This window comes from Mariprofundus aestuarium (genome assembly GCF_002795805.1).
GTDB classification, from domain to species: Bacteria; Pseudomonadota; Zetaproteobacteria; order Mariprofundales; family Mariprofundaceae; genus Mariprofundus; species Mariprofundus aestuarium.
Map to the genome: position 1 here is coordinate 169,501 of NZ_CP018799.1, position 57,671 is coordinate 227,171.

The following is a 57,671-nucleotide window of genomic DNA, read 5'->3' on the forward strand; positions in this document are numbered from 1 at the left end:
GCCAGCATCGACGAAAATTTCGTCGAAATTACCGCTGAATTCGGGCAGGCCGAAATACATATCCTTCTCCATCACCCGCAGGCAGCTCTCAATGGAACCGGTGAGCATTGAGATCAGTAGGGCGTTGAATGTCTCTAGCGAGCGCGCATCCCAGCCCAAGAAACGACTCCGCACCGCACACAAGCGCTCGTAGTTGCGGATCACGAAATAGCCGTCGAAAGAGATATGGCAGGCATCGGGATTTTGCATGTCGATCAATGTTTCGACATCGCGAATCACATGGCGGGCCGCGATAAATATCGCCTGCTGCTCTTGCAGCGAACAGTCATCAGGCAGCCGAACTGGTATCCCGTGAATGTGTGTGCCGGCCTTGGCCGGATCGCGATCGATAAAGCAGGTGACATTGGCACCGGCCTCGATCAGAAAACGGGCTGCCCACTCCCCGAGAAAACCAGCCCCGTAGATCGCAACACCGGAGACAAAATGCGACTCCATCACTGCTGAGCGCGCCCGGAGCGCTTTAACCAGCGCCTCGACCTGCGCATCACTGTAGTTCGTTTCGCTCATCCCAATCCCCTTATTTCAATACCATGATCGACGTCTCCGGCCAACCCTGCCTCAGGGCCGCTTCCGTAATAGCCTCGCGGTGCAGGAAGGAGCTGACCACTAGCCGACCTTCAGGCTCTGCCGCTTCCGGCGCAAGGATCGGAATCCCCTGCCAGAGGCTGCGCTGCTTGCTGGGGCTCGCATCGCACAAACGGATACGCTGGCGATCCATCAAAGGTAACAGACTGTACATCACCGACGAGCAACCCCAAAACGTAATCGCTCCACCATCGCTGGCAAAGGCTTCGACATCGGCTGTCAGTGCAGTCATCTGCCGCCTTGCATCCAATGCATAATCGGCAACCGTATCGGCTTGCGGCTGCAATCCTGCCGATACAGCTGAAGTCCGGCCTTTACGGGCGACAACAATCAACGACGGATAATCGAACTCAGGCGTGGAGAGCTCGCTCTGAACCACCTGCGATACGCCGAAGCCGAAACGGGCAAGTGCAGCCTGAAATGCCTGAGGGGTAAAGTGATAGACATGCTCGCGAATCGCCAGCCAGAAAGCTGTACCCATCGGATATGCGGCATACCGCGTCGCATCGGGCACCTCGATCATCAGCGCTCCATCGTCATTCAGCACCCGCGCTGCCTCACCCAGCAGGCGATCGATATCGCGGATGTGTTCGACCACATGAAAGTAGCTTAAGCAACTGCGGCTACCATCGGTAAACGGCAGCGATACAGCACTACCCTCGTAGAATGCCGCGCCTCCATGCTCCGAATCATGCAGCGCCATACTTGTCACATCGACATCCACGCCCGTGCAGTCTCCCTGCCAGCCGTGCTGCTTCATCCAGATCATAAAGCCGCCGCGACCGCAGCCGACATCGGCAATCGCCGCGTCCTTCAGCCCCTCCCGCTCCAGCACCGACCGGTAGTGACGATACTTTGCAATATTGCTCTCCGAATGAATGTCGAAATGCTGGTTCTCGCTATAAAGGCACTCCTCGCGATAGAATCGTGCCAACTGCGTATCGTTGATATTGGCAATATGCAGCAGGCCGCAGTGCGGGCAGGCGGCAAACTCGGCGGTGTAGTTGAACACAGAATTGTCGAGACCGCTGAACGGCCACTTCAACAGCAGTTCCGCTTCTTTACCGCATGCGGGACAACTTATGCGTGACTGCGTCATCACTTTCCGCCCCGCTCAGCTTCGATGCGCTCCAGCAGCATCTCGGCGTAAGGATCAATATCGTCTACCTGTGCATATTTGATATGGCCGCATCCGCTGCAGATTGAATTCTCCATGCGTTTGCGCTGCAGATGCTGTTTTCTCAGCTCGTAAAAGGCTTCTGAATTCCATATCTCCTTCAACGACTCTGTGCCCAGGTCGCCGATTACCAGCCCCTGACTCCAGTCAGGGCAGCAGGCGCTCACCGTGCCGTCGGAATTGATCACCGCTGAATAGAAGATGTAGCTGCAGACATCCTTCACTTTCAACTGCTGACTGTACTGGCCGACTTCTTCGTTGAATTCGACACCGGCATGCTCCTCGACGTCGAAGTTTGGCCAGATCGGCGACAGGTCTTCGATAAAGATCCTGTCGCAATGATCACCGAAGGTATCGAAGAAGGTTTGCTTCTGATCCTCTTCGATACAGGAAGATGGAATCTTCACCGTCACCTCGCAATCGCCGCGGTGAGCATAAAGCCAACGCACCATTGCCACCAAGTGATCGAAATCGAAATCGACCAGCGCCGTCTTCTTGTACTGCTCGGCACTCATCCCCTCCAGTGAGATATTGATGCGATCCAGCCCTGCCGCCACCAGTTCACTCAGCAAGGTTTCGGAAAAGAGCGAGGCATTGGTCGCCAGATCTATGTAGTTCACCCGTCCGCTCGCCTTGGCCAGTGCGATCATCTCCGGCAGTTGCTTGTTCAGCAGTGGTTCGCCGATCTTGTTCATGCGCATCACGCGCAGTGGTTGCTCGAACTGGCCCAGATCATCGAGTAGTTTTCTGAATAGCTGCATATCCAGCACACCACGGCGATAGCCAGCACCGTTGATAATATCCTTATGGCCGGTCGGACAGAAACGGCACTGGAAGTTGCAGGCGCTTGAGGGGTCGACATAGAGCAGATACGGCGTAGCAAGCGGTATCACCGATTGAAGATCGGTTCGATTCTGCAAGTTCAGTTTGGACTCTACTTTTGCCTTCATCCCATCATTCCTTATGAAAACGTTCTTCCGGAAGCGCATATATCACTGCCCCGGTTCCGCACCAGGCATGCAACCTGAATAGCACCCTGTAACGCTCAAGGTTTTCAAAAAACCACATCGGCAACTTCCACAACCCGAGACGATTATGATAGGCCGTGGCCGCAATCAAAGGGCGATGCGTGGAAATCACCTGCAACGCTCCCTGCAGAGCAGCCAGTTCGCCACCCTCAAGATGAAGCTTGAGGTAGGTAACAGGGTCGGAACAGAGCGTATCGAGTGTTTTCACATCCATCATGTCGCCGCCACGCGGGTCAAGTTGAGAGGCATAACCAAGACCGGAAAAGAATTCCGCCCGCCCGGCAGTTGCACCTACAGCACAGTGCAGCACCGACATATCGGGGTACTGCGCAGCAACGGTAAGGCACGCGCCATGATTGTCTGCGTCAGCCTCGATCATGGTTACCTTTCGGTAGCGTCCTTTAACATGGCTAACAAACTGTTGCGTCACTTCGCCAAGATGCGCCCCTACATCAACCAGTCGTTCACTGCTGTGCATCAGCGCCAGAAGTTCGGGGATAAAATAGCGATCCTCCGTCGTTACCTCGGCGCCATTAAAATGCCACTCCTGCCGCAATGCATGCCAGGCGATAAACTGCAGATGATGCGCTCGCGAACGATCATCATGCCATAGCCCAAGCACCTTTCCGATGCTTGCGGCATCCCCATCGAGGGAGCCTGTAAACCAGCCGTTCCCCAACGGATGGCGATCCCTGTATGCCTCGATAATATCATAGACAGGGGTAATATCCGTCCACCCTTTCCGCTTTAATCCGGCAGCAATGGGCATATAGGCCGATGTCGCAATGCATATGGCCAGGATCGCTTCTTGTCGAACCTGTTTCGGCACATCGTCTATAGCCAGTAGTCTGACTCCCTGCCAGCAGGGGTCGCTGCGATGAGCGGCAGCATTTGCATCGACTACCATCGATACGGGCACCCCGATCCTGTCGAAATAGGCTTTGGCCATTTTTCCCAGATTGCCTGCGCCATACAGTACCAGTGGCCGATCGACTGCTCTGGGGGTGACGACCGGAGGTGTTCGGACTAGCTCATGCAACAGCGCTATAGCCTCTTCTCGATCAGGTAGCTGCACTGTTATCTCATCCTCTCAAGGCGATCACGCCACTTAAGCAGCAGCGCATCTTTAGGGAACGCGCCTGCAAAGTGGTACACGCTTCCCTTGCTCTGCTCATACATGGCATCACGCAGGTAATCCTGCGGCATATTCACACTGCCATCATCAGAGAAGCGGAGTGGCGCCCCCACAAAGGCGCGGAACCATTCTGACGGCCTCTCCCCGAAGACCTGAGCATAGTCGAATCTGCACTTTGCCAGCGCCATAACATCCGCGTATAGCAGTTCAAACTGCGCAATCATCCGCGCATAGGTAAACTGATTGCGTACAAAAGCGGCTGCCCTGCGCCCCATCTCGATACGCTGCTGTTCATGATCGCGCAGCCACTTGACCCTCGCTGCCAGCGATTCACTGTCGGTAACGACAAAGCCGGTAACGCCATCCTCTACAATCTCTCTCTCACAGCGGTTGCCCATCACGATTGGAACAACCTGCATTGCCATCGCCTCCAGCAATGCGATCTCAGCAGTACCATAATGGGTCGGATTGAGTAGGTAGACCAGAATATCCAGTTCGGCCAACTCCGCCATCACATTGGTCGTATAACCGGCGAAGTCGAGCATGCCGGGCCGTCCGACATCGGCGCACTGCCGCTCCAGCGATGCGCGGTTTGATTCGTCTCCAATCATGCGTACCGACAAGGTCGAATCGGCAATAGCGCTCAGCAGAGCAACATAATCCGGATGCAGTTTGCTGAAATTGAGACTGCCCACATAACCCGCACGCAAGCTTGATCGCTGATCTCGGTTGCGTAACGGCAACCGTTCCATACCACCTGCACTGGAGATTATTGCCAGGCGTTCACGTTGCACTGTATCCATGGTCTGTACATTGGCTGCCTGCAATGAACATGCAGAGGTAAATACAAAGCGATGGCAGGTAGCGAAGAGCGCATCCGGAAGCGCCGGAAAATGGAGGCCGGAGCTGTGACACCAGATCACCATCCGAAGTGGCGGTATTTCCAACTCGCAGATTGCGCGGATCAGGGACGGGTGATTCCAGAACTCCAGCTGTACGATATCTGCATCCGCGATCATGCACTGCAGTGCGGCATCATCCGGAGCGATGGTAACCTCGCAGCCCGCCTGCTCCAGCGAATCGATAAACTGGCGTTTCTCTGGCTGCTCCAGGCAGACGAGCCGATGCCTCCAATTGGGGCTGTCCCCGGCAGCAGTGAGCAAGCCGGACAGGGCGCGGCCGACGCCGCCTCCCAAGTGCGGCGTTATATGCAATACCTGCTTCATGAGGCGGCGTACTTAACCGCATTTACCGCACCTCCGGGCGGCTGCCCATCGATATTTTCAGCTGCAAATTGCAGTAACTTTGGCAGCAACTCAGCGCGATGGGCATCGATATTGTCAGGCAGGCAGTGTGTGAGCTGTCCGCATTGGCTGCATACGCCGTTTTCGCAACGTCGACCTTCCAAATGCTGTCTGCGCAGTGCGTTCAGCGCACCGGAGTTCCAGATCTCTTGCAGTGTCTGTTTGTTGGCATCGCCAATAAGCAACTTGCGCCCCCAGTCGAGGAAACAGGAGCTGACCAGGCCATCAGCATTGACCGACATCGAGTAGAAGATGTAGGGGCAGGTGTCGGTCGGCGTCACCGGTTGCTGATAGATGCCCTCTTTAATGGTCACGCCGGTGAAGGACTCAACGTCGAACTCAGGCCAGCAGGGGGCAAAGTTCTCGATAAATATACGATCGCAGTAGTCGCCGAAGAGGTCGTAGAACTCCAGCTTCTGCGCTTCAGAAATTAGCTCACCGGGAATCTTGATCGAGATTTCGCAATCTCCCTTGTTGGCGTAGAGCCACTGTACATTGCTCACAAAGGCATCGAAATCGAAATCAAAACCGGTAAAGCGCTTGTACTGCTCGTTGTTCATGCCATCTACTGAGATGTTGATCTTGTCGAGCCCAGCTTCCAGAACCGGCCCCAATCGCTCCGGCGTCATCAGCGAACCGTTGGTGGTGGTATCGATATATCCGATCTGACCGCTGGCCTTGGCATAAGCAATCATCTGCGCCAGATTCTTGTTCAGGAATGGCTCACCGTCTTTATACATGCGCAGCACCTTGATCGGCTGAGCGAATCCGGTCAGTTCGTCGATTACCTTGCGAAACAGGTCGAATTTCATCACACCCTGATAACGGCCCGTTGCATCGATCAAATCACGATGGCCGGTCGGGCAAAACGGACAATGGAAATTACAGGCGCTGGCCGGATCGACGAACAGCACGAACGGTGTTGCAAGCGGAATAACATCCTGCAGGGGGGTTCGGTCATCCAAATTGATGCGTGGCTTGATCGCCGCTTTCATATATGACTCCTTGGTAGCTCGGTTTCATTCATACGACGAGGATACCCCTGTCCTCTAGCAAGCAGGACTCCAACTTCACCGTTGAACCCCAAAACTCCATCGGCTCGTAATCAGGATAGGGATAATGACCCAGATTCAGCGCCATCTCGACACCTCGCTCGCGCAACCGGGCCTCAACCATGTCTCGGACCCTCACCGGCCTGCCGGAGCATACGTTAACAATCCCGAAATCAGCTCTCTTTTCAATAAGTTGCGACAGAATAAAAGCGACTTTCTCAACCGGAAGATAGTCACGTAACTGCTCACCTCCGGACATATCGAATGTGCTCTCGCCCCGCACAATTGCACGGTCAAGCTGAGCCAGTAGACTGTTAGGGCTCTGGCCCTCGCCAAAGAGGTAGAAGAGCCGTGCCCAAATCAGCTGAAACGGCATTTTTTGCTGAAGCTGCTGCAAAAAATGCCGTAACATATCCTTAGCCAGCGGATAGGCCAGTTGTGGATCGCTCGGCATTGACTCATCCAGACAGCCTTCACGCATGCCATATTCTAGGCAAGTTCCGCTTACCAGCACATGCTTTAATCCCTGCTCGACCAGTGCCTTGATAAAGCGGTAGTCGGCCTGAAGGTTGATTTCGTAATGGAACTGTTCCCGGTAGTTCGGCAAGCCACTCCAGGCTAGGTGTGCCAATGCCTCGGGCTCTCCCAGTTCGGCAATTGCCGGAAGCTGGAGGTTATGAATATCGTATCGCACAAATCGTACATCATCACGCCACGGCATCGACTCAATTCGAACAGGATCGCGGCCCAGTACGATCACTTCATGGCCACGCTCCAATAACTGGGACACCAGATGGCGACCGATGAATCCCGATCCACCCGTTACCAGTATCTTCACGCAAAAATCTCCAACTCCGGCACCGCCACCACGAAGCGGCCTCCCCAGGCAGTGATCTGCCGCTGATGGTTTGTGATCTCGTCACGGATATTCCAAGGTAGAATCAGCAGATAGTCGGGGCGCGCCTCGGCGATGTGATCTGGATGCAAAATGGGAATATGGCTGCCGGGCATAAACTTTCCCTGCTTGGAGGGTGCGGCATCGCAGACGAACGGTAATTGCTTGGTCGTTACGCCGGCAAAGTTCAGCAGCGTATTTCCCTTGGCTGCTGCGCCATAAGCCGCGACCAACTTGCCGGCCACTTTCTGCTTCTGAAGAAAGCTGAGCAGGTCGGCTCTGATCTTCTCAACCCTTGGCTGCATGGCGCGATAGGTGTCCATATCCTGTAATCCAGCCTTGCGCTCATCATCAAGCAAGTTGCTCACGACACCCGTCACGCTATGGGATGAGTCGGAATGCGATGCATAAACCCTGAGGCTGCCGCCATGCGTCGGAAGTTGTTCCACGTCGTAGGCTTTTAGCCCAGCAGATTCCAAAATGCTGATCACCGCGTAGAGTGAGAGATAGGAGTAGTGTTCATGATAAACGGTATCGAACTGGTTAAGTTCTACCAGGTTTTTAAGGTGTGGAAACTCCAGCGTAATCGTACCTTCGGGTTTGAGCAATCGCGTCATGCCGCGCGTGAAATCGTTGATGTCGGGCACGTGTGCGAAGACATTGTTGCCGATAATCAGGTCTGCGCGTTTTCCGGCCTCGCATAACTCATCGGCCAGCACTTCGCCAAAAAATTGGCGCACTACTGGCACCCCTAGTTTTTCGGCGGCATCGGCGGTGCTGTCGGTCGGCTCGATGCCCAGGCACGGAATGCCTGCAGCCACGAAGTTTTTCAGCAAATAACCATCGTTGGAGGCAATCTCAACCACCATTGAATCTGCGTCCAGCATCAGGCGCTCGCTAATCATCTGATAATAGTCCGAAGCATGTTTTAACCAACTCTCGGAGACCGATGAAAAATAGGCGTAATCGCTGGTGAATAGTTCGTCGCAATGGGAAAAATCTTCAGCCTGCACCAGCCAGCAATGATCGCAGACATAGACGCGCAGAGGATAGACAGGTTCAGCAACCTGCAGTTGCGCAGAACTCAAATAGGCATTGGAGGGGGGCATGTTGCCTAGGTCGAGAAACAGGTGCTCAAGCAGTACGCCACAGTGCCTGCAGTTCAAGTGTCCAGCCCCTGAAAGTGTTCTGAAAGTAACGAGTGCGACTGATCCCGACTTGAGAGCTCAGACACAGGTAGTGGCCAATTTATAGAGAGTAACAGGTCATCATAGCGAAGCCCCCCCTCTGCATCAGGTGCATATGCTGCCGTATGCAGATAAAGCAGCTCAGAGTCTGCTTCCAAGATCTGGAATCCGTGAGCACACCCTTCCGGGATGATCATCATCTCATTGTTCTCCACGCTTAATTCCTGGGCATGATAATGAAGAAAGGTAGGCGAACCTCTGCGCAGGTCTACAGCCACATCCCATACCCTGCCTTTCAGACAACGCACCATCTTCATCTCAGCATGTGGAGGGTGCTGATAGTGTAAGCCTCTAATCGCGCCAGGCTTGCAGGTCAGCGAACGGTTAATCTGAACAATTTTTCTTCCATCTAAAAGCGATGATAGCTCCTCTTCGCAAAACAGCCGGATAAAACTACCTCGTGGCTCTACTACAGGTTTACTCACTACAATATTTACGCCCTGAATTGCTGTCGGAATCACGTTCAAATCAACCAGCCCAGATGCAGCGGCTATGTTGTGCATCCATTATGTATTTTTCCAGTTGCTGATGTGTACCAGTAAACTGGTCATTCAAATATGCGCGATACCACTCAGTGCATGCGCTGATCCCACTGATCAGATTCCAGACAGGTTTCCACGCCAGTTGTTCTTTTGCCTTTGAGCTATCCAGGTGCAGAAGAGCAGCTTCATGAGGCTGCTTTTCACCATTCAGATGCCATTGCAGATCGGGCAACTCATGTTTCATAAGCTGTAATATCTCGATCACCTGACTGTTCCCTTCCCTCTCTGGGCCAAAGTTCCAGGCTGAAGCTGCTTTTCTGTCGCCTTGCAGTAATCTTTGACCAAGCAGCAGATAACCGGAAAGCGCATCAAGGACATGTTGCCAGGGTCGTGTTGCATGCGGAGAGCGAATTTCCAGCGAATCGCCAGTAGAGATGGCCCGCACCAGATCGGGAATCAAACGACCTTCAGACCAGTCACCACCACCGATAACATTTCCCGCTCTCGCCGTTGCAAGAAGTGGCGCTCCGGGAAAATCAAAGAATGATTTCCGAAAGCTTGCAGCCACCAGCTCTGAAGCAGCCTTTGATGCCGAATATGGGTCATGCCCTCCCAGCGCATCTTCTTCATGGTAACCACGCGGCAAGTCTCTGTTTTCATAACATTTATCTGAAGTGACAATCACAATAGCTTTCACGCTGGGAACATGGCGACAGGCCTCCAGTAGATTGGCCGTTCCCTGTACATTCGTAGCCCAGGTTGTAAGCGGATCATTATAGGATTCCCGCACCAGCGGTTGAGCAGCCAGATGAAAAACAATCTCTGGTTGAGTGTCCGAAATGATTTTTTGTAGCGCAATTGCATCGCGGATATCTTCTATGTGCTCATCAATATCAAGCTGAAGCAGCTCCCAGTGATTGGGCGAACTGTCAGGATTAAGTGCAATACCTGTCACCTTCGCACCCATTTGATCCAGCCACAGCGTCAGCCAACTGCCCTTGAATCCTGTATGCCCCGTCAAAAGAACTTTCCTGCCTCGATAGGCGTCATTAAAAAGCGCCATGGTTACCACACTTTCCAGGGCGGGTTGCCGGATTCCCATAGCTGCTCCAGACGCACCTTGTCCCTCAATGTATCCATCGGCTGCCAGAAACCGTCATGTTTGAAAGCCGACAGCTCACCCTTGGCCGAAAGCTGCTCGAGCGGTTCCCTTTCCCAGACGGTGGCATCACCTTCGATAAGCTCTATAACCTTCGGCGATAGCACAAAGAATCCGCCATTCACCCAGCCACCATCACCCTTCGGCTTCTCATTGAATGCTTCGATTTTATTCCCATTGAATTCCAGCGAGCCGAAACGGCCGGGTGGTTGAACAGCCGTTACCGTCGCCAGACGATTGTTCTGCTTATGAAACGCGATCAATTTCTCAATATCGACACTGCACAGGCCATCACCATAGGTGAAACAGAATGGTTTATCAGGCGCAAGGTGAGGTGCTACCCTCTTGATTCGACCTCCGGTTGAAGTCTCATCTCCAGTATCAATAAGTGTCACTTTCCAGGGTTCTACAGTATTCTGATGCACTTGCATGGAATTGTTTTCCATATCAAATGTTACATCCGACATATGCAGGTAATAGTTGGCAAAGTACTCTTTGATCAAATAGCCTTTATAGCCTAGGCATATAATAAACTCATTGATTCCGTAAGCACTGTAGGTTTTCATGATATGCCATAGAATCGGTTTGCCTCCAATCTCTAACATTGGCTTCGGTTTCAGGTGAGTCTCCTCACTGATCCGAGTCCCCAGTCCTCCAGCTAATATCACCGCCTGCATAAATACTTCCCTCACCGTTTAAGCTAACCTTTGCAAGGTTAGCATGGCCCCATCGTTTAAAACATTATCCTCTAAGCTAGCCATTATCAGTGATGAGTGATGAGCAATTAAAATGCCAAACCTGGAAATAGGGTTTGACATGCCTCTTCAAGACACTGACGGGGCACGAGCACCTGCATGCATTTTCTTCCTGCTTCACTGACTCCTGTTCAGAATCGACCCTGAACATTGTTGCGCATCTCAATTGTGACGATTCTGAATTGGGGCCTACAGGGACTTGATCGTCTCGATAGAGGCGGTGAATAGGGAATGATTGCATAAAACAGGCTGATGGATTCGAATCCGCCATATGAAAACTGAACACATGATGGCCAGATAATGAATTTCGACGCGGGCATGACCGAGACGCTGATTAAGCTGTTTGCAGCGTGGATGCTGATTGCCGGTGTGGCTTACTGGGCCAATCGCGAGGGGCTGGGGCTTTCACGGCGGATGCTGATTGCATCTGGTCGTGGACTGCTGCAGCTGTTGGCTCTGGCGTTCGTGCTGCACTGGATCTTCGATATTCACTCCCACCTGGCACAGGCAGCCCTTATTGCAGGCTTCTGTGTTTTGGCCGGACACAACAGTGCCTCCCACTATGATAGCGCCAGAGGTACATGGCTGGCATGTGCTGTCGGCCTGGTGTGTGCCTGCCTTGTGACACTGCCGTGGCTTGCCCTGACCGACTCGATCTCCGATGACACCCGAACGCTGGTGCCGCTTGGCAGCATGATTGCAGCTAATGGCATGAATGCGATTTCGATTATGTTCGAACGCCTGAAATCGGGCAGCGAGGTTGGCGAGGGGTTAAAAACCGCAATGATTCCGACGATCGATACACTGCGTGTGGTTGGCTTGGTACATATGCCAGGCATCTTTGTCGGTATGGTGCTGGCGGGGGCTGCGGCGTTCGATGCGGCGGTCGCCCAGTTGATCGTCCTCTATATGGTCACCACATCCAGCTTTACCGCCTGTCTGGTCAGCTTCCTGATGATGAACCGTTTAAAGAAGAGGCAGGCAGGGCAATAAACGCAGCATCAGACCAAGGCGGAAAGAATAACATCGCACCATCTTGATATAGATTGTTTTTCCTGCGACTCTCTGCCTTATGACAAGGGAGAGGAGAGCCATACCCACCGGGCATTATAGAGTGATTTGCAGATGCGGCTGAAGCGAATAGAGCTGGCTGGCTTCAAATCATTTGTTGATCCGACAAAGATCGACCTCGATCGTGGCATAACCGCCATCGTCGGCCCTAACGGGTGTGGTAAATCAAACATCGTTGATGCGCTGCGCTGGGTGCTGGGTGAACACTCGGCCAAACATCTACGTGGCGGTGTCATGGATGACCTTATCTTTCAGGGGTCCGATACACGTTCGCCAGTAGCAGTCTGCGATGTGGAACTCACCTTTTCTATTGAAAAAGGTTCGCTGGCCAGTCCTTACCATGAGTTGAATGAGATCAGTATCCGTCGCCGCCTGACACGTGATGGCGGCTCTGATGGTTTTATCAACGGCAAGATGGTGCGCATGAAGGACATTGTCGACCTCTTCCTCGACACCGGCATCTCCACCCGCGCCTATGCCATCGTTGAACAGGGTTCTATCGCCCGCATGGTGACCGCCAAACCTGAAGAGCGGCGTGTGATTTTCGAAGAGGCGGCAGGCGTGATGAAATATCGTTCCCGCCGTAAAGAAGCCAGTCGTCGCATGAAGGACACTCAGCAGAACCTGGATCGCGTACTCGACCTTCTGGAGGAGGTGCGCAGCCAGTGCCGCAGCCTGAAACAGCAGGCATCACGTGCCGAGCGTTTCAAAAAGCTTCAGGATGAATATACCCACCTGCAGTCGGTCAGCCTTGGGTTGCGCTACCAGAACCTGAAAGAGGGTTTCAAAGCCATTGAGCAACGACTGAAACAGGCACGCTCATCCGAAGCGGTGGCATCCCGGCAGTTGTCTGCATCTGAAAAGCTGGTGTCTGAAAGGCGCGAACAGGTTGTCAGCCATGAGGGCGAGGCGCAGGCGTTGCAGGACCAGCTGCGAGAAGCTGAGCGCCTTCGCGCCGATCTGCAGCAGCAGGCTGAACGCATAGCAGGTGAGCGCCGCCTGTTTACAGAGCGCAAGGCAGCCCTCAATAGCCGGATCGAAGAGGCGAACCAGTACAGAGACCGTGTTGACGAAGAGCTGGAGATGGCTGAGCAGCGTCTGGCTGATCAAGATGATTCCGAGCTGCAGTCACTGAAAGCGCTGGCCACAACGAGCGTTGAACAGGCGCAGCTGAATTTCCAGCAGCAGGGGTTGCAGCGCGATGGTTGCCTCTCCGAATATGAACGTTTGCGTCACAGTGGTGAGCAGGCCAGGCAGCAGCGCGATAAGGCAGAAGCGGCACTGGCGCGGCTAAGTGAGCGCGAAACCCGTTTTGCCAATCAGTTAACAGAGATAGAAGCTCAGATCAGAAGCAATGCGAAAGCTGTAGGGGAAGCAGAGCAGCTTCTGACAATAAGCGAGCAGGCATATCGCTCTGCTGAAGCGCAGGTTACTGCGGCTCAGGATGCGTTGGACCGCAGCCGTAGCGGTCGTGAAATGGCCTCAAAGGCGCTGGCTAATCAGGAAGCGGTAGTTCGTGAACTGAAAGGTGCAGTGCAGGAACTGCGCGGCCGAACGAAAAATCAGGATGTGCCGGACGACCTGCGCGACAGTTTAAGGGCGCGCGGTGCGGTATGGGTTGATGAGTCACTGAATGTGCCGGAGGGGCTGGAGGCGGCAGTAGCAGCTGCACTTCGAGGTCGCTCTGCCGATGCACGCATTCCGGTTAATCCGGATATCGAGAGTTGGAAAGGGATGTTCGGGCGTGTGGCAGGTGCGCCGGTGGCACTATTTGCCGGCAACGCATCCAAGGTGGTTTCGGCACAGTCGCTGGCTGATGCCATAGGCGTAAAGTCGAATCACCCGCTTTATGACCTGTTTGCACCGATCGGGTTAGTTGATGAAATTACTCAGGGGTTTGGCCGTAGTGAGTGCTGTGTCAGCCGTGATGGCTGGCGCTTTGAGCCCGGAGGCTGGCTGGTGCCACCGGCAGGTAACAGGACAGCACACCGCCTGGCAACACAGCGCAAGCTTCGCGATGCGGAAAGCGAACTGGCTGAAGCTGAGGCGGTTATGCTTGCTGTGTCGGAGACGTTCTCCGAAGCAGAAAGCAGGCTGGAACAGCAGCAGAAGAGTTGGCAGCAGGCCCATATCGAGGTAACCCGCACTGAGGGTGAGTGGCACAAAGGGCAGGCGGAGTTGGCACGTTCAAAATCGGAGCTGATCTCCCTGAATGAGCGCCAGCAGCGTCTGCAGTCAGATATCAAAGAGGCGACCGGTGAGAGCAATCACTGGCAGCAGCAGCTGGATCAGGCTGGTGGTGTAGATCAGGCAGCACTTGATTTGGCACGACACAAGCTGGATGAGCAGAATGATGCTGTTGCCCGTTCCGAACACTCTCTGAATCAGGCGCGTACGGGGCTGGCTCAGGCAGAGCAGTCGCTGGCTCTGTTCGCACAGGCTCAGGGTAACTTGCAGCGTGAATGTGAGCGGCTCAGGCAGGAGCGCTCGCGCCTTAGCAGTCAGATGGAAACCGACACGGTGCGCCTGCGGCAGGCTGATGCCGAGCTGGCGAAAGTTCGAGCCCATAGTGATCTGGATCAGCAGCTGGCTGCAGCGGCCGGACAGGTGGAGAAGATGCATCAGGCGATGAATGAGATTCGCCAGAAGGGGCATGAGCTTCAGCAGTCACAGCATGAAGCAGAACGGAGCGAAAGGCAGGCGCGCCAGCAGTTGCAACTGGCTGCTGAGCAGCGTCAGTCCATTGAGCTTTCTGAGGCACAGGATGCAACACGCCTGCAGGATATCGAAGAGGAGATCGCAAGCCGTTGCCAGTTCTCGGCGGCCGAGCTGCTTAAGCGCATTGAAGCCATGGATGACCTTGGTGATACTGATCTCATTTTAGCGCGCAGCCATGAGCTGGGCGATCGGCTGGAGCGTTTCGGGCCAGTCAACCTGCTGGCTATTGATGAGTTTGAACAGGCAAGCGAGCGTGAACTGTTTCTCTCTGACCAGGCTGCTGACCTGGAGGCAAGCCTGATGACATTGAACGACACCATCACTCGTATCGATCGAACCACCCGCCAGCGTTTCCTTGAAGTATTTGAACAGACCAACGCTTATTTTAAGCAGACATTCCCTCAGCTTTTTGGCGGAGGTCGTGCTGAGCTGCGCCTTGATTCCGACGATGTGCTGACTGCCGGTGTTGAGGTGATTGCCCAGCCACCGGGCAAACGACTGCAGGATGTTACGCTGCTCTCCGGTGGTGAGAAGGCACTGACTGCAGTGGCACTGGTGTTCTCGATCTTTAAGATTAAACCTGCGCCGTTCTGTGTGCTTGATGAGGTGGATGCCCCGCTTGACGATGCCAATGTGGGACGCTTTGGCGAAATGGTACGCGAACTTTCGGATCGGGTGCAGTTCCTCTCTATTTCACATAACAAGATTACCATGCAGCAGGCTGATCGCCTGATTGGTGTATCGATGCCCGAACCCGGCGTCTCAAAGATCGTCGCCGTTGATATGGCTTCCGTTTCTCCCTAGAGGTTTTTCTTGATGAAGGTGTGTTCGCACCTGTTTTTTTGGCAGTTAAGCGTCAGGAGGAGAAGAGTTCAGGCATAACATGCCTGATACGCCCCATCTCTCTCTCCATGAGGCGATATGTCGCTTCGGAATTGAGCGGTAATAGAAGCTCAGATGCGATAAAACTGTCGTTGATGGCTGCAAATATGCAGCTCTTAGATCCCCAGATGCGCCTGCTTATCTTCTCCTCTGTATCTGCCAAGAAATGCTGGAGTACGATGTGTGCCAGGTTGACCGCGACCATGCCATGGCGCAGCTCTCTGGGGATTGAGGAGGCTGGCAGGCTGGAGGCGTGGTGATGGTATGAAATATAGTGTCGCACCTGCTTCGGTAGCCTCCAGTGCAGGGCAAGCGTAATACCTGCATCGATATGGGTGTAGCCAAGTGTTTTATGCTCTGCCCAGAGTGTGTCCCCCTCTGTTTCGATTGCACATTTCAGGACCGCCAGTTTTTTGTCGCTCTCAATATAGAGAATGGCAAGCTTGCCGATATCGTGGAGCATTCCGATCAGGCTGGCGTCATTGAGGGAGAGGCGATGGCATGGTGCGACCAGAATACGGGTGAGTGATGAGATGACCTGACTGTGCATCCATACATGGCGGACCTGAAATTGATTCTCCTCACCTCTTTCAAGCTTCGGGGCAAGCGTCTGGAAGATGATGTTGCTTGTCGCATCGAGCCCCAGTCGCGCAATCGCCAGAGGCATATTGGTGACCTCTGAGCTGTCTGAGGTTCTGTAGGCTGAGGAGTTGCATACCATGAGAACCTTGGCAGAAAGCACTGGGTCCTTGGCTATGCATGCCCCCAGCTCAGCCGCCGAGGCCTCTGGATCTTCCAGGATTTGCTGTATCTGGTGCCAGATCTCCGGCATGGGGGGGATGTCGTGAATCTTTGAGCGCAGACGTTTCACGGTGTTAACATGCAGGCTTGGTGGTGAGATCAGGTCATAAACATTTGCTGGTGGGGTGACGGCGGAGCGAGCTTCCCTGAGAATGCCACGGATAGAGGCGTCTGAATATTCATTGTCGGTGCTGCTGTCGTCCGGAGTGGCTTGTTTAGCGGAGGAAAGCGTATCCTCTTTTCTGGTGATAGCTGACAAGAGTCGCGAAAATAAATCGCCAAGCAGTGGCATTATTACCTCCAGAAAGTCGAGAGTGACGTGCATGTGATAAGCAAAAGGTGCGCCAGTAAGTTGCCTGCACCATGACTGCGCTCTAGCTTGCGCCACCTGATGAAAAACGAGAATCAAAAACTACAGAGTCTGGATACGCTGTTTATTAAAACCTACGGCTGCCAGATGAATGAATATGACTCCGGACGCATGGCGGATATGATGAAACAGGCCTACGGCCTCAGGCTTGTGGCAACGCCTGATCTGGCTGATGTCATCCTGATGAACACCTGTTCTGTCCGCGAGAAGGCGGAGGATAAGGTCTACTCTGAACTTGGCCGCTACAAGAAGCTGAAAGACAAACGTCCTGACATGATTATCGGTGTTGGAGGCTGTGTCGGTCAGCAGGAGGGTGATCGAATTCAGAAGCGGGCACCCTATGTTGATATTGTGTTCGGTCCGCAGACCTACCATCGCCTGCCCGAGATGATCAAGGAGATTCGCCGCAATCGCGTCTGCCTGACCGAGATCGATATGCCTGAGATCGAGAAGTTCGATCACCTGCCCAAGGCGGAGAGCCATGGTGCATCCGGGTGCGTAACGATCATGGAGGGGTGTGATAAGTTCTGCACCTTCTGTGTGGTTCCCTATACGCGCGGTCCGGAAATTTCGCGGCCGGTATCCGACATTCTTGATGAGTGCCGGGAGTTGCTGGCAGGTGGTGCGGTAGAGATCAGCCTTCTGGGCCAGAATGTGAATGCCTATCGCGGCCCAGGTCCTGACGAGGAGGAGTGGGATTTCACCATGCTTCTCTATGCCGTGGCTGAATTGGCCGGGCTCAAGCGCTTGCGTTTCAGCACCAGTCACCCGATGGAGATGACCAGTGAGCTCTGTCTCGCCTTTGCCGAGATTCCACAGCTGATGCCTTACCTGCATCTGCCGGTACAGAGTGGCTCGGATAACCTGCTTAAGGTGATGCATCGCGGCCATAACCGCGAAACCTACTTCCGCATTATCGACGAACTGCGGGAGCACTGCCCCGATATCGCGCTCTCTTCCGACTTTATTGTCGGTTATCCGGGCGAGACGGAGGAGGACTTCGAGGCCACGCTTGATCTGGTTCGCCGCGTGGACTACGGCTCGGCCTTCTGTTTTAAATATTCACCGCGTCCGGGAACACCTGCCTCCAAGGTTGAGGACAGCGTGCCGGAAGATGTGAAGGATATTCGGCTGCAACGGTTGCTGGCCCTGACTCGTGAGCAGACGCGTGCTGCCATGGAGTCACAGATCGGCAAGATCGTTGAGGTTCTGGTTGAGAAAGAGAGTCGTGATGCCGGCGATATGGCGGGTCGCACGGCCGATTTTAAGATCGTCCATTTCAAGGGGCAAAAGCGCCAGATCGGGCAGATTATGCCGGTGCGCATTACCGAGGCCTACGGGCAGTCACTCAGGGGCGAGTTGATTCTTGCCAGCGATTAGAGGCATTATACAACCATGACAGCAGTTACCCTGCGCCTTGAGGCGCGCGATTCATTCTCTTTGCAGAGCCTGTGCGGTGCCGGAAACCGGATACTCAACAGGGTTGAGCAGTTTTATCAGGTTCGTTTTCACGGTCAGCCCGGCCAATGGGATATTGAGGGGGAACGCGCCGAGGCGGCGCGCGCGACCATGTTGCGGCTTGCTGAGTACGCGGCAGCACAACCTGATGAACTCAGTGATGTCGATGTTGAGGGCGTATTGAAGGACCTCGGGCAGGGAGAGCAGAGCACAAAGGATGAACGCGATCAGGGGGTTTTGATTGCCGGGCGGCGCCATGTTGGCGGCAAAACGCCCAACCAGCGCAGCTACCTCAAGTCGATCAAGCACAACACCCTGACACTGGCCGTTGGCCCCGCAGGATCGGGTAAAACCTATCTGGCGGTTGCAGCAGCAGTCGCAGCCCTGAACAGTAACCGCGTTGAACGCATTATCCTCACGCGCCCTGCCGTAGAGGCCGGAGAGAGGCTGGGTTTTCTTCCCGGTGATATGCAGCAGAAGGTTGATCCCTATTTGCGGCCGCTATTTGATGCGCTCTCCGATATGCTGGGTGTGGAGACGATGAATGCGATGCTTGAGCAGGGGCGTATTGAAGTTGCTCCGCTTGCCTACATGCGCGGTCGTACCCTCAATGATGCCTTTGTGATTCTTGATGAGGCGCAGAATACCACCCGGGAGCAGATGAAGATGTTCCTGACCCGGCTCGGCTTCGGCTCGATGATGGTTGTTACCGGTGATGTGACTCAGATCGATCTGCCACGCCACCAGCAGAGTGGGCTGTTGCATGCGCTGCAGGTGCTGGAGCATGTTCCTGATATCGGTATCTCCCGCTTGAGCAGCCGCGATGTTGTGCGCCATCAGCTGGTTGAACAGATCGTCAATGCCTATGAAGGGCTGGAGAAAAAAGAGCAATGATCGATGTTGTCGTAGATGATGATCTGGAGGGGATATTCACGCCTCCGGATCATATTGAAGAGGCTGTGCTGGCCGCATGTCAGGTTTCCGGGTATTCAGGGCAGGAGCCAGAGCTCTGCATCCGCTTTGCAAGCGATGATGAGGTGCGCCAGCTCAATGCTACATGGCGGAACAAGGACAAGGTGACCGATGTGCTCTCTTTTCCTGAGCAGGTTGCCCCTGATTTCGATTTTGAAGACTCACTCGGCGATATTGCACTGGCCGTTCCCTTTATTGCAGATGAGGCAGGGCGTCTTGGCCTGCCGCAGCAGGATCATGCCCTGCACCTGATCGTACACTCCACCCTGCACCTGCTCGGTTTTGACCATATCGATGATAGTGATGCTGATGAGATGCAGGAGCTGGAGCGGGAGGCAATGCGACTTCTTGGCCTCCACGACCCCTACCCTTTAGAACAAAAAATGAATCCGGAGATACTATGAATTCCGCAATCAAGAAAGGGCAGCACAGGCTGCGCGAGTCCTTGATCGAACACCTTCGTCCTGGCCGTGATGAGGCAGAGTTGCTCTCCGTTCTCGGGCGTGCTGAGGCTGTTCAGTCCGATGGACAGCGTAGCATGCTTGAGCAGGTGGTTGCCTTTAACGATACCCGTGTGCGCGAGGTGATGGTGCCGCGTTCGCAGATTCATGCGGTAAACGTGGATGCTTCTCTTGCAGAGGTAGAGGTCGCCCTGATTGAATATGGTGTCACCCGACTGGTGGTGATGGAGGCAGATATCGACCATGTGCTTGGCGTGGTACATATCCAGGATGTTCTGGCTGCGAGGGTTCGTGGCGAGGAGCCTTCTCTGACCACATTGATGCGCCCCTGCCTGCGTGTGCTGGAGCTGGAACAGGTACCCGGACTGCTTGAGGAGATGCGGGATCACTCCTGCCATATCGCCATGGTACTGGATGAGTATGGCGGCACCGCCGGCCTTGTGACGCTCTCAGACCTACTGCATGAGATCGTAGGTGAGATCGGTGAAGAGGGAGAGGACGAGAGTGAGTGCCAGTTGCAGGCCGATGGCAGCTATATGGTAGAGGCCCATATGCATATCGAAGATTTGATTGGTGAGATCGGTGTTCAGTTGCCACTGGGTGATTACGATACGGTCGGCGGCTGGATTACAGCCTCTCTGGCGCGGATTCCGAAGCGAGGAGAAACTGCGATGCTGGATGGATTCCAGGTTCATATCATTGAGGCTGATCCCCGGCGTATTACAAAGGTGCGCATGATCCGCTTGCAGGATATCAAGAAGAACACCGCCGGTGACTGATCGATTGCGCATGCTAGCGGCATTGGCCCTCGGTGGGCTGATGCCATTTTCTTTTTCCCCGTTTGATTATTCATGGTTGGCTATTCCGGCCCTTGCCGGATTCCTCTGGCTTCTCTGTCAGGGCAGGCCATTCCGCATCGGTTTCGCATTCGGTTTTGGTTGGTTCGGGTTGGGTGCATGGTGGCTGGCGCCAACCCTGCACACCTACGGACACATCCCATGGGTGTTTGCGCTTTTCTGTGTGGTTTTGGTGGGCTGTGTTATGGCCCTGCTGCCAGCGCTGTGGGCGTGGGTGGCGGCAAAGGATGGCGGCAGGTCGCACTGGATTCTGGTGAGCTTTCCCGCCGCTGCCGTGGGTGAAGAGTGGTTGCGTGGCCATATCTTTACGGGTCTGCCGTGGACAGCGCTCGGCAACCTGATGCTTGATACTCCGGCAGTCGGCTGGGCATCATGGATTGGTGTTTACGGCATAGCATTTATTCCGGCACTGCTTGCGGCATCGCTGCTGCTGCTTGTTACCCATGAGGAGAAAAAGTGGGGGATGGGCGGCGTTGTGGTTACCACACTGCTGGTGCTGGCTGCTCCTCAACCCTTCGATGCAGCCGGCGAGAAATCTTATCGTGCTGCCCTGATTCAGGGGAATATTCCGCAGGATCAGAAATGGGATGCTGCGTTCCTCAACGAGACAATGTTTCGTTATGCCAATCTCTCCGCTCAGGTGGCAGATGAGAGTGACATTATCATCTGGCCAGAGGCTGCGATTCCCTTCTTCCTCGAGCGTGCTCCTGATTGGGATCTCTGGCTCACTGATCAGATAAGGGAGTGGCGTGCCCCTCTGCTGTTCGGGGGACTGAAACTTACCGGAGAGAATACGGCCAATAATGGTCTTTTTGCAGAAGATCCGAATTTGGAGCTCCGCGAATTTGCGGGCAAACAGCATCTGGTGCCATTCGGCGAGTATGTTCCATCTTGGGTTCCATTCCTGCGTACGCTGGTGCCGGAGATTGCCAATTTCGTGCCAGCCGAGGATTCCGGGTTCGTGCAGGCTCGTGGAGTCCGTTATGGGGCGCTGATCTGTTACGAATCGCTCTTTCCCGAACAATCCCGCCGGCGTGTACAGAATGGTGCAGAAGTGCTGGTTAATGTTACCAACGATGCTTGGTACGGCACAACGCCTGCTGCATGGCAGCATTTCCAGGCGGCCCGCATGCGCGCTGTGGAGACAGGCCGCTACCTGTTGCGTGCTGCCAATACAGGCGTCACGGCTATTATCGGACCTGACGGGAAAGTGACAGCCACTGCTCCGTGGTGGACGCAAACGGCACTGACAGGTGAGTTCAGACTCTCTGATTCGATCACGCCGTATGTGCGTTGGGGAGATGCCCCTTTGCTGGGACTTCTGGTTTTGTTAGTAATTCCGCTGTTTGTGAGAAAGGAGAGCATATGAGCAGGCAGCAGGTGTGTGTGTTGGGGGCAGGATCGTGGGGCACTGCGCTGGCATTGGTTCTGGCCCGTAGTGGCCAGCGAGATGTGTGGTTGGTCACTAGGGATAAGGCGCAGGCGATTGAAATTGAATCTGCACGGGAGAACAGCCGCTACCTACCGGGCATTAACCTGCCCGCCAATATTCGGGTAACGGCAGATACGGCCCTTGCCATAGATAGTATTGATGCCTGCGTTTATGCGCTGCCCTGTGTCGCCGTGGATGCTTTTCTGCCGCTTCTTGCCCAAGGTGATTATCCGGTGATTGCAGCCTGCAAAGGACTGCATCCGGAAAGCTTGATCCGTACCGATGAGATGCTGGGCGGATATATCGATAAAGAACGCATTGCCCTGCTCTCCGGACCTTCATTTGCGATTGAGGTGGCCAAAGGGCAGCCGACGGCAATTGTCATGGCGGCAGAGAACCTGTCGCTGGCTGCGGCCGCCGCCTCCTTTTTCGATGCAACCAATTTCCGCATCTATCTCAGTGATGATGTGGTTGGCGTAGCCATGGGTGGCGCGCTGAAGAATGTCATTGCCATTGCCGCGGGCATGGCCGATGGGCTCGGCTTCGGCCATAACTCGGTGGCAGCGGCAGTGACCCGGGGGCTTGCCGAGATGGCGCGTCTAAGTGTGGCTTGTGGCGGCAGCACTGAGACACTGATGGGGCTCTCCGGGCTTGGTGATCTGGTGCTAACCTGTACAGGCGAGCTCTCACGCAATCGCCAGTTTGGTGTTGCAATTGCCAAAGGCAAAGGGTGTGAGGCTGCGATTGAGGAGATTGGCCAGGTCGTTGAAGGGGTGAGGACGGCAAGGGCCGCGAATCAACTGGCCGAAAAACTGAATATCGAACTGCCACTGATGCAGAGCATTCACCGTGTATTGACCGGTGAGATTGATATTCACGATGCGGTGGTGGAGCTGATGGCGAGGCCGGAGCGGCCGGAATAGATGGCGGATGAAGATGAACTGTTTGCCGAGGCGATGGGCAGGGTTCGCCCGCTTGCCGCTTCTAACAAGATTGATTCCGAAAGCCTGAAAAAACGAAAAAAAGAGCAGCTCTCCAGGCGGGTTCGGGTTGGCACGATCGAGCCGCCGCAACGCGCCTTTTCACCCGAAGTGACAGACGGTCCGTGGCAACTGATTGCTGATGGCGTATCCCGCGAACGGGTGCGGCGGCTGGGGGCAGGACGACCGCCTGTCGGTCCCACCTTTGACCTGCATGGCATGCGACGCGATGAAGCGCTGGAGCTGCTGGTTGAAGGTTTCAATGCGGCGCTGTTGGATGGGCAGCGGGCACTTCGTATCATTCACGGGCGTGGCCTGCATTCACAGGGAAAGGCGATTCTCAAGGAGGCGGTCTACCACTGGTTGCGCGAAGGGGCTTTTGCACATGCTGTGCTGGCGGCCATCCCCGAGCCGGGAAGCGGTGGTGGCGCCTGTCTGGTGCTGTTGCGCAGGCAGGGAACATAAGCGCATTTACGGCAGGTCGCCAGTTGTGAAGAGGGCGAGTGCATAAATTGCTGTCCGAAGCCGATTCCTTTGCTATAGTACTTCCATGATGATGCGATATTTTCTGTTGCCAGTTTCACTTGTTCTGATGCTCTCCTCCTATGCCTTTGCTGAAGAGGGTGAGGCTTTGCCGCCACCTGAAGTAAATGCTGAGGCGCCTGCTTCTGCCAACGATGAGGTGGAGGTAAAGGAGAGTGCTCCCAACCTCAATGAGGAACTGAGCGCACCTGATAGCGATGTAGCGATTGATGTGCGCTCCTATCAGCGTAAAGATGGTGCCAAGATCACAGAGTATGCTGTGCACGGGCGTGTATTTAAGATCAAAGTTCAGCCGGCTGGCGACCTGCCTGCCTACTACCTTGAGGATCGTGATGGCGATGGCAACTTTGAGCAGCGCCTGCCCGGTGGTGGCAAACGCATTTCACCACCAACCTGGGTTCTGCAAGAGTTCTGATTGATGCGGGTAAAGCTCCCGTCCCTGATTGTTATTACTGACAGTAGCCGATATTCGGATGAGCTCCTCTTCGCAGCACTGGAGCAGGCTTTAGCCCATGGGGTTGATGCGGTTCTTCTGCGCGAAAAGGCGCTGACTTCGGCAAAGCTTCTGGCGCTGGCGTCACGCTTGCGTGAACTCACCACTGCTTTTGGGGTCGCGCTCTATATTCATACACAGGCGGATATCGCCAATGCGGTAGATGCTGACGGGGTACATGTCGGAAGCGGTGATGTTACGAATATCCCGGCTATTCGCCGCTGGTTGAATAACCCGGAGAAAACCGTCTCGGTCTCCTGCCACACGGCGCAGGAGCTGCAGCTTGCTGAGCAGCACGGGGCGGATTTCGTATTTCTCTCACCTGTTTTTCCGACGCAGAGCCATCCGGGCTCCCCCCATCTGGGTGTAAAAGGATTCAACACTATGGCATCGACGACAAAGCTTCCGGTGGTGGCGCTCGGCGGCATCGACAGCAGCAACTGTGGCGAGCTGAAGGGCCGGCGCGTAGCCGTCATTGGCGCCATCCTCGGCGCAGAGGATCCCGGAAAAGCCGCAAAAGCCTTGCATAAGGCTATTTTCCAAGGCTGATTGCTGGCCATATGCTTATGGATGACTCGAAGGGGGTTAATAGATGAAGCAGCTGATCCTGATTCGGCATGCCAAGTCCAGCTGGGATGACTTGAGTGCGAGAGATTTTGACAGGGACTTGAGTAAGCGTGGCCGTGGTGATGCACCGGATATGGGGCGCAGGCTGGCTGAAAGGGGGTTGGTTCCGGATGCCTTCGTTATTAGCTCATCGCAGCGGACCAGAAGTACGGCATATCTGATGGCTGAGCAGTTCGGGTTCCCTGCTGAGGAGATCAAGCTCAAAAGCGAACTCTACCTGGCAAGCCCCGCCACAATGCTTAAGCTGATACGACACACTCCCGATCATGTGCAACGCCTTGCCCTGCTGGCACACAACCCGGGAATCACCGAGTTGACCAATCAGCTGGCTAGAAGCTGCATTGACAATATTCCCACCTGCGGCGTAGCGATCCTTGAACTGTCGATTGAGTCATGGAGCGAAGCCGGAAGCCGCACCCAGCTGCTCGATTTTGACTATCCGAAACGTGAAATCGAGGCGGCCGCATTGCAACAGGAGTCATAGCTCCTAGAGTGCTTCGCCATGACCCTTGGCGATAAAATCAAAACATTTGCTCCGGCTACCCTTCTGGTGCTGCTCGGGTTCGTGGTGGCCTACCAGTTTGTCGATCCGGCACCGCCAAGCACATTAATCCTCTCTGCGGGTTCGAAAGAGGGGGCTTATTATGCCCATGCCGGTAGCTATCGCGATTATCTGAAGCAGCGCGGCATCACCGTGACCATTCTGGAATCAGCCGGTTCACTGGAGAATGTTGAGCGTCTGGCTGAAGGAAAGGCCGATGTGGCCTTTGTGCAGAGTGGTATTGCAGACCCTCAAAATGATAATCTGGCATCGCTTGGCAGCATGTATTATGAGCCGCTTTGGGTGTTTGTACGTGCAGGGGTTCACCTTGAGTCACTGAGTGAGCTGAAAGGGAAAACCATTGCAGTCGGCATGGAAGGCAGTGGCACACGTGTTTTAAGTTTGCAGCTATTGAAGGAAAATGGCGTGCATGCAGACAATGCCACTATTCTGGCAACGGGTGGCAGTGCGGCTGCAGCGGCGCTGAAGGCAGGCAGTGTAGATGCTGTTTTCCTCGTGGCAGCAGCGACCGCTGAGACGGTGCTGCAGCTAAACCGTAATGCCAATGTGAAGCTGTTCAATTTTGACCGTGCTGAGGCTTATGCCCGTCGCATACCAACGCTCTCTACCTTAACCCTGCCGCAGGGGGCACTTGATCTGGAGAGCAATATTCCGGCTCGGGATATGAAGCTGCTGGCAGCCACGGCGACGCTGCTGATTAATAAAGATCTGCACCCGGCACTGCAGGATCTGCTAATGCAGGCGGCGGCGCACGTGCATGGGGGCAGAAGCCTCTTCTCCGCTGCAGGCAATTTTCCGACTGCCCGCTACACAGCAATACCGCTGAGCAAAGAGGCTGAACGTTATTACAAGTCTGGACCTTCATTCCTGCAGCGTTACCTGCCGTTCTGGGCGGCAACGTTGGTGGATCGTCTGAAGGTGCTGCTGCTGCCGTTTATCGCTCTTCTTTTTCCCCTGTTTAAGGTGATGCCGCCGATTTATCGTTGGCGGGTGCGTTCAAGAATTTATCGCTGGTATGATGAGCTGGGGCGTATTGATGAGGCACTGGGGTGCAACTTTGACCAGCAGTTGCTGGATGACCTGGATCGCATCGAGGCAGAGATCAGGAAAATTCACGTGCCACTCTCCTATGCCGACGAGCTCTACAACCTGCGTATGCACCTCTCCCTGATTCGCGAATCAGCGTTAAGAATAAAAGGATAAATGATGACTAAACCTTCCATTGAACTATTGGCTCCGGCCGGAACCATTCGCAATATGCGCTACGCATTCGCATTTGGCGCCGATGCTGTCTATGCCGGGCAGCCGCGCTACTCCCTGCGTGTGCGCAACAATGACTTTCAGCTGGAGAACCTGAAAACCGGCATTGATGAGGCGCACGACCTCGGCAAGAAATTCTTTGTCGCCAGTAACCTGCTGCCTCATAACAATAAGCTAAAGCGTTATCTGGAACATATGCAGCCGGTAGTCGATATGCAGCCGGATGCACTGATCATGGCTGACCCTGGCCTGATGATGATGGTGCGCGAAAAGTGGCCTGAGATGCCGATTCACCTCTCTGTGCAGGCTAATACGATGAACTGGGCGGCAGTAAAATTCTGGCAGTCGGTGGGTGTGAAGAGAATCATCCTCTCCCGTGAGCTCTCTCTTGATGAAGTTGAAGAGATTCGCCAGCAGTGCCCGGACATCGAACTTGAGGTGTTTGTGCACGGGGCACTCTGCATGGCCTACTCTGGCCGTTGCCTGCTCTCCGGTTATTTTAACCATCGGGATGCCAATCAGGGTTCATGCACCAATGCATGTCGCTGGGAGTATGGCATGGAGAAGGCTGCTGAGGACCTCTCCGGTGAAATTATTCCGATTCAGGTACTTGATGGCATGAATGCTCAACCGTTCGCTGATACAGGAAGTGTTGAACGTCATCCCCTGGCCGACCAGGTCTATACCCTGACTGAGCCCAATCGTCCGGATGAGCAGATGCCGATATTTGAAGATGAGCATGGCACCTATATCATGAACTCCAAAGATCTGCGCGCAGTGCAGCATGTCGAGCGACTGGTGAAAATCGGTGTCGATTCGCTGAAGATCGAAGGGCGCACTAAGTCTCACTACTATGTGGCACGTACCTCCCAGACTTACCGTCAGGCGATTGATGACGCAGTGGCAGGTCGCCCTTTTGATGGATCGCTGATGTTCCAGCTCGATGGGCTGGCCAGTCGCGGTTACACCGATGGTTTCTATACCCGCAAACGTTCATCAAGCACGCAGAACTATGAAACAGGTAATTCACAGTGGCTGACCCAGCGCTTTGTTGGTGAAGTGGTTGGCTACGATGAAGAGAAGAAGATGGCCGAAGTGATTGTGAAAAATAAATTCTCGATAGGTGACTCGATTGAGTTGATCAATCCGGGCGGCAACCACACATTTATCGTCGAGTCGATCAATGATGCCCGCTACGGTAACCCGATGGATGTTGCACCGGGCAGTGGTCATCAGGTAAAAATACCGGTTCCTGTCAAACCGGATGAGCATGCACTTTTGGCGGTTAACCTGGCGAAGTGATTTCCGCGCGTAGTTTCTCAATGATGGCAAACGGTTTGCGCACGTCCGTCAGGTTGTTCATGCGCGGGGTGGCCTCCATTTGCCCGGGGATGGGCATCTGGCTCTGGTAGGCGGTGGTGATCGCCTCGAATCCCAGCACGAGGGAGCCTGATCCATCCCTGTTCTCAAACTTTTGCAGGTTCTCGATCTCACCGATGGCAATGTAATGCGCCTGCTTCTCCCGCATGCCGCTCAGGATGATGATGCGGCGGTCGGTGATGCCGTAGAAGGTTTTTCCGCGCAATTTGGCATCGTAATAGAAGCGGCCGGCAATCAGGTAGAGACCGATGATGACAAAAGGAACCCCGATCAGCGCCATGATCAGCGGCGCATCGCTTGTCAGAACCTGATACTCCCAGAAGATCGAGGAGCAGCCCCAGACAAGGCTGAAGGGGATCATGAATGCGTCCGATGTATGCAGCAAGAATCCCTGCCTGGGCTGAGCGCTCCAGAGCAGCGTTTCACCCGCTTTCAGTTCCGCGCCGATGACGGCCTTGTGATCGTACATGGGCTCTAATATCTACCGGATGCGCCGAATCCTCAATGGTGGAGTGGGGCCGTGAGCGATTCTGAAACAGTTCGGGACTAACAGTTTTGTGAATTTTCTGCGATACTGCTGCGCGGTTGGCGGAAGCTGACCTCAACCAGAGGTGTTCGGGGGCCTGATAGTCATGGCGATGAAGTACAATACAGACGATCTGCGTATCAGCGGCTTAAGTGAAATTGCTGCGCCGGAGCAGGTGCATGCCGAGTATGCGATTACAGAAACGGCTGCTCGCGTAACCCACGATACCCGTGTCGCCATTCATGAGGTTTTGCACGGTGAGGATGACCGCCTTCTCGTCGTGGTCGGCCCGTGTTCGATCCATAATCCTGATGCAGCCCTTGAATATGCCAAGCAGATCAAACGCATGCGCAAAGAGCTGGGCAAGGACCTGCTGATTGTGATGCGCGTCTATTTTGAGAAGCCACGCACGACGGTCGGATGGAAAGGGTTGATTAACGACCCGAATCTGGACGGTACGTTTGAGATTAACAAAGGCATCCGCCTTGCCCGCAAGTTACTGCTGGATGTCAACGAGATGGGAGTGCCCGCCGGCACTGAATTCCTCGATCTGATTACGCCGCAATATGTTGCTGATCTGGTGAGCTGGGGTGCTATCGGAGCGCGAACCACCGAATCGCAAGGGCATCGGGAACTGGCCAGTGGACTCTCCTGTCCTGTTGGTTTCAAGAACGGCACCAATGGTGGTTTCCAGATTGCTATCGATGCGATCCATGCTGCTAAACATCCGCATGTTTTCATCTCTCTGACCAAGCAGGGTAAATCAGCCATTTTCTCAACCGCTGGCAATGATGACTGTCATATCATCCTGCGTGGTGGCAAAGAGCCAAACTACGATGCGAAGAGTGTCGCGCGGGCAGTGAGTGAACTGCAGGCTGCCAAGCTCTCCTGCAACCTGATGGTTGATTGTAGCCATGCTAACAGCCGTAAACAGTTCAAGAGGCAGATTGAGGTGGGCGAGGACTTGGCTAATCAGATCGCTGAAGGTAACAGCTGTATCTCGGGCGTCATGATCGAGAGTCATCTTCATGAAGGGCAGCAGAGCGTTGAGCCCGGTGTGCAGCCGGAGTTCGGCATCAGCATCACCGATGCCTGCCTTGGTTGGGAAGATACCGAGGCCCTACTCAATACCATGGCCGAAGCCGTACGCAAACGCAGGGGTTCTGCAGCCGCGTAAACAATTCTGAACAAGGTACAAAAAAAAGCGCGGCTGTTAAGCCGCGCTTTTTTTAATGGATCAAGTTTTGAATTACTCTTCGTCTCTCTTTTTGGCCTCATTCACGCGCAGGGTGCGACCTGCATAATCGGTGTCGTTGAGGTGGTTAATGGCGGCAAGAGCCTGAGCAGTCTCCATCTCGACAAAGGCGTAACCCTTAAAGCGGCGGCTGCGACGATCCTTTACCAGACGGATATCTACCACTTTTCCGAATGGAGCGAACAGGTTGCTGATCTCTTCTTTACCGATGTTAAATGGCAGGTTGCCGACATAGATGTTGCGGGTGCCACTTTCTTGGCTGCTGGCCCCCTCTTTGTTGGGGTAGAGAGCCACGAGAAGGCCACCGAAGATCGTACCGAGGGTCAGTCCACTGGCAAACAGTGATGAGGGATGGATCGAGTCCAGGCCGACCAGCTGAATGGCGTAACTTCCAACCACGGAAACGACGATTGCCGCCACAAGCAGTTTAATAAAACAGGAAAAACTCATTGAAATACTCCATGCCTGCAGGGTGCAGGAAAAATCAGTGCCAAGACTGCCAATAAAGTAATCTGAACGCACGTTAATCCATAAAACAGGGTGGATGTACGCAGCAGCTCTATTCGCTAGCATGCCGCGATGAGCCGAAAAGTGATTCCTATTCAGGTTGAAAGCCCGGGTGAGCCGATGACAGGCAAGCCGAAATGGTTAAAAGTGCGTGCGCCGATGTCGCGCGAATACAAGTCGATTGCCGATATGATGCGCAAGCTGAAGCTCAATACAGTCTGCGAAGAGGCATCATGCCCCAATATTGGCGGCTGCTGGAAGCAGGGGTCGGCGACCTTCATGATTCTTGGCCGGGTCTGTACCCGCACCTGCGCCTTCTGTGATGTGGCAACCGGCAGGCCTGATCCGGTCGACCCGGATGAGGCGGTGAACCTGGCCACTGCAGTAGCCGAGATCGGCCTGAAGCATGTGGTGATCACCTCGGTGGATCGTGATGATCTTAAGGATGGTGGCGCGGGCCATTACGCGACGGTGATTCGTGAGCTTAAATCGCGACAGCCCAATGTGACAGTCGAGATTCTAACCCCCGATTTCCAGCGCAAGCCCGACAGCTGCCTGAACACGATCATTGAAGCTGGCCCTGATATCTTTAATCACAATCTTGAAACCGTACCGCGCCTCTACCGCTCGGTGCGTCCTGGTGCGCGCTATTTCACATCCCTGCGGTTGCTGCAGCGGGCCAAGGAACTCGATGCCAATGTGGTGACCAAGTCCGGCATCATGCTGGGACTGGGCGAGGAGCGTGATGAGGTGCTGCAGGTGCTCGATGATATGCGCGAGGCGAATATCGATATTCTCACTATTGGCCAGTACCTCAGGCCTAGTGAGAAGCATCATCCGGTGATGAAATACTGGTCTCCTGAAGAGTTCGACGATTTCAAATATATCGCTGAGAAGAAGGGCTTTGGCATGGTTGCCTCCGGCCCGCTGGTGCGCTCATCCTTCCACGCCGATGAGGTGTTCAAAGCACTTAAGCTGAAAGGAAAATAATCAGCCCGAATCTCCATGCTCGAGCCTGGCTGGAGAAGCTGAGCTGTTTTCTTATATGATCACACGATATCTGCTGTTAAAGAACAATAAGATTATTGGCTATGAGGCATCTGTTGCTGATGCTGAGGCCTCTATCCGTCGTGATTTCCGAATCAGGAAACAGGACTTATACGAGCTTCAGGACCTTGAATCGAACGAAGTGGTTTGCGTGGATGGGTTGTTGAGGCAACTGCGTATCGCTGCGGCCCCTCAAAAAAAGATCAAGTTTCCGCCTCAGAAAGAGCGCAAGCCATTGCCGCGATCCAGCAAGCCTATCGCGCGATCCACGAAGCCGATTGCCCGCACACCTATAGCGCGATCAACCAGACCGATCGCAAGAACGCCAATCGTCCGGGAACCGGTGGAATGCTCGCCGAACAAGCCCTTTGTACAGCCGGATCGTAAGCCTTATAAAAGGCCCAAGCCCGGTCGCAACGATATTATTGATGATAAGTTCAGTGCCTGGCTTGGCACTCAACCCTGTGTAATAACTGGTATGGTTGCTGAACGGGGCGCAGGCCCATATCACATCCACTGCCACCACATTCGAGGGCGTGCCAGAGGGAGGCGGAACGACCATAACCAGGTGCCACTTATGGGGCACCTGCATACCTATGCAAATCATAGTTACCACGTTCTCGGCAAAAATGGGTTTCTGGAGAAGTGGAAGGATCATATGCCTGATGGCGTTGACGATATTGTTGAATATTTCGAATCCCGCGCAAAAGCATTTAAAGCGCAATATGATGCTGAAGTGCAAGAAATTCACCTGATTGCTGAATGACCGTTTTCAGCTAAAGCGGGAGATGTTCAGGAAAAAAACGCGAGGTTGCCGATATGCAGTTTAATCATATCAAGGTGGAATCGGCCCTGGCTCCAGCGCCCAGTCGGAGCTGCAATCACGACATCGCGATCAAGGAGTGTATTCACAGGCAATAGCTTTCTGGCAAGCGGCAGCAAGCGAAGCTAGGCTTGCCATCCATTTTCAGGGACATCACAGGGAGCTCGTCGTGTTAACCTTTCAGGATTTGATTCTCACTTTACAGCAGTTCTGGGCCAAGCAGGGCTGCGTGGTTCAGCAGCCATACGATTCATCAATGGGGGCAGGCACATTTCATCCGGCCACCTTCCTGCGTGTGCTCGATGACAACGACTGGAGCACGGCATATGTGCAGCCATGCCGTCGTCCGACCGATGGGCGTTATGGTGAAAACCCCAACCGTCTGCAGCACTACTACCAGTTTCAGGTGATCCTGAAGCCTGCTCCGGAAAATATTCTCGATCTTTACCTGCAGTCCCTGAATGAGATCGGCATTGATACTGAAGTACACGACATCCGCTTTGTCGAAGATGACTGGGAGTCACCAACGCTTGGAGCCTGGGGTCTGGGTTGGGAAGTGTGGCTCAACGGCATGGAAGTCACCCAGTTCACCTATTTTCAGCAGGTCGGCAGTGTGGAGCTGACACGCACTCCGGGTGAAATCACCTACGGCTTGGAGCGTCTGGCTATGTACCTGCAGGGGGTAGACAACATCTATGACCTGGTCTGGGTGGAAACGCCTGCTGGCAAGAAGGTGACCTATGGCGAAGTATTCCATCGCAACGAAGTAGAGTTTTCAGCCTACAATTTCGATGAAGCCGATACTGACCAGCTGCACAAGCAGTTCGACCATGCTGAGGGCGAATGCAAACGCCTCACTGAAAAGAATCTGGTGCTGCCAGCTTATGAGGAAGTTATGAAAGCATCACATGCGTTTAACCTGCTGGATGCTCGCGGCGCCATCTCCGTGGCCGAGCGGCAGCGTTTTATCGGCCGTGTCCGAGGGCTCGCAAAAACCGTGGCACGTGCCTATGCGGGGGTGGACGCATGAGCACTCAACCACTGCTTATCGAAATCGGCATTGAAGAGATTCCAGCCGGGGTTTCCAGCCAGTTAGGCAACGCGCTGTTCTGCAAGCTGGATGTCCTGCTAAATGATTATGGTTTTGCGCCGGAGAATTTAATCTGGAACGTAACCCCAAGACGGCTGCTGATCCATGCTTCGGCATGTGGTTTAAGACAGCCAGATCGTGATGAAGCGATCTGGGGGCCACCGGAGAAGGTGGCGTTTGACAGTGATGGCAAGCCAACTAAGGCTGCCGAAGGTTTTGCCAAGAAGTCCGGCCTCTCTGTAGCTGACTTTTCGCTGGCCGATAAGGGTGATGGAAAGGCGCGTTATATGAAAGCGATCGTTCATCGCGAGGGGCTCAATGCCATCGATGTGCTTGCCGATGCACTGCCTGAAATTTTACGCAAGCTGCCAAGCCCGAAACAGATGCGATGGTGTGATGGTGCTGCCCGCAGTGATGCCTTTATCCGCCCGGTTCGCTGGATCGTGGCCAGGCTCGGCGATGACGTGATTCCGTTTGAGTATGCCGGTGTAGCGAGTGGCAAAATCAGTCAGGGGCATCGCATTGCCGGCTCCAGCGGCGAACTGGACATCGATGATCCAGTCACATGGCTGGCCGAACAGAAGGTGATGCTCAGGCGTGAAGATCGTATCGCGCATATCAACAGTGCCATGCAGGCTCTGTGTCAGGCCGAAGGTGTCGAGGTTGTCGCCGATGCTGAGTTGGTAGAAGAGGTGGCTGATCTGACCGAATGGCCGGTGCCGCTGATGGCGGAGTTTGGTGAGGATTATCTGCGCCTGCCAGATGAGGCGAGCCGTATTACACTCAAAGCACACCAGCGCTGTTTTGTGACCCACGACAAAACCGGAAAGATCTCCAATAAGTTTATTGCCGTTGCCAATATTGATTCTAAAGACGTTGCAAAGGTTGCCGAAGGTAATGCCCGCGTGGTGAATGCCCGTCTTGCTGATGCAGCATTTTATTATGACCGCGACCCGTCTGAAACACTGGATGCCCGCGTTGAGAAGTTAAACAGTGTCACCTTCCAGGAAGGGCTTGGCATGGTCGGCGATCAGGTGCGTCGTATGCGCTCCTTTGTTCTGGATAGCGCCAAGGCCATTGGTGCTAACGGCGAAACAGCACAACGTGCTGCCTACCTCTGCAAATCTGACCTCACAACAGGCCTGGTTTATGAATTCCCTGAGCTGCAGGGTTATATGGGTGGTGTATATGCCCGCATGGATGGCGAGTCCGATGCTGTGGCTCAGGCGATAGCCGAGCACTACCAGCCTGCAGGAGCCGAGGACGCTCTGCCTGAATCGGCAGAAGCGCGCGCAATCGCTATTGCCGAGCGTATCGACAAGTTGCTCGGTTATTTTCATCTGGGACGTATCCCCACCGCCAGTGCCGATCCATTTGGCCTGCGCCGTGCAGCCATTGGCCTGATCCGCCTGCTGGCTGATACCACCACACCGGTTGAAATGACACTGGATCAGGTGATCAATGAGGCTGCCAAGCAGTGGAATCAGCAGCGTGTCACCATTGCAATCTCGGATGAGACACGGCAGCAGGTGAAATCCTTTATTGTTGAGCGACTGATGGGGCTTGCTGACCATCTTGCTCTGAGCAGGGCATGCATCGATGCTGCCATCGCCAGCCAGACAGAGCGCCCTATCTACAGGCATCTTGCGATTGCCCAGCTACTCATGGGCTTTGCTGACTCCGAGTCAGGGCAGGCCGTTGCTGCTGCCAATAAGCGCATCGCCAACATCCTTAAGAAAGCGGGTCATGTGCAGTTGGATATCGACCCGGCACTGCTGGTTGAAGCTGCTGAACAGGACCTGCATGACAAACTCTGTGAAGCTGAGCAGTCATTTCCGTCAGAGCCTGAGCACCAGCTCAATGTTCTTGCCGACCTGCGTGAGGCTGTAGATGGCTTCTTCGATGATGTGATGGTGATGGCTGAGGATGAGAAGGTGCGTGCCAATCGTCTGGCACTGCTGGCGCGACTGCGGAACCTCTTCCTGCGCCTGGCGGACATTTCGCGGCTGTAGATAGCGAATTATTATGCAAGAGGCGCGTTATCTCGAACCGTGTGATGAAAACGACTACCAACTTGATCACATCCGGCTGCTCAGTAATAGCCTTGTCCACTGGAGTGGTTGCGGGTTGATGGATGACGAGCCCGATCCGGTCATCGCTGCCCGCAGGCTCTACTACGCCCCGTTCGCACTGCTCTCGCACGGCACTGAAGCTGACCCGATCATCAATTACGCCAACCATACAGCGCAGCAGCTGTTCGAAATGGGGTGGGATGAGTTCACGAAACTTCCATCAAGACTTTCGGCCGAGGCGGTGGTTCAGCAGGAGCGCAATGCCCTGCTCAAACGGGTAAGTGACAACGGATATATCGACGACTACTCAGGCATTCGCATCGCCAAGAGTGGCAGGCGTTTCAAGATCGAAGACGCCACGGTTTGGAACCTGAGCGATCCGCAGGGCAAATATTGCGGCCAGGCCGCTATGTTCAGTATCTGGCATCTTTTGAGGTGAACAGTTTAAGCAGCGAGTCACTGAAGCAGAAATAACCGGTTGTTTGCAAAGCGTGCTATAATCAAGATGTGGAGCATGAACTGAATGGCAATAATTCGCACCTCGGCAGAAGGTTTCTGGCAGGTGCATTGATCTGGAGCGTGCTGATCGCAGCTGCGCTCTACTGGAACTACTACCAGACAACTCAGCAAACCATTAACCTGGCAAAAAACGAAGCACAGGCCCACTTTAATAAAGATAAAGCATTCAGATTCTGGGCCGCATCGCACGGCGGCGTCTATGTGCCGGTGACCGACCGCACCCCGCCCAACCCCCGACTGGCCCATATTCCCGAACGCGATATTACTACGCCAGCGGGCAAGAAGCTGACCCTGATGAATCCGGCCTACATGCTGCGCACGATGATGCAGCAGTATGAAGAGCTGTATGGCGTGAAGGGGAAGATCACCACTTTTCCGGATAAGCTCTTTTATCAGGGAAACATGCCTGATGTCTGGGAGCTGGCCGCACTGAACCGTTTCAGGCAGGGCAGCAGAGAGGCTTTGGAGATTTCCAACATTGATGGCGTACCCTATATGCGTCTCATGCAGCCGAGATGTTTATGAACCAGAGCTGCATGAAGTGCCACGGCTATCAGGGTTACACGGACGGAGATCTAAGAGGGGGTGTGGGTGTCTCCGTTTCCATGCAGCCCTATCTGGATGCAGAGCAGAAGGAGTTGCAAACGCAGTGGATTACCTATGTTCTTATCTGGCTGACTGGCCTGGCGGCACTTGGTTATTTCTACGTCCGGGCCAAAATAAGTGCACATAGACTGCAAGTGATACAGCAGCAGTTTGCGCAGAATCAGAAGACGGAGGCAGTCAGCACGCTGGTTACAGGCCTCGGTCGCGATTTCAACGATATACTGGCGAGCATGACCAGTAACCTGTATCTGCTCAAGAGTAACCTGAAGGAGAACCTTGAAGCTGAACAAAAGCTTCTCAGTATTGAAACGCTTACCTATCGTGCGGGAGCGCTGATTAACAGCTTGCTGGCATTTGCCAGCAGGGAGAGCGGTGATATGCAGCCCATGCTGTTTTCATCACTCGTCAATGATACAGTCAAAATCATCCGGCCTTCGCTGCCGGAAAACATCAGGATCAATCAGGAAATCTGTTCCGAGCCGCTGCAGATCAGGGGCAGCGCTATCCATCTTAAACAGGCAGTGCAGAACCTGATCAACAATGCTCAAGAAGCAGTTGAGGGTGTCTCTGATCCAAAGGTCGCTATCAGGCTTGAGTCGTTCTTCGCAGATGGTGCATTTATCCATAGCCATGCAGTTAACAGAAGTGGCAACTATGCCCATCTCGTTATTGAGGACAATGGACGTGGTGTTCCGGAACATCAGATCGCGCATCTTTTTGAACCGTTCTTTACCACCAAGAGGGAGGGCAAGGGGGCAGGACTCGGACTGGCAGTAGTATATGGCACGATTAATGCCCATGGCGGTTTTGTAGAGGTGGAGAGTGTCGAAGGAGAAGGTTCAAGCTTCCACATCTATCTGCCGTTACTGGAGGGTAAAGGGGACGTCTCTGCACCTAAGGCAGGAGAAGATGAGTAAAAATGGCGCGCGGTACAGGAGTCGAACCTGTGACCTTCGGCTTCGGAGGCCGACACTCTATCCAGCTGAGCTAACCGCGCATCGTGAATAAAAACGAAAAGCCGGCGCACAATACTGGCTTCCTCATTAAAAAGCCAATCGCTTCAGCCTGTAGCCAACATAAGTCGACACAGTAAGCGGCTTATGGTTAAACTATACCATGCAGTTTTCTTCCCCGAAGGTTTTCGATCATGCCTGAACTGAAGGTTTCCATTGATCAAAACGAACAATGCATCCCCTATGAGGGCGGGGATATATCGCGTTCACTCAAAGATATTCTTGATGCCGAGGGCATAACCCTGCCAAGTGATTGCGGTGGCGTCGGAAAATGCGGCCTCTGCCTTGTGCATATCGAGGCGGGTGAGTGCACGCCGCTCTCTGCCTCAGAGAAAACCACACTCAGTGGTGATGAACTCAACCGGGGCTGCAGGCTGGCGTGTCAGGCTAAACCACTTGGGGATATGAGTTTGAGCATCCTCAAGGCGGATAACCCGGCGGCCTGGTCTGAGCTCGAAGCAGATGGCGTCACTGGTAATGCATCAGCCTCGAATAAACTTGGATTAGCAATTGATCTCGGCACCACTCAGATCAGGGCCACGCTCTGGAACCTCGACAGCAAAGTCCGTATCGATGGCATTACATCACTTAATCCACAGGCGAAATTTGGAGCCGATGTTCTGACCCGTCTTGCCGCAGCCAAAGCTTCAAAATTAGATGCTGATCAACTCTCACTACTTGCCAGCAGTGCGGTTGGCGAAGCGGCGCGCATCCTTGTCTCCCGCCATGGGCTGGTTACGACAGCGATCAGATCAATATCTGTTGTGGCCAACACCGCCATGCTGGCGCTGCTTGCCGGCAAGCATTATGAGAACCTTCTCGAGATTGAGCAGTGGCAGAAACCGGTGGATTGCGTGCCGGAGAGCATTTATGCGTGGCAACAGGCATGGGGAGTTGCTACCGATGCGCAGATCAACCTGGTGCAACCGCTGGCGGGGTTTGTCGGCTCAGATCTTCTGGCAGGTGTGCTCTCCACCAACCTGACCGGCAGTGAAGATGCTGCACTGCTGGTCGATTTCGGCACTAACTCCGAGGTTGCCCTCTGGGACGGACAATCGCTGTGGGTCACATCGGTACCGGGAGGCCCAGCCTTTGAAGGCAGTGGCCTGAGTTGCGGGGTGCCTATGATGGAAGGGGCGATCTACAAAATAAGCGGGCATGGGGCAGATGATTCCCTTGAACTGTATGTGATTGGTGGTGCTCAAGCCAAGGGGGTATGCGGTTCAGGACTCGTTGATGCCATCGCCTGCCTGCTGAGCATTAAAGCACTCAACCCGATTGGTAGGCTTGCCGAGCCCTATGCTAAAGCGGGCTTCCCGCTGGATGAGACAAGCTCCATTCGCATAAGAAACCACGATATCGACCTGTTTCAGCGCGCCAAAGGGGCTACGGGTGCGGCCATTGTCTATCTTCTGGAGCAGGCTGGCCTGAAGCAGGCTGCGCTAAAAAGGGTCTGTGTTACCGGTGCATTCGGCAGTGGACTTGATTGCCGGAACGCTTCACAGATCGGCCTGATTCCGGATGTGGATAGTGAGATCATCGAACTATACAGCGACAGTGCGCTGGCCGGATGCGAGGTGCTGCTGGTCAGCGCAGGTGGCCAGCAGCGGCTTTCCTCTTTAAGGGAGAAGGCCAGGCTGATTAACATGTCGCTGGCACCTGAGTTCGACATGCTTTTTGTCGACAACCTCTTTCTCAAGCCACTGCCAAAAAGCGGCAGCTCCACCACTTCTATGCTAGAATAATAGAGTCAGGAGTTATGAATCTGAACCTGTAATGGGGGTAGCCATGCAGACAGAGATTATCAAAGCATATAACGAAGCGGTCTACGACACCGATCGAGATAGAGCTATGGAGGTTATTCACGCCGCTCTTAAGCAAGGTGTAACCCCTGAAGAGATTGTATTTGATGTGGTTATTCCCGCCATGGAATCGATGATGCAAGCCATCAGTGAAGATTTCGATGCCAATCTCGCCCAGCATTTCATGGCTGCCCAGATCGCATCCCAGGTCACCGAAGAGATGATTGCCCAATTCAAAACACCGCCGGAATCACTCGGCACCATTGTCATCGGCACCTCGGTTGGAGATATGCATACACTCGGTAAACGCATCGTCTCTGGTTGCCTGCGCTCGATGATGATCGATGTGGTTGACCTAGGGGTCAATATTAAACCTGAGGCCTTCGTCGACAAAGCTGTTGAGATCGACTCTCCGGTTATCGCCATATCTTCAATGATGATGCATACGGCAACCAGCGAGAACGGCTGCCAACGTGTTCGTGAAATTCTCAAGGAGCGCGGTCTTGAAGATAAGATCAAGATTGTCGTCGGAGGTGCTCCCTACCGCTGGGACAATGAACTCTATAAAACCGTGGGTGCCGATGCCTGGGCCGATAACGGCATCACGGCGGGCGAGGTGATCAAAAAAATCGTTATGGAGGCCAAGTCATGATTACAGGTATGGACAGGCTGGTCGCAGCCATTAACGGTGAAAAATCCGATCGCATTCCGGTCTTCTGCAACCTGCTCGATCAGGGCGCTGCCGAGCTCGGTATCTCCTCGCTCGAAGAGTATTACTCAAATGGTGAACATGTGGCCGAAGCGCAGCTGAAGATGCGCGAGAAGTATGGCCACGATAATGTCTGGAGCCTCTTTTATGTTGGCAAGGAGGCCGAACTGCTCGGTTGCGAGAAGATCATCTTCTCCAAAAGCGGGCCACCCAATGTCGAGGATTATGTCATTAAATCCTACGATGATATCGTTAATCTCGAGATTCCTGATGATATCTCCACCCATCCTGGATTTGAGGAGAACCTCAAATGCCTCAATATCCTTAAGCGCGAGGTGGGCGGCACACAGCCGATCTGTGCTTATCTCACTGCTGGTATCACCCTGCCCGCGATCCTGATGGGCATGGACAAGTGGCTGGAGTTGCTGCTGATGGGGCCGACCGATATCCGTGACCTGCTGATTGAGAAGTGTTCGGATTTCTTCCAGAGGGAGGCTGCCGCTTTCCGCAAGGCTGGTGCCGATGTGCTGGTCTATTCGCAGCCCTTCGGCTCTACCGACATTATGCCGATGCGGTTGATCAAGGAGCTGACACTGCCATCGATAAAGAGGGATCTGGAGCCGGGCGGCATGGATGGAATGGTCTACTACTGCGGCAGCTCTCCATTTAACAACGTCATCGACATGATGATTGAGAAGTTCGGCTTCGGCGTTTTCTACCTCAGCCCCAAGGATGATATTGCTGAGGCCAAGAAGATCATCAACGGCCGCGCACTCACCTGTGGCGTGATCAACGATATCAAGCTGGTCAGCTGGAGCCGCGAGGAGATCAGAGCCGAGGTTAAACGCATGCTGGATGCCGGCATGCCGGGCGGGAAATTCCTCTTTGGCACACTGGTGATGCCATATGATATTCCGGAGAAAAATATCAGGGCCATGCTGGAAGCTGCCTATGAATACGGCAGCTACTGAGCCTGACAGCCTGCTGCTCATCGGCTGCGGTATACTGCAGAGGGAGATCCGTTATCTGATTGAAAGGAATCAGTGGCCGCTGGACACCTCGTTCATGCGCTCCGCCCTGCATAATAATATAGGCAAGCTGGAGAAGGGGTTAAGAGGATCGCTGGCCAAGCGAGCGGACCGGGAGACCATCGTCTTTTACGGCTGTTGCCATCCGAATATCGATCATATTGTTGCCGAAGGTCACTCTTTACGCACACCCGGCCAGAATTGCGTGGACATCTTGCTTGGACGTGAGTTGTTTGACCGGGAGTTGGCCAATGGCGCGTTTTTCCTGCTGGAGGAGTGGGCTCAGCGCTGGAGTCCGATCACCGAAGAGGTGTTTGGCAAAAACCCTGTTGTGATTCGCAGCGTATTCCATGAGGCACATCAATATATTCTGGCAATTCGTACACCCTGTTCCAGCGATTTTAGTTCAGAAGCTGAAGAGGTAGCCCGCATTGTGGATTTGCCATTGCGCTGGATGGATGTGGGGCTGGAGCATCTCCAATCCGTGCTTGAGGAAACCATGCAGCGGAAGCTGAAGGAACGCGATGAGTGAACAGGAAAAACAGCTGAGCGCTCAGGAGGTGGAGCAGCTGCAAGCGCGGGCCAAGAAGCTGGCGATGGAGAAATCCTATTTTCAGCTGGTGATGCAGATGATCACCCGCATCAGCGAAACACCGGGGCTTGAAAATGTCATCGACAGCATGCTCTTAAACACCATGAACGTTCTCGGTGGCAGCAATCTACAGCTCTACTACAAAATTGATGAGCAACTCTACTATGCAGATGTTATGGGGAAGAAAAAGCAGCTGGTGGGGTATCCTGATGAAGTGATCGCCCGAGTATACAAGACCGGACGGGAGGAGGAGATTGAGGGAGGTTTTGAGGATACCCAGTTGAAAACCGCCGAATTCACCAAGGCCTATACCTGGGTCTATCCGCTCAAGATCAGCAGCGAGGTGATTGCTGTCTTCAGGATGAAGAACCTGCATATCGATATGCGCCAGCTATATGAGCAGCTGCCCGCGTTCTTCAACTTTGCCGCCCTGGTGCTGAAAAACGAGATCCTCGGCCAGTCAAGGTTGCAGAAGATAAACCTCCAGCTTGAAGCCGAGGTTGCAACGCGTAAACAGACCGAAAAGGAGCTTCGCATTGCCAAAGACCATCTTGAGGCGGCGGTGGAGGAGCGTACTGCTGAGCTTAGAGAAAAGTCAGAGGAGCTCGACCTCTTCTTTACCTCAACACTGGATCTGCTCTGCATCGCAGATACAGATGGGTACTTCAGGAAGCTAAATCCGGAATGGGAGAAGGCACTTGGTTATCCATTAGATGAGCTTATAGGACGAAGGTTTCTCGACCTGATTCACCCCGATGATTTGGAGAGTACGCTGCAGGCGATTGCTGCCCTGTCTGATCAGAACCCATTGTTGAATTTTACCAATAGATATCTTCACAAGGATGGAACCTATCGCTGGCTTGAATGGCGTTCGTATCCGGTAGCTTCAACGATATATGCATCTGCACGTGATATTACTGAGCGCATGAAGATGGAGGCCGAGCTGGCTGAGCGCTCTGCGGAGCTGAAAGAGATCAATATGCAGCTTTCCCACGAGCTTGAGGAGCGCAAGGCATTCATTGAGAAGTTGGCGCAGAGTGAGAAGGAGTATTACGCACTGGTCCATCAGCTGCAGGTGGCTGTGGTCGTTCATGACCCTGACTCCTCCATTCACATCTACAACGATCTTGCCTGTGAGCTTCTCGGGCTGACCCCCGAGCAGCTGGAGGGAAAAACCGCCTACGACCCGGAGTGGCACTTCTTCGATGAGCAGGGCACCCCTCTCAAGCCTGATCAATACCCGGTTAACCGCGCCCTTGTCTCCAAAGAGGCGGTTCGCGATTTGGTTGTCGGCGTTCAACGCCCGGCCAGTAACGATCAGATCTGGGTGCTGTCCCATGCCAACCCGATCATGAGCAGTGGCGGTGAAATTGTGCAGGTGGTGGTTACCTTTATTGATATTACCGATAAAGTGAAATCAGAAGAGGAGATCAGGCGCTTTAACACCGAGCTGGAGCAGTTGGTGGAGGAGCGCACGGAAAAACTGACCGAAACCAACAAACGACTTGAAGGCTTTAACGAGATTATGGCTGAACGCGAGATGCGGGTGGTCGAGATCAAGCAGGAGGTGAACCTGCTGAGTCAGCAACTGGGTCGCGAAATGCCCTACAAGGAGATATGGAATGCGCTTCAGGAGAAATGAAACCACATTAAATAATCGTAGCTGGCTGGGCATACTTATGCTGCTGGCCTGCGCCCCGCTGCTGCAGGGCTGCTCGGAAAAAGAGGAGATGACTATCGACAGGGTGCGGCTAGGTCTGGCACTGCAGCCCTCAAGCACCCTGGCACTGATTGCCAGCGAGAAGGGCTACTTCAGGCAGAATGGGCTGGATGTTGTACTGACCGATTTCCCCAGTGGTAAACGGGCGCTGGTCGAGGGGCTTTTGCCGGGCAATGTGGATATCGCCGTTGCTTCAGATGTACCGATTGCCGCAGCGGCACTGCGCGGTGAGAAGTTTAAGCTGGTTGCCTCCACGTTCACGGCCAGTAACGTGAATCGTGTCATTGCCCGCAGGGATGCAGGCATCGAAAAACCTGCCGATATCGCAGGCAAGCGGGTTGCCACCCAGAAGCATTCGGCGGTTCACTATTTCCTGCATCTTTTCCTGATGGAAAACAGAGTAAGCGAGTCCGATATCAAACTCTCCTTCACTAGGGCCGAGGAGCTTCCTCCGGCACTGGAGTGGGGCACCATTGATGCATTTTCCATGCGCGAGCCCTATATCAGCCAGGCTGCAGAGCTATTGCCGAACAACCATGTGATCTTTGCCGCCCCCGGCGTTTACAAGCAGTATGATGTTGTTGTCGCAAGCCCTGAAATACAGAAGCAGAGCCCGGTTGTCATTGAGAAGTTTTTGCGGGCGCTGCTGATGGCCGGGCGGTTTGTCGAAGAGCATGAACACGAGGCGCAGATTATCGTGGCTTACAAGCTCGGAACCTCGGTTGAAATGATTGCTTCGGGGTGGGGGGAGTACAGCTTCCAGCTTGGCATGGGACAGCCGCTGCTGTTGCTGCTTGAGGATATATCACGCTGGATGAAAGCGGAGGGGCAGATTACCCCCAACTTCCTCGAAATGATGGCATTTGACGGGCTGGAGAAGGTCAAGCCCCAGGCCATCACCGTATTCAGGTAGGATAATCCTTGAGCATCAGGCTTCGACTCCAACTGCTGATCGTACTGTTTATTACAGCGGGTATCACGGTGATTGGGCTGCAGGAGTGGGGCCACCTGACCATGGAAGAGGCGGTGAAAACGGAGCATGTCGTTGATGAGATTGAGCGCACAGCCTTCCAGCTCACCATGCTGGCAACCGATGTTGCAGCAAACCCTGACGAGCAGCGCCCCAGACAGCAGTGGAAAACCAAGTTCGAACAGCTTAAATCGATACTGAATGATCCGCGCATTCAGTCGAAACAGGGCGAGCTGGCGATCAGCCAGCTTCGCAGAGCCATGGCTGAGATGCAGGTGCAGATGCAGCGCATGCTCAACGCGACCGGAGAGAGGAGTGGAACAAAGTTTTTCCAGGAGCGGCTTGCCCGGGAGTTGCAGGCGACACAGCTGATGGGGCAGAGCACCATCGCCAACGCGACCAACCTGCGCAATATCCTTAATCGGGGCTATTCAGAGAAGCTGCATGAAATCCGAGCGACTACCCTCTACATTTCTTCGGCAGCCATACTTCTGCTCATTACGCTCGGTGGTATGGTGTTGTTCAGGATGGTGCGTGGGCTGGCTCTGCTGCAAACGGGCATCACGCAGTTCGCAGCAGGAGAGCTGAATGAACGGGTTCCCCTGAAATCGCGGGATGAACTGGGCGATATTGCCAGGAGCCTGAACAGCATGGCTTCAAACCTCACCGAATCGATGGCTTCCCGTGAACGGCTGGAGGGGATGGTGAAGGAGCGTACCGATGCGCTGCAGAAATCGCGGCTGGCGGCAATCAGTGTGATGGAGGATATCAACTTTCAGCGCCATCAGACCAACGAGGCGAAAAAGGCGCTGGAGAAGATAAATGTAGATTTGCAGAGTGAGATGAAGGTCAGAAAGGCAAAGGAGAGTGAGCTGCGCCGAAATGAGGCGCTGCTCAGGCAGGCCAAGTCCGGAGCCGAAAGTGCCAGCCGTTCCAAGAGTATTTTTTTGGCCAACATGAGCCATGAGCTGAGAACACCACTCAATGCCATCCTCGGCTTCTCCCAGCTGATGCAAATGGATCCGGAGATGTCGGAGGAGAGCCGGGCAAACCTGCAGACGATCAACCGCTCCGGCAGCCATCTTCTTACCTTGATCAATGATGTGCTCGATATGTCCAAGATTGAGGCGGGTAAGATTGACCTGCAGAACGACAGCTTCAACTTCGAGGAGCTGGTCCGTGAAGCGGTCGATATGATGCTGGTGCGCGCCAGCAGCAAAGGGGTTGAGCTGTTGATTGATCCCGAATCAACCTACCCGAAATTTATCTATGGCGATGCGGCGAAGATTCGCCAGATTCTGATCAACTTCCTCAGCAATGCTGTTAAGTTCACCGACGAAGGGCGTGTGAGCCTCCGCTTTACCTCAGAAGCTCCGAATGCGAAGGGCGAATTCATGCTGACAGGAGCAGTCACCGATACCGGTATCGGCATTGCACCTGAGGATATCAGCAAGGTGTTTGCACCGTTCGAGCAGGTGGTGCAGAAGGGTGAAGAGAAGATTGATCAGAAGGGTACCGGTCTGGGACTTGCCCTGTGCAAACAGTTTATTGAGATGATGGATGGTCATGTCGAAGTGCAGAGTCAACCGGGGGCGGGCTCCACCTTCACCTTCACCATTAGGGTGAAAGAGGCAACCTCTTCCGAGGTTTCAGAAGATGTTGCGATCCAGAAAAAAGGGGTTCCGACTGGGCTTGCTGCCGGCCAGAAGCCTGTGAAGATTCTTATTGCCGAGGATGACACGGCCAATGCGATTATTCTGGAGAGCGTGCTACGCAAATGTGGATTGCAGACGCTGGTTGTCGACAATGGCCAGAAGGCCGTTGAGCAGTTCAAAACATGGAAGCCTGACCTGATCTGCATGGACCGTCGTATGCCGGTTCTGGACGGATTGCAGGCCACCCGCCATATCAGGCAGGAGCCGGGAGGGGGGGGGGTGAAAATTGTTGCGGTCACCGCTGTGGCTTTCCGCGAAGAGCGCCAGCAGATGCTTGAGGCTGGATGTGACGACCTGGTGAAGAAACCCTACACCTTTGAAGAGATATTCCAGGCCATAGAGAGGAATCTGGAGATAGAGTTTGTCTATCCCGAGCATGATGAAGGCGGATCCGAGGAAGAATTCCAGCCGCTGAAGAACAGTGCACTGGAGGCTGCCATCAAGGAGCTGCCGCAGCCGCTGTTGGAGAAGGTTCGGCAGAGTGCACTGGAATTGGACATGGATGGTTTCGAAGCCGCCCTGCCCGAGGTGGAGAAGATCAATCCGAAACTGGCAGGGAGTTTGCGTCTTCTGCATAGCCAGCTCGATTATTCTGCTATACTTAAGGTATTGAAGGAAGGTTAGTTATGGTTGAAAACGATAGCCTATCGATAGCCTCGTCCGAGATTCTTGTCGTTGACGATACCCCGGCCAGCCTGAAGCTGATCACTGAGACGTTGAGGGGGGAAGGTTATCTGGTGCGCCCCGCCAACAGCGGCGAGCTGGCGCTGAGCTCGGCAACAGCCAAGCCGCCAGCGCTGATTCTTCTCGACATCCGCATGCCGGGCATGGACGGTTTTGAGGTGATTGGCAAACTGAAGGCGAATGAGATCACCCGCGATGTGCCGGTGATCTTCCTCAGTGCATCGGTCGAACTAGAGAGCCACCTCAAGGGTTTTGATCTCGGTGCTGTTGATTTCGTGACCAAACCGTTCCAGCGCCAGGAGCTGCTAGCGAGGGTGCGCACCCACCTTGAGCTCTATCAGCTGCGTACCCGCATGAAGCAACTGATAGATGAGCGCACCGCGGCGCTCGAAGAGAGCCAGACGCGCTTCCGCCGCCTAGTTGAGAGCCTGCGCAATGAATTCTTCCTCTTCGAGCGCGATGCCAAGGGCATGTTTACCTATGTCAGCCCATCAATCAGCAACCTGCTCGGTTACAGCCAGGAGGAGTTCAAAGCCCATTATGCCGAATACCTGAGCGACAACCCGATCAATCAAGAGGTGGAGAAAAGTACCCAACTGGCTATTTCAGGAGATCAACAGCCATCCTATCAGTTGGAGATTCTTGCCAAGGATGGCTCACGCCACTGGCTGGAGATCAACGAGTCTACGGTGATGAATGAAAATGGAGAGGTCATTTCGATAGAGGGGATCGCCCACGATATCACCGACAAAAAGGAGCTGGAGGAACAGTTCATGCAGGCGCAGAAGGTGGAGGCGCTGGGCACACTGGTCGGTGGCATGGCCCACGATTTTAATAACCTGCTGGCTGGTATTATGGGATCGCTCTATATCGCAAGGCGAAGAATCGAAAGGGAGCCTGAACAGGCGAAGGAGAAGATAGCGACGGCGGAAACCCTCGGTAATAAAGCCGCTGATATGATCAAGCAGCTGCTCACCTTTGCCCGCCACGGTGTTGTGGAGAAATCGGCCACGCCGATCAAGTCATTGTTCAAGGAGTCGTGCAAGCTCATCGAACCGGGTGTGCCGGCCAATGTCATATTTAAGTCCAGTTACGATGAGGCTGAAATGCTGGTCATGGCCAGTCCCGCCCAGCTGCAGCAGGTGCTGATGAATCTGGTGAATAACGCCCGCGACGCCACGATCGATGCGAAAAATCCCGAAATCACCCTTAGCCTGAAGCCCTATGATGCGGATCAGGCATTCAGGGAGAAGTACCCGGACATTACGGCGCGAGAATTTGCGCTAATCGAGGTGAAGGATAACGGCTGCGGTATTAGCGGTGAGAATTTGGATAAGCTGTTCCTGCCCTTCTTTACCACCAAGGATCCGGGCAAGGGGACAGGACTCGGGCTGGCCATGGTTTACGGCACTATCAGTGATCACGGAGGTGTGATTGAGGTAACAAGCAGAGTGGGTGAGGGATCCACCTTCCAGCTCTTCCTTCCGCAGGAAAAGGTGGAAGAGGAGAGTTTGGGAGCAGAAGCTGAAGAGCTGCGCGCCGCTGGTGGAGAGACCATTCTGCTGGCTGATGATGATGAGGTGCTGCTGCTCGCCTACTCCGATATTCTCGAGAGTCTCGGCTATCATGTAATCACGGCAACTAACGGTATGGAGGCGCTGAAAACCTATACGGCCAATGTTGATGGCATTGATCTGGTTATTCTTGATGTGGTGATGCCGGAGATGGGCGGCGTGGATACGGCCCACGATATTCGCAAGATCAGCCCCGCTCAGAAGGTGGTTTTCTCCACCGGTTACGATCTGAATCAGGATATGGTTAAACACCTCACGGAGCAGAAAGAGGTTATTATCAGCAAGCCGTGGGCCGTTGCGATAGCCAGTAAAATTATTCGCGAGCAGCTCACTTCGTCATAACCCTGAGCTTCCCCATCTGCCGCTTTTCCTTATTATAGCAAAATGGCTGACCTGAAAATCATTCGACTGGCGATTGACGGCATGAACTGTGCCGGCTGCGTGGCCAAGGTTGAGGCGGCGCTGAACAGCGTACCCGGTGTCTCGCATGCCAGCGTGAACCTGGCCCAGCGCAGCGGTCTGGTTGAAGGGGAAGTTCAGGCTGTCGATCTGATTGCGGCGATTGTTGCAACAGGACGCAGTGCCACCGAGATTCACTCTGCAGCCGATGAAACGGCGCGGGAAGCCGCCGAACAGTTGCGTTTCAAGCAGCTGCTCAGGCAGTTCATGGTTGCCGCAGCAGTCGGGGCTCCGCTGTTAATCGCCGGCATGGCCGGTTGGCTGCCGCAACTCTCCACCGCATCGAACAACATCTTCTGGGTTGTGCTTGGTCTGGTTACGCTTGCCGTGATGGTCTATTCAGGCCGCCATTTCTATCTCGGTGCAATGCGGGGGTTCCGTCACCTGCAGTTCGATATGGATACGCTGATTGCCACGGGTACCGGCTCGGCATGGCTCTATTCGATGGTCATTACCCTTTGGCCAGCTTCCGTGCCTGAGATGGGGCGGCACATCTATTTCGAGGCGGCATTGATCATCATCGCATTGATTAATCTCGGGCAGGCGCTGGAGATGCGGGCACGCGGTAAAACATCGGAGGCGATCAGGAGGCTGATGGGGTTGACCCCTAAAACAGCCCGCATTGTGCGCGATGGTGAAGACGTGGATATCCCGATCGAAGAGGTGGCTATCGGCGATATCCTTCGGGTGCGCCCCGGTGAAAGGATTCCGGTCGATGGAACAGTAAGCGAAGGGCATTCACTGGTGGATGAGTCGATGCTGACGGGTGAGCCGATGCCGCTGGAGAAGGTGGCTGGCGATGAGGTGATCGGCGGCACCATCAACGGGCGGGGAAGCTTTCTCTTCTCTGCCACCCGTGTAGGCGCAGATACCGTGCTGGCACAGATTGTGGCCATGGTACAGCAGGCACAGAGTTCCAAGCCGCGTATTGGCAGGGTGGTGGATCGGGTGGCTGCGGTGTTTGTCCCCACCATACTGGTCATTGCTGCCATCACCTTCCTGGTCTGGTTCTATGCCGGACCAGAGCCGCAGATCAGCTATGCACTGGTCACGGCGATGACGGTGCTGATTATCGCCTGTCCCTGTGCGCTGGGCCTGGCCACGCCGATGTCGATCATGGTGGGTGTCGGCAAAGCGGCTGAATACGGCGTATTGATCAAAAATGGAGAAGCACTGGAGCGGGCTGGGAAGCTGACGACCATCGTTCTGGATAAAACCGGCACACTGACCCTTGGAAAACCAACTGTTACCGATTGCATTGCGCTGGCTGGAGGTCGCCATGAGCTGCTCTACCTTGCAGCAAGCCTTGAGACGGGAAGCGAACATCCGCTGGCCGCTGCGATCATTGCTGCTGCAGCAGAACAGGGTCTTGAACGCGGTAGCTGTAAAGGGTTCAAAGCCCATGCGGGGCTTGGTCTGGAAGGGCGTGTGGATGGTCGTAATCTGCTGCTAGGCAACCTTCGGCTGATGGCAGCACACGGCGTCACCTTGAATGCTGAAGTCAACCAGCAGGTAAACGACCTTGCCGCTGAAGCGCGAACCCCGATGCTACTGGCGGAGGGTGGAAAGGTGCTCGGCATCCTTGCCGTATCCGACCCCATTCGTGAAGAGAGCAGGGACGCGGTGAGGCGACTGCATGATCAGGGGCTGCGTGTGGTGATGCTGACCGGCGATAGCCGCGAAACTGCAGCTGCCGTGGCAAAAGAGATTGGTGTTGATGATGTGATCGCAGAGGTGATGCCTGCGGACAAGGATGCGAAAATCGCTGAGCTGCAGCAGATGGGGGAGATCGTAGGCATGGTCGGTGACGGCATCAACGATGCTGCAGCCCTTGCACGTGCCGATGTCGGCTTTGCCATAGGAGCCGGTACCGACATTGCGATGGCCAGTGCGGATGTAACGCTGATGCGCTCCTCACCACTGGGTGTCATTACCGCTATTGAGGTCTCACGGGCGACGATGTCCAATATCCGACAGAACCTGTTCGGTGCCTTTATATACAACTCGCTGGGTGTTCCTGTAGCTGCGGGGATCCTTTTTCCATTTATCGGTCTGCTGCTTAATCCGATGATTGCCGGAGCTGCCATGGCTCTCTCATCATTCACTGTAGTGAGTAACGCCAATCGACTGCGCCTGTTCAGGCCTGAGTCATCTCACAACAGGGGTCAATGAGTTCCGGTTGTTGCGGCAAGCCCTTTTCTGGGCAGCAATAGCGCCAACGGAATGCCGATAAGAGCGATTCCCGCGCATATATAAAAGGCCATGGAGTACCCCATGCTAGCCGCAATCAGGCCGCAGCCCATGATGCCTACGGTGCTTCCCAGCCCGAATCCGGCCGCCGAAAACAGTCCTTGTGCAGCACCATGGCGGCTATCCGGAGCAATCCGTTTTACCCAGGCAATGGCAGAGACATGAAAGGCGGCAAAACTGGCGGCATGCAACAGTTGCATGCCGATCAAGAGCATCACATCGGTGGTTAAGCCCGTACCCAGCCAGCGCAGTGCAGCTAGGGCCAGACAGATGCTGAATACCAGTGCCGGCGCGACATTCTGCACCGACCTTGACCAGCGCCACATCAGAATAATCTCGGCAAGTACACCGATCACCCAGTAGAGCCCGATCTGCCAGCCGGAGAAACCGGCATCGACCAGGTAGAGGCTGAAAAAACCGTAATAGGCGCCGTGGGACACCTGCATGATAAAAGCGACGATCAGCAGCAGGTAGAAATCTCTGCAGAAAGGGGCGCGCCCGCTATCCGGCTCCTGAATCTGCTCCGCTCTGGGGAAACCCTGTGCGGCAAGGGCAAGCACAACCATCAATGCCGCAAGAAGATAGGGGAAGGTGGTGATATTCTCACCAGTCAGCCAGACACCACCAGCCAGCGAGGCGATGACAAAACCGATCGAACCCCAGACGCGCAAGCGACCGTAATCAGCCACATCTGACTCGGAGACTGAGACGGAGAGTCCATCCGTAAGCGGCAGTACCGCAGCCCAGAAAACGCCGAAAAGAAGCACGATTACAGCAAGCAGATAGATATTAAATGTAAAGGCGATTACAAGCGCGGCAAAGGCCGCCAGCCATGAAGCAATTACAATAAAGCGGTGGCCCTGATTATGCGGGGAGCGGTCCAGAAGGTGGCCGATCCAGGGTGGCGCCACTACCTTGGCCAGCGCCAGAAGCCCTGTCATAAAACCGATCAGCACAGCATCGAACCCGCGGCCATCGAGATAGACCGGGAAGAAGGGCAGCACCAGCCCCATCGCAGCAAAATAGGCCCCGTAAAAAAGACGTATGTGATTCAGAGAGGACTCTGTGACCATGATGTGACCGCTCAGCCCACTACGGCAACAGTGCTATGCATCCTAGGACGTGAACAGAAAGGCAATTACGGCAAACTTGGCATAGATCACTGAGATGCAGACCGAGGTCAGTGAGGTGAGAAGAGTCGAGTTCGCACCTTTGTTGGCAAAAAGAATCTTGGGCAGCAGAGATAGCCCCGCAAGAAAGCCCGCCACACCAAATATTGCGTTCAGCGCACCATTGCTCACATCAAGCTGCATCATGGCATCGTTCAGGTCATTAAATACGGAGCCGACCAGCAGTACGAATACCCCCCAGCACAGGTAAAGCACAACATATTCGAAGGGATGACAGCGAAGCCCGAATTTCCTGCCCAGCAGTATCAGAGGGATAGCGACAATGTTTACAACAATAGCGTAAGCGATCAGAGAATGAAGGTATGCGTCCATGGTCGCAGCCTATCGCAGGCGAAAATAAAATCACCTGCGTGCCTTCTGACTTGCGTGAATGTTGCACCTCGTACACCTTTACAGACCATGAAACTGTTATTGATCACTCTAAGCGGGGCTTGCCCCATATTTCCGGGAAACATGCAACATGGATGAGTGGTTCACTATTGTTGTCCGCCAGCTGATTCTCTACAGCCTGCCGGTTGTTATCTCATTAACACTGGTAACTATGATCGAGGCCCGCGTGAGCGGGAAAACGTCGCCGCATCCCTTTTTCGCCATCTCCTGGAAAGGTTGCTGGATACCTTTTTTTGCTGCCCTCTGTTTTCATCGCGGTGTTATCATCGCGCTACCGAACCCGCTCTCTTCAGGCATCAGGCCGGCGGTTGTACGTTTTTTCGTCCATGCCCTGCTGTGCATCATCGGCTTCTTCCTCTATGCATGGAGTCTGTCGCATCAGGCCCCATCAGGCCTGCCGCCACTGCACCACTGGTGGGCAAAAGTGCTGATGTACTTTAACCTCTGTATGGTCGCGCTGCATCTGTTGCCGTTACCGCTGCTGCTGGTCGGTGAGCTGTTTGCCAACAATGCGCTTCTGCGTGTACTGCCGCCAGAGAGGCGCAGAAGCCTGTCATGGATTGCCCTGAGCCTGTTTGTAGCCACGCCGTTGCTCGACCTGTCGCTCGGTGCAGTGGTCATCTACCCGGTTTACGAATGGCTGAGCAGTGCTGCAGTGCAACTTGCAGCATAGGGGGCTGATGAGTACGCCATGCGATCAGCTGTAACGATATGTTCAACATCGATGCTGCAATTGTTTAATGCCTGCTATCGAGCTTGCCTCAATTTCTGTTACTGTTGGGCTAATCACACCTTAAGGGTACTTGAGTCGCAATGGCATTGATGGAAAAATTTAATATGAAGGAGCTCCTTGAGCGCAGCTGGCTGCGTGAAAAGGAGACGGTGTACCTTGTTCTGCTTGCCGTGGTGGTCGGCGTGGTTTCCGGTTACGCCTCGCTGCTTCTGCGTTTTGCCATCGAATGGGTCAGCCTCTTCTGGACAGGTGAGCGCACCTGGTTGAAGGCGATGGAGACACTTCCCTGGTATATCTATCTGGTGGCACCGACCGTAGGTGGCCTTCTGGTGGGCTGGATCACTGTGCGTTACCTGCCCGGAGGCGAATTGCGCGGCGTATCGGGCGTGCTGGCCGATATGGTGGAACATAAAGCCCGCGTGCACCGTCATCAGATGGCGACTGAAACCTTCGGCTCTGCCATCGCTATCGGCAGTGGTGCTAGTCTGGGACGAGAAGGTCCAACCGTTGCACTCGGTGCATTGATCGCATCTGAAATTGGCCAGCGTGCGGGACTTTCCGAACAGCAGTTGCGCATCCTGATCGGCTGTGGCGTGGCTGCTGCCATTGCCGCCTCATTCAATACCCCGATTGCAGGTGTTCTTTTCGCGCTTGAAGTCATTCTTGCCGATTATGCCATCGCCACTTTCAGTCCAATCGTTATCGCGTCAGTTCTGGCTACGGCGATTGCCCGCTCCGAGGTGGGCAACTTCCCGGCTTTTACCGTTCCCGAATACCATCTGATCAGTGTATGGGAGATCCCGGCATATATGCTCATGGGTGTGCTCTGTGGCATCGTTGCCAGCGGCTTCATCAAATCGATGGCGCCTACACGTGCATGGCTTGCCCGCATACTTCCAAACCGAAGGTTAAGGCCTGCTGCTGTCGGTTTTGTCATTGGCCTGATGGGGCTGGCGATACCGCAGGTGATGTCGATTGGTTATGGCTTCGTGGAAGATATGATGCTGGAACGCATCAACCCGGAGCTGGTGGGCATTGTTCTGCCGTTAAGCGCTTTTCTGGCGATTGTTCTGATTGCTAAGATGATAGCGGTGGTGCTGAGTGCTGCGGGAGGTTTTCCCGGCGGTCTTTTTGGCCCGGCCCTTTTTCTGGGAGCCACAGTCGGAGCGCTGTTCGGCGATATCGCGCATGCCATCTCACCCTCCTACTCTGAAAGTTATGGTGCCTATGCGCTGGTGGCCTGCGGTGCCCTGACAGCTGCTGCCCTGCAGGCACCGCTGACGGTGATGCTGATCGTGTTTGAAATGACGGCTGACTATCACATTATGCTGCCATTGATGATCGCCTGCAGCGTGGCAACCATGGCGGCCCGCTCCTTTGGCCGTGCTTCGGTCTTTACCGAGTCGCTGGAAGAGCGCGGTATTGAAACACATTGGGGGCGAGAGCAGTCCTGGATGCGCTCTGTGCCCATCACCAGGATTCCCTGGCGCTCGATCCCGCGTGTCTCCGAACATGCCAAGCTGGAGGAGCTGAAGCAGGTCTATACCGGTTCAGGCAAGGGCTGTGTGCAGGTGGTCGATGATGATGGCGATATGGTCGGCATTGTTACCTTTGGCGATCTGCAGGAGTGGCTGATAGATCCTGCGCTGGATCAGGTTGTAGTTGCAAGTGAGGTGGCCAACCGCAATGTACTTACCGTTCGTGAGTCGGACAGCCTGCTTGATGCCATCCATATCCTTGATAGTGCTGAGTTCGAGCAGATGCCTGTCGTCTCTGATGACAATTCCCGTAAAGTGCTCGGGATACTGTCGCGAAATGCGATCTTCTCCACCTATCACAAGCTGATCGTCAAACATGGCGAGCGTGACCATGAGTGAGTTGAACAACGCCCAGCAGCAGGCGGTTGAGTCTGGCGATGGCCCTCAGCTGATCTTGGCTGGAGCAGGGTCCGGTAAAACGCGCACCATCGTACACCGCATCGGTCACCTGATTGCAGAGCGCGGTATTGCACCACACAGGATTCTCGCCGTCACCTTCACCAACAAGGCCGCTGCAGAACTCAAGGCACGCCTTTCCATGCTGATCGGTGATGATGGTGGTGGCGTCACATCAGGTACCTTTCATGCGCTCTCCCTCCGGTTTTTGCGCCGCTATGCCGATGCACTTGGATTTCCCCGCTCTTTTCAGGTGATTGATTCCGATGATCAGAAGGCACTGGTTAAGCGACTGCTGAAATCACGCAATATCGCCACTGATCGTCTGCATCCGAATTACCTGATCGGCTGGATCGAACACTGTAAACATGCAGGCCTGACACCTGCACAGGCACCTGAACATGGCTGGAACGGCATCGATATGCGCGAGCTTTACGGCGAATACCAAGCGCAGTTGAAGCAGCACGAGCGCATGGACTTCTCCGACCTGATTCTCAATGTCGTGCTGCTGATGCGCGATTTTAAGGATATCGCCGAAGCACTGAGAAGCCGTTTTGATTGTGTGCTGGTCGACGAGTATCAGGATACCAATCCGATCCAGCATGAGTGGCTGATGCTGCTCTGTGCGGGCCATCGCAACCTGACCGTTGTTGGTGATGATGATCAGAGTATTTATGGCTGGCGTGGTGCCGATGTCTCCCACATTCTCGATTTCGAACGCCACTGGAGCGGCGCAGGCCTGCACCGGCTGGAGGAGAACTACCGCTCCACCGCAGCTATTCTGGAGCTGGCCAATGCGGTGATCCGGGAAAATGAAGACCGCCATGAAAAGGTGTTGAAAGCAACACATGAACAGGGGGAAACACCCCACTGGAAGGTCTGCAACGACGATTACGATGAGGCGCGCCGCATCGCAGCTCAGCTTGAGGGCTGGCGGAGCAGGGGGTATCCATGGAGCGAGATGGCGATTCTCTTCCGCTCCAATCGCCAGTCGCTGGTGCTGGAGCAGGTGCTGCGCGAGTCGCAGGTGCCCTACCGTATGATCGGTGGTGTCGGTTTCTTCGAGCGTATGGAGATCAAGGATGCACTGGCTTACTGGTCGCTGCTTAACGGCTGTGGCGATGCGCTGCAGCTGCTGCGTGTCTGTAACAGGCCAAAAAGAGGGCTCGGGCTCAAAGGGCAGGAGCAGCTGATGGAGCAACTCGCTGCTTCAGGACTGAGGGCATGTGAGTGGCTGGGGCTGATTGCAACAGGGAGCGCGGAAGGGGCGGCAAAGAAGGTTGCCCCCATGGCTCTGCTGATACAGAGCTTGCAGGGTGACCTGGATGAGATGCCTGATCGCGGTCTGAGGATCATACTGGATGAGAGCGGTTACCTGAAAAGCATCGAAGCACTGGGAGAGATCGAAGCGGCCTCGCGTCTGGAGAATATCAGGACTCTGCAGGAGTATATCGAAATGTCGATGGCGCAGGGATTGACGCCGGTGGAGTTCATGGATCGGGCCGCGCTGCTGCAGAACAGCGAAGAGATGCAGCGTAACGATGATCGTGATGATGAACCTGAAGCGATTTCGATGATGAGTCTGCACCGTGCCAAGGGGCTGGAGTTTGACTGCGTGGTTCTTCCCGGTGTTGAAGAGGGGCAACTGCCGCATCAGCGGGCCCTAGATGAGGGTATGAATGGCATTTCTGAGGAACGCAGACTTCTTTATGTCGGCATCACCCGCGCACGCAAACACCTGCTGCTGACGTCAGCCCGGCTGCGTCGCATGTTCGGAGAGTCGCACTACCCGCTTCCCAGCCGTTTCATCAAGAAAATATCCCCCGAGCTTCTCGCTCAGGAGGGGGCAACAGCTCCTTCGGCGATTGGTATGAGTCAATCCACTTCGATATCCATTGGCAGCAACGTTGCCCACCCGAGCTTCGGCGAGGGGGTTATCCTCTCACTGGAAGGGTCCGGTGACGCATCACGTGTTACTGTTCAGTTCAAACGGGCCGGAATCAAAAGACTGATGCTGAAGTATGCTGCTTTACAGATGATTTAATAAAAGAAGGGAGAACAGCATGAGCCTGAAAATCTACCATAACCCGCGATGCAGCAAGTCGAGGCAAACCCTTGCCCTGATCAGAGAGGAGGGTCTCGAACCGGAGATTATCGAGTATCTTATAACACCTCCAAGCGAAGCTGAATTGGATCACATCCTGACCATGCTGGATATCGAGCCGCTTGCGCTGATGCGTACCGGGGAGGCTGAATTCAAGGAGCAGATCAAAGGCAAAGAGCTCAACCGTGCCCAGACGATCGCTTTGATGGTCTCTTATCCTAAGGTGATTGAGCGACCGATTGTCGTTAATGGGGGGAAGGCAGCAGTTGGCAGGCCACCTGAGAGCGTGTTAGATATTCTATAAAGTAGATGGCACAAAAAAAGGCCCGGGCAATAATCCGGGCCTTATTTCATCTTAAGTTGATCAAGCGACGCCGATCGCTTCTCTCCATGCCAGAATCAGACGGAACTCATCATTGTCCAGGTCAACAGTGAGATCGCGTTTGATTTCAGTTAGCGATGCATAGGGATCAGCATCATCCAGCTCTGCCATGATCGTATCGAAATCCTTTCCGATAAAGCCAGGTACATCGATATACTGACCTGCACGGATGATGGCGACATAGTGTTTAAGCACCGTCGCTCTACTGACGCCTTGCTCGGCGGCAATTTC

Annotated in this window: 52 protein-coding genes and 1 tRNA gene (2 of these 53 only partly in view); 35 read left to right on the forward strand and 18 right to left on the reverse strand. The window is 54.3% G+C overall.

The genetic code is table 11. The features are described from left to right. The 11 genes in view from Ga0123461_RS00900 to rfbF are tightly spaced (at most 28 nt apart) and all read right to left on the reverse strand, a layout consistent with a single transcriptional unit that may run on beyond the window. Positions 1-567, reverse strand: partial view of an FkbM family methyltransferase gene (locus tag Ga0123461_RS00900; protein ID WP_100276627.1) — the 5' portion only. Its footprint begins 546 nt before the window's first position; 567 of the gene's 1,113 nt are visible here — the first part of the coding sequence; the start codon lies at positions 565-567; its stop codon lies beyond the left edge, outside the window. A gap of 10 nt (positions 568-577) precedes the next feature. Further along, positions 578-1,744, reverse strand: coding sequence for a class I SAM-dependent methyltransferase (locus Ga0123461_RS00905; RefSeq protein WP_100276628.1), 1,167 nt, complete (start codon positions 1,742-1,744; stop codon positions 578-580). Then, a complete protein-coding gene (locus tag Ga0123461_RS00910; protein ID WP_100276629.1) occupies positions 1,744-2,772 on the reverse strand; it encodes a radical SAM/SPASM domain-containing protein in 1,029 nt (342 codons plus the stop codon). Before Ga0123461_RS00910 ends, Ga0123461_RS00905 begins: the two co-directional genes overlap by 1 nt. 4 nt (positions 2,773-2,776) lie before the next feature. Beyond that, positions 2,777-3,925 carry an FkbM family methyltransferase gene (locus Ga0123461_RS00915; protein ID WP_100276630.1) on the reverse strand — a complete coding sequence of 383 codons (1,149 nt, stop codon included), beginning with the start codon at positions 3,923-3,925 and terminating at the stop codon, positions 2,777-2,779. A gap of 2 nt (positions 3,926-3,927) precedes the next feature. Next, positions 3,928-5,211 carry a glycosyltransferase family 4 protein gene (locus Ga0123461_RS00920; protein ID WP_100276631.1) on the reverse strand — a complete coding sequence of 428 codons (1,284 nt, stop codon included), beginning with the start codon at positions 5,209-5,211 and terminating at the stop codon, positions 3,928-3,930. Beyond that, positions 5,208-6,284 (reverse strand): radical SAM/SPASM domain-containing protein, encoded by a 1,077-nt coding sequence (locus Ga0123461_RS00925; RefSeq protein ID WP_100276632.1) that lies wholly within the window; start codon positions 6,282-6,284, stop codon positions 5,208-5,210. The genes Ga0123461_RS00920 and Ga0123461_RS00925 overlap by 4 nt, the downstream gene beginning before the upstream one ends. Before the next feature lie 28 nt (positions 6,285-6,312). Further along, positions 6,313-7,179 (reverse strand): NAD-dependent epimerase/dehydratase family protein, encoded by an 867-nt coding sequence (locus Ga0123461_RS00930; protein WP_100276633.1) that lies wholly within the window; start codon positions 7,177-7,179, stop codon positions 6,313-6,315. Next, positions 7,176-8,402 carry a class I SAM-dependent methyltransferase gene (locus Ga0123461_RS00935; RefSeq protein ID WP_100276634.1) on the reverse strand — a complete coding sequence of 409 codons (1,227 nt, stop codon included), beginning with the start codon at positions 8,400-8,402 and terminating at the stop codon, positions 7,176-7,178. The genes Ga0123461_RS00930 and Ga0123461_RS00935 overlap by 4 nt, the downstream gene beginning before the upstream one ends. Continuing rightward, a complete protein-coding gene (locus Ga0123461_RS00940) occupies positions 8,399-8,986 on the reverse strand; it encodes a dTDP-4-dehydrorhamnose 3,5-epimerase family protein (RefSeq protein ID WP_232710266.1) in 588 nt (195 codons plus the stop codon). Before Ga0123461_RS00940 ends, Ga0123461_RS00935 begins: the two co-directional genes overlap by 4 nt. Then, the gene (gene rfbG, locus Ga0123461_RS00945) at positions 8,952-10,067 is read right to left on the reverse strand and encodes a CDP-glucose 4,6-dehydratase (protein WP_198507084.1); all 1,116 of its coding nucleotides are present in this window, start codon (positions 10,065-10,067) and stop codon (positions 8,952-8,954) included. Before rfbG ends, Ga0123461_RS00940 begins: the two co-directional genes overlap by 35 nt. After that, the gene (gene rfbF / locus Ga0123461_RS00950; protein WP_100276636.1) at positions 10,031-10,801 is read right to left on the reverse strand and encodes a glucose-1-phosphate cytidylyltransferase; all 771 of its coding nucleotides are present in this window, start codon (positions 10,799-10,801) and stop codon (positions 10,031-10,033) included. The genes rfbG and rfbF overlap by 37 nt, the downstream gene beginning before the upstream one ends. Before the next feature lie 378 nt (positions 10,802-11,179). Here rfbF and Ga0123461_RS00955 point away from each other — a divergent pair, with 378 nt between their 5' ends. Both Ga0123461_RS00955 and smc read left to right on the forward strand, forming a co-directional pair. Beyond that, the gene (locus Ga0123461_RS00955; protein WP_100276637.1) at positions 11,180-11,872 is read left to right on the forward strand and encodes an ABC transporter permease; all 693 of its coding nucleotides are present in this window, start codon (positions 11,180-11,182) and stop codon (positions 11,870-11,872) included. 132 nt (positions 11,873-12,004) lie between these two features. Next, a complete protein-coding gene (gene smc, locus Ga0123461_RS00960; RefSeq protein ID WP_100278611.1) occupies positions 12,005-15,472 on the forward strand; it encodes a chromosome segregation protein SMC in 3,468 nt (1,155 codons plus the stop codon). A gap of 52 nt (positions 15,473-15,524) precedes the next feature. On the opposite strand, the gene Ga0123461_RS00965 is transcribed toward smc, so the two are convergent. Continuing rightward, positions 15,525-16,643: an HDOD domain-containing protein gene (locus tag Ga0123461_RS00965; RefSeq protein WP_157819189.1), complete on the reverse strand. Its 1,119-nt coding sequence runs from the start codon at positions 16,641-16,643 to the stop codon at positions 15,525-15,527. 99 nt (positions 16,644-16,742) lie between these two features. Here Ga0123461_RS00965 and miaB point away from each other — a divergent pair, with 99 nt between their 5' ends. From miaB to trhP, 12 genes are all read left to right on the forward strand, one after another. Beyond that, positions 16,743-18,101, forward strand: a complete 1,359-nt coding sequence (gene miaB / locus Ga0123461_RS00970) for a tRNA (N6-isopentenyl adenosine(37)-C2)-methylthiotransferase MiaB (RefSeq protein WP_100276639.1) — start codon at positions 16,743-16,745, stop codon at positions 18,099-18,101. Between the two features lie 15 nt (positions 18,102-18,116). Beyond that, the gene (locus tag Ga0123461_RS00975; protein ID WP_100276640.1) at positions 18,117-19,073 is read left to right on the forward strand and encodes a PhoH family protein; all 957 of its coding nucleotides are present in this window, start codon (positions 18,117-18,119) and stop codon (positions 19,071-19,073) included. Beyond that, complete coding sequence (ybeY, locus tag Ga0123461_RS00980; RefSeq protein ID WP_100276641.1) at positions 19,070-19,555, forward strand: rRNA maturation RNase YbeY; 486 nt, start codon at positions 19,070-19,072, stop codon at positions 19,553-19,555. Before Ga0123461_RS00975 ends, ybeY begins: the two co-directional genes overlap by 4 nt. Further along, positions 19,552-20,391 (forward strand): transporter associated domain-containing protein, encoded by an 840-nt coding sequence (locus Ga0123461_RS00985; protein WP_100276642.1) that lies wholly within the window; start codon positions 19,552-19,554, stop codon positions 20,389-20,391. Before ybeY ends, Ga0123461_RS00985 begins: the two co-directional genes overlap by 4 nt. 40 nt (positions 20,392-20,431) lie before the next feature. After that, positions 20,432-21,838 carry an apolipoprotein N-acyltransferase gene (gene lnt / locus Ga0123461_RS00990; RefSeq protein ID WP_100278612.1) on the forward strand — a complete coding sequence of 469 codons (1,407 nt, stop codon included), beginning with the start codon at positions 20,432-20,434 and terminating at the stop codon, positions 21,836-21,838. Then, on the forward strand, positions 21,835-22,824 hold the full coding sequence (locus Ga0123461_RS00995; protein WP_100276643.1) for an NAD(P)H-dependent glycerol-3-phosphate dehydrogenase: 990 nt from the start codon (positions 21,835-21,837) through the stop codon (positions 22,822-22,824). The genes lnt and Ga0123461_RS00995 overlap by 4 nt, the downstream gene beginning before the upstream one ends. Then, positions 22,825-23,346, forward strand: a complete 522-nt coding sequence (locus Ga0123461_RS01000) for a Smr/MutS family protein (RefSeq protein ID WP_100276644.1) — start codon at positions 22,825-22,827, stop codon at positions 23,344-23,346. It abuts the gene before it with no gap. An 85-nt stretch (positions 23,347-23,431) separates the two neighbouring features. Continuing rightward, positions 23,432-23,839 (forward strand): DUF2782 domain-containing protein, encoded by a 408-nt coding sequence (locus Ga0123461_RS01005; RefSeq protein WP_100276645.1) that lies wholly within the window; start codon positions 23,432-23,434, stop codon positions 23,837-23,839. Positions 23,840-23,842: 3 nt separating this feature from the next. Beyond that, positions 23,843-24,466, forward strand: coding sequence for a thiamine phosphate synthase (locus tag Ga0123461_RS01010; protein WP_100278613.1), 624 nt, complete (start codon positions 23,843-23,845; stop codon positions 24,464-24,466). 43 nt (positions 24,467-24,509) lie between these two features. Next, positions 24,510-25,028: a SixA phosphatase family protein gene (locus Ga0123461_RS01015; protein ID WP_100276646.1), complete on the forward strand. Its 519-nt coding sequence runs from the start codon at positions 24,510-24,512 to the stop codon at positions 25,026-25,028. An 18-nt stretch (positions 25,029-25,046) separates the two neighbouring features. Continuing rightward, complete coding sequence (locus Ga0123461_RS01020; protein WP_100276647.1) at positions 25,047-26,309, forward strand: TAXI family TRAP transporter solute-binding subunit; 1,263 nt, start codon at positions 25,047-25,049, stop codon at positions 26,307-26,309. 3 nt (positions 26,310-26,312) lie between these two features. Then, positions 26,313-27,668: a prephenate-dependent tRNA uridine(34) hydroxylase TrhP gene (trhP, locus tag Ga0123461_RS01025; protein WP_100278614.1), complete on the forward strand. Its 1,356-nt coding sequence runs from the start codon at positions 26,313-26,315 to the stop codon at positions 27,666-27,668. Here trhP and Ga0123461_RS01030 read toward each other — a convergent pair. Continuing rightward, positions 27,652-28,215 (reverse strand): PH domain-containing protein, encoded by a 564-nt coding sequence (locus Ga0123461_RS01030; protein ID WP_100276648.1) that lies wholly within the window; start codon positions 28,213-28,215, stop codon positions 27,652-27,654. The genes trhP and Ga0123461_RS01030 overlap by 17 nt on opposite strands. Positions 28,216-28,378: 163 nt before the next feature. On the opposite strand from Ga0123461_RS01030, the gene Ga0123461_RS01035 reads away from it, so the two are divergent. After that, positions 28,379-29,449 carry a 3-deoxy-7-phosphoheptulonate synthase gene (locus Ga0123461_RS01035; protein ID WP_100276649.1) on the forward strand — a complete coding sequence of 357 codons (1,071 nt, stop codon included), beginning with the start codon at positions 28,379-28,381 and terminating at the stop codon, positions 29,447-29,449. Between the two features lie 72 nt (positions 29,450-29,521). On the opposite strand, the gene Ga0123461_RS01040 is transcribed toward Ga0123461_RS01035, so the two are convergent. Further along, positions 29,522-29,977: an RNA recognition motif domain-containing protein gene (locus Ga0123461_RS01040; RefSeq protein WP_100276650.1), complete on the reverse strand. Its 456-nt coding sequence runs from the start codon at positions 29,975-29,977 to the stop codon at positions 29,522-29,524. A gap of 129 nt (positions 29,978-30,106) precedes the next feature. Between Ga0123461_RS01040 and lipA the strand changes: the two genes are divergently transcribed. From lipA to Ga0123461_RS01075, 7 genes are all read left to right on the forward strand, one after another. Further along, positions 30,107-31,024 (forward strand): lipoyl synthase, encoded by a 918-nt coding sequence (gene lipA / locus Ga0123461_RS01045; protein WP_100276651.1) that lies wholly within the window; start codon positions 30,107-30,109, stop codon positions 31,022-31,024. A 55-nt stretch (positions 31,025-31,079) separates the two neighbouring features. Then, positions 31,080-31,847: a hypothetical protein gene (locus Ga0123461_RS01050; protein ID WP_232710267.1), complete on the forward strand. Its 768-nt coding sequence runs from the start codon at positions 31,080-31,082 to the stop codon at positions 31,845-31,847. Positions 31,848-32,073: 226 nt separating this feature from the next. Then, complete coding sequence (locus Ga0123461_RS01055; protein ID WP_100276652.1) at positions 32,074-32,934, forward strand: glycine--tRNA ligase subunit alpha; 861 nt, start codon at positions 32,074-32,076, stop codon at positions 32,932-32,934. After that, positions 32,931-35,006, forward strand: coding sequence for a glycine--tRNA ligase subunit beta (gene glyS, locus Ga0123461_RS01060; protein WP_100276653.1), 2,076 nt, complete (start codon positions 32,931-32,933; stop codon positions 35,004-35,006). Before Ga0123461_RS01055 ends, glyS begins: the two co-directional genes overlap by 4 nt. 13 nt (positions 35,007-35,019) lie before the next feature. Next, positions 35,020-35,505 (forward strand): MEKHLA domain-containing protein, encoded by a 486-nt coding sequence (locus Ga0123461_RS01065; protein ID WP_100276654.1) that lies wholly within the window; start codon positions 35,020-35,022, stop codon positions 35,503-35,505. Between the two features lie 68 nt (positions 35,506-35,573). Beyond that, positions 35,574-36,110, forward strand: a complete 537-nt coding sequence (locus Ga0123461_RS01070; RefSeq protein WP_100276655.1) for a c-type heme family protein — start codon at positions 35,574-35,576, stop codon at positions 36,108-36,110. Then, positions 36,101-37,108 (forward strand): sensor histidine kinase, encoded by a 1,008-nt coding sequence (locus tag Ga0123461_RS01075; RefSeq protein WP_100276656.1) that lies wholly within the window; start codon positions 36,101-36,103, stop codon positions 37,106-37,108. Before Ga0123461_RS01070 ends, Ga0123461_RS01075 begins: the two co-directional genes overlap by 10 nt. 3 nt (positions 37,109-37,111) lie before the next feature. Here the strand turns inward: Ga0123461_RS01075 and Ga0123461_RS01080 are convergent. Continuing rightward, positions 37,112-37,188: transfer RNA gene (locus Ga0123461_RS01080), tRNA-Arg, on the reverse strand. Positions 37,189-37,338: 150 nt separating this feature from the next. Between Ga0123461_RS01080 and Ga0123461_RS01085 the strand changes: the two genes are divergently transcribed. From Ga0123461_RS01085 to Ga0123461_RS01125, 9 genes are read left to right on the forward strand one after another with little or no spacing between them, the layout of a single operon-like run. Continuing rightward, entirely contained in the window at positions 37,339-38,949 is a 1,611-nt protein-coding gene (locus Ga0123461_RS01085) for an ASKHA domain-containing protein (RefSeq protein WP_100276657.1), read from the forward strand. A gap of 43 nt (positions 38,950-38,992) precedes the next feature. Beyond that, positions 38,993-39,658 carry a cobalamin B12-binding domain-containing protein gene (locus Ga0123461_RS01090; protein ID WP_100278616.1) on the forward strand — a complete coding sequence of 222 codons (666 nt, stop codon included), beginning with the start codon at positions 38,993-38,995 and terminating at the stop codon, positions 39,656-39,658. Continuing rightward, positions 39,655-40,686, forward strand: coding sequence for a uroporphyrinogen decarboxylase family protein (locus Ga0123461_RS01095; protein WP_100276658.1), 1,032 nt, complete (start codon positions 39,655-39,657; stop codon positions 40,684-40,686). Before Ga0123461_RS01090 ends, Ga0123461_RS01095 begins: the two co-directional genes overlap by 4 nt. Then, positions 40,667-41,275 (forward strand): DUF1638 domain-containing protein, encoded by a 609-nt coding sequence (locus Ga0123461_RS01100; RefSeq protein WP_100276659.1) that lies wholly within the window; start codon positions 40,667-40,669, stop codon positions 41,273-41,275. The genes Ga0123461_RS01095 and Ga0123461_RS01100 overlap by 20 nt, the downstream gene beginning before the upstream one ends. Continuing rightward, positions 41,268-42,977: a PAS domain-containing protein gene (locus Ga0123461_RS12270; protein ID WP_157819190.1), complete on the forward strand. Its 1,710-nt coding sequence runs from the start codon at positions 41,268-41,270 to the stop codon at positions 42,975-42,977. The genes Ga0123461_RS01100 and Ga0123461_RS12270 overlap by 8 nt, the downstream gene beginning before the upstream one ends. Continuing rightward, positions 42,958-43,968, forward strand: a complete 1,011-nt coding sequence (locus Ga0123461_RS01110) for an ABC transporter substrate-binding protein (protein ID WP_100276660.1) — start codon at positions 42,958-42,960, stop codon at positions 43,966-43,968. The genes Ga0123461_RS12270 and Ga0123461_RS01110 overlap by 20 nt, the downstream gene beginning before the upstream one ends. An 8-nt stretch (positions 43,969-43,976) precedes the next feature. Continuing rightward, positions 43,977-46,364, forward strand: coding sequence for an ATP-binding protein (locus Ga0123461_RS01115; RefSeq protein ID WP_100276661.1), 2,388 nt, complete (start codon positions 43,977-43,979; stop codon positions 46,362-46,364). 2 nt (positions 46,365-46,366) lie between these two features. Further along, positions 46,367-48,340, forward strand: coding sequence for an ATP-binding response regulator (locus Ga0123461_RS01120; protein ID WP_100276662.1), 1,974 nt, complete (start codon positions 46,367-46,369; stop codon positions 48,338-48,340). 42 nt (positions 48,341-48,382) lie between these two features. Beyond that, entirely contained in the window at positions 48,383-50,629 is a 2,247-nt protein-coding gene (locus tag Ga0123461_RS01125; RefSeq protein ID WP_100276663.1) for a heavy metal translocating P-type ATPase, read from the forward strand. Here Ga0123461_RS01125 and Ga0123461_RS01130 read toward each other — a convergent pair. Together Ga0123461_RS01130 and Ga0123461_RS01135 are read right to left on the reverse strand one after the other, a co-directional pair. Beyond that, positions 50,623-51,780: an MFS transporter gene (locus tag Ga0123461_RS01130; RefSeq protein WP_100276664.1), complete on the reverse strand. Its 1,158-nt coding sequence runs from the start codon at positions 51,778-51,780 to the stop codon at positions 50,623-50,625. The two genes, Ga0123461_RS01125 and Ga0123461_RS01130, sit on opposite strands and share 7 nt — an antisense overlap. Positions 51,781-51,822: 42 nt before the next feature. Next, positions 51,823-52,209, reverse strand: a complete 387-nt coding sequence (locus Ga0123461_RS01135; RefSeq protein ID WP_100276665.1) for a hypothetical protein — start codon at positions 52,207-52,209, stop codon at positions 51,823-51,825. A 148-nt stretch (positions 52,210-52,357) separates the two neighbouring features. Between Ga0123461_RS01135 and Ga0123461_RS01140 the strand changes: the two genes are divergently transcribed. The 4 genes from Ga0123461_RS01140 (at position 52,358) to arsC (ending at position 57,362) form a co-directional block, all read left to right on the forward strand. Beyond that, positions 52,358-52,960: a hypothetical protein gene (locus Ga0123461_RS01140; protein WP_100276666.1), complete on the forward strand. Its 603-nt coding sequence runs from the start codon at positions 52,358-52,360 to the stop codon at positions 52,958-52,960. Positions 52,961-53,109: 149 nt separating this feature from the next. After that, positions 53,110-54,897 carry a chloride channel protein gene (locus Ga0123461_RS01145; RefSeq protein WP_232710268.1) on the forward strand — a complete coding sequence of 596 codons (1,788 nt, stop codon included), beginning with the start codon at positions 53,110-53,112 and terminating at the stop codon, positions 54,895-54,897. Continuing rightward, positions 54,890-56,998 carry an ATP-dependent helicase gene (locus Ga0123461_RS01150; protein ID WP_100276667.1) on the forward strand — a complete coding sequence of 703 codons (2,109 nt, stop codon included), beginning with the start codon at positions 54,890-54,892 and terminating at the stop codon, positions 56,996-56,998. The genes Ga0123461_RS01145 and Ga0123461_RS01150 overlap by 8 nt, the downstream gene beginning before the upstream one ends. Before the next feature lie 19 nt (positions 56,999-57,017). After that, entirely contained in the window at positions 57,018-57,362 is a 345-nt protein-coding gene (arsC, locus tag Ga0123461_RS01155; protein ID WP_100276668.1) for an arsenate reductase (glutaredoxin), read from the forward strand. Between the two features lie 60 nt (positions 57,363-57,422). Here the strand turns inward: arsC and recQ are convergent, their stop codons facing one another. Next, a protein-coding gene (recQ, locus tag Ga0123461_RS01160) for a DNA helicase RecQ (RefSeq protein ID WP_100276669.1) crosses the window boundary here: on the reverse strand, positions 57,423-57,671 show its final stretch. Its footprint extends 1,920 nt past the window's final position; only the last 249 of its 2,169 coding nucleotides appear in the window; its start codon lies off the right edge, out of view — the gene reads right to left on this strand; it ends in the stop codon at positions 57,423-57,425.

Excerpts from the sequence above, each read along its gene's own strand:
- Ga0123461_RS00905 (WP_100276628.1), bottom strand. The coding sequence starts at position 1,744 with ATGACGCAGTCACGCATAAGTTGTCCCGCATGCGGTAAAGAAGCGGAA.
- Ga0123461_RS00910 (WP_100276629.1), bottom strand. The coding sequence starts at position 2,772 with ATGAAGGCAAAAGTAGAGTCCAAACTGAACTTGCAGAATCGAACCGAT.
- Ga0123461_RS00920 (WP_100276631.1), bottom strand. The coding sequence starts at position 5,211 with ATGAAGCAGGTATTGCATATAACGCCGCACTTGGGAGGCGGCGTCGGC.
- Ga0123461_RS00925 (WP_100276632.1), bottom strand. The coding sequence starts at position 6,284 with ATGAAAGCGGCGATCAAGCCACGCATCAATTTGGATGACCGAACCCCC.
- Ga0123461_RS00940 (WP_232710266.1), bottom strand. The coding sequence starts at position 8,986 with ATGCACAACATAGCCGCTGCATCTGGGCTGGTTGATTTGAACGTGATT.
- rfbG (WP_198507084.1), bottom strand. The coding sequence starts at position 10,067 with ATGGGAATCCGGCAACCCGCCCTGGAAAGTGTGGTAACCATGGCGCTT.
- rfbF (WP_100276636.1), bottom strand. The coding sequence starts at position 10,801 with ATGCAGGCGGTGATATTAGCTGGAGGACTGGGGACTCGGATCAGTGAG.
- Ga0123461_RS00955 (WP_100276637.1), top strand. The coding sequence starts at position 11,180 with ATGAATTTCGACGCGGGCATGACCGAGACGCTGATTAAGCTGTTTGCA.
- smc (WP_100278611.1), top strand. The coding sequence starts at position 12,005 with ATGCGGCTGAAGCGAATAGAGCTGGCTGGCTTCAAATCATTTGTTGAT.
- Ga0123461_RS00965 (WP_157819189.1), bottom strand. The coding sequence starts at position 16,643 with ATGCCACTGCTTGGCGATTTATTTTCGCGACTCTTGTCAGCTATCACC.
- miaB (WP_100276639.1), top strand. The coding sequence starts at position 16,743 with ATGAAAAACGAGAATCAAAAACTACAGAGTCTGGATACGCTGTTTATT.
- Ga0123461_RS00975 (WP_100276640.1), top strand. The coding sequence starts at position 18,117 with ATGACAGCAGTTACCCTGCGCCTTGAGGCGCGCGATTCATTCTCTTTG.
- ybeY (WP_100276641.1), top strand. The coding sequence starts at position 19,070 with ATGATCGATGTTGTCGTAGATGATGATCTGGAGGGGATATTCACGCCT.
- Ga0123461_RS00985 (WP_100276642.1), top strand. The coding sequence starts at position 19,552 with ATGAATTCCGCAATCAAGAAAGGGCAGCACAGGCTGCGCGAGTCCTTG.
- lnt (WP_100278612.1), top strand. The coding sequence starts at position 20,432 with ATGCCATTTTCTTTTTCCCCGTTTGATTATTCATGGTTGGCTATTCCG.
- Ga0123461_RS00995 (WP_100276643.1), top strand. The coding sequence starts at position 21,835 with ATGAGCAGGCAGCAGGTGTGTGTGTTGGGGGCAGGATCGTGGGGCACT.
- Ga0123461_RS01000 (WP_100276644.1), top strand. The coding sequence starts at position 22,825 with ATGGCGGATGAAGATGAACTGTTTGCCGAGGCGATGGGCAGGGTTCGC.
- Ga0123461_RS01005 (WP_100276645.1), top strand. The coding sequence starts at position 23,432 with ATGATGATGCGATATTTTCTGTTGCCAGTTTCACTTGTTCTGATGCTC.
- Ga0123461_RS01010 (WP_100278613.1), top strand. The coding sequence starts at position 23,843 with ATGCGGGTAAAGCTCCCGTCCCTGATTGTTATTACTGACAGTAGCCGA.
- Ga0123461_RS01015 (WP_100276646.1), top strand. The coding sequence starts at position 24,510 with ATGAAGCAGCTGATCCTGATTCGGCATGCCAAGTCCAGCTGGGATGAC.
- Ga0123461_RS01020 (WP_100276647.1), top strand. The coding sequence starts at position 25,047 with ATGACCCTTGGCGATAAAATCAAAACATTTGCTCCGGCTACCCTTCTG.
- trhP (WP_100278614.1), top strand. The coding sequence starts at position 26,313 with ATGACTAAACCTTCCATTGAACTATTGGCTCCGGCCGGAACCATTCGC.
- Ga0123461_RS01030 (WP_100276648.1), bottom strand. The coding sequence starts at position 28,215 with ATGTACGATCACAAGGCCGTCATCGGCGCGGAACTGAAAGCGGGTGAA.
- Ga0123461_RS01035 (WP_100276649.1), top strand. The coding sequence starts at position 28,379 with ATGGCGATGAAGTACAATACAGACGATCTGCGTATCAGCGGCTTAAGT.
- Ga0123461_RS01040 (WP_100276650.1), bottom strand. The coding sequence starts at position 29,977 with ATGAGTTTTTCCTGTTTTATTAAACTGCTTGTGGCGGCAATCGTCGTT.
- lipA (WP_100276651.1), top strand. The coding sequence starts at position 30,107 with ATGAGCCGAAAAGTGATTCCTATTCAGGTTGAAAGCCCGGGTGAGCCG.
- Ga0123461_RS01050 (WP_232710267.1), top strand. The coding sequence starts at position 31,080 with ATGATCACACGATATCTGCTGTTAAAGAACAATAAGATTATTGGCTAT.
- glyS (WP_100276653.1), top strand. The coding sequence starts at position 32,931 with ATGAGCACTCAACCACTGCTTATCGAAATCGGCATTGAAGAGATTCCA.
- Ga0123461_RS01065 (WP_100276654.1), top strand. The coding sequence starts at position 35,020 with ATGCAAGAGGCGCGTTATCTCGAACCGTGTGATGAAAACGACTACCAA.
- Ga0123461_RS01075 (WP_100276656.1), top strand. The coding sequence starts at position 36,101 with ATGTTTATGAACCAGAGCTGCATGAAGTGCCACGGCTATCAGGGTTAC.
- Ga0123461_RS01085 (WP_100276657.1), top strand. The coding sequence starts at position 37,339 with ATGCCTGAACTGAAGGTTTCCATTGATCAAAACGAACAATGCATCCCC.
- Ga0123461_RS01090 (WP_100278616.1), top strand. The coding sequence starts at position 38,993 with ATGCAGACAGAGATTATCAAAGCATATAACGAAGCGGTCTACGACACC.
- Ga0123461_RS01095 (WP_100276658.1), top strand. The coding sequence starts at position 39,655 with ATGATTACAGGTATGGACAGGCTGGTCGCAGCCATTAACGGTGAAAAA.
- Ga0123461_RS01100 (WP_100276659.1), top strand. The coding sequence starts at position 40,667 with ATGAATACGGCAGCTACTGAGCCTGACAGCCTGCTGCTCATCGGCTGC.
- Ga0123461_RS12270 (WP_157819190.1), top strand. The coding sequence starts at position 41,268 with ATGAGTGAACAGGAAAAACAGCTGAGCGCTCAGGAGGTGGAGCAGCTG.
- Ga0123461_RS01110 (WP_100276660.1), top strand. The coding sequence starts at position 42,958 with ATGCGCTTCAGGAGAAATGAAACCACATTAAATAATCGTAGCTGGCTG.
- Ga0123461_RS01120 (WP_100276662.1), top strand. The coding sequence starts at position 46,367 with ATGGTTGAAAACGATAGCCTATCGATAGCCTCGTCCGAGATTCTTGTC.
- Ga0123461_RS01125 (WP_100276663.1), top strand. The coding sequence starts at position 48,383 with ATGGCTGACCTGAAAATCATTCGACTGGCGATTGACGGCATGAACTGT.
- Ga0123461_RS01130 (WP_100276664.1), bottom strand. The coding sequence starts at position 51,780 with ATGGTCACAGAGTCCTCTCTGAATCACATACGTCTTTTTTACGGGGCC.
- Ga0123461_RS01135 (WP_100276665.1), bottom strand. The coding sequence starts at position 52,209 with ATGGACGCATACCTTCATTCTCTGATCGCTTACGCTATTGTTGTAAAC.
- Ga0123461_RS01140 (WP_100276666.1), top strand. The coding sequence starts at position 52,358 with ATGGATGAGTGGTTCACTATTGTTGTCCGCCAGCTGATTCTCTACAGC.
- Ga0123461_RS01145 (WP_232710268.1), top strand. The coding sequence starts at position 53,110 with ATGGAAAAATTTAATATGAAGGAGCTCCTTGAGCGCAGCTGGCTGCGT.
- Ga0123461_RS01150 (WP_100276667.1), top strand. The coding sequence starts at position 54,890 with ATGAGTGAGTTGAACAACGCCCAGCAGCAGGCGGTTGAGTCTGGCGAT.
- arsC (WP_100276668.1), top strand. The coding sequence starts at position 57,018 with ATGAGCCTGAAAATCTACCATAACCCGCGATGCAGCAAGTCGAGGCAA.